Source organism: Vibrio sp. 10N.286.48.B8, assembly GCF_003050085.1.
Lineage (GTDB): Bacteria > Pseudomonadota > Gammaproteobacteria > Enterobacterales > Vibrionaceae > Vibrio > Vibrio crassostreae.
Map to the genome: position 1 here is coordinate 1 of NZ_PIGD01000024.1, position 57139 is coordinate 57139.

Annotated in this window: 57 protein-coding genes and 5 tRNA genes; 23 read left to right on the plus strand and 39 right to left on the minus strand. The window is 44.6% G+C overall.

Annotated elements, in window-relative coordinates; all coding sequences use genetic code 11:
• Positions 1 to 73: 73 nt before the first annotated feature.
• The 9 genes from CWO08_RS20670 to lolB form a co-directional block, all read right to left on the minus strand.
• Positions 74 to 150: transfer RNA gene (locus tag CWO08_RS20670), tRNA-Met, on the minus strand.
• Positions 151 to 227: 77 nt separating this feature from the next.
• Positions 228 to 302: transfer RNA gene (locus tag CWO08_RS20675), tRNA-Gln, on the minus strand.
• Positions 303 to 331: 29 nt separating this feature from the next.
• Positions 332 to 416, minus strand: a tRNA-Leu gene (locus CWO08_RS20680).
• A gap of 67 nt (positions 417 to 483) precedes the next feature.
• Positions 484 to 560 (minus strand) — tRNA-Met (locus CWO08_RS20685).
• Positions 561 to 840: 280 nt separating this feature from the next.
• On the minus strand, positions 841 to 1932 hold the full coding sequence (gene ychF, locus CWO08_RS20690; RefSeq protein WP_010439159.1) for a redox-regulated ATPase YchF: 1092 nt from the start codon (positions 1930 to 1932) through the stop codon (positions 841 to 843).
• Positions 1933 to 1942: 10 nt separating this feature from the next.
• Entirely contained in the window at positions 1943 to 2533 is a 591-nt protein-coding gene (pth, locus tag CWO08_RS20695; RefSeq protein ID WP_004739815.1) for an aminoacyl-tRNA hydrolase, read from the minus strand.
• Positions 2534 to 2741: 208 nt separating this feature from the next.
• The gene (locus CWO08_RS20700; protein WP_004739814.1) at positions 2742 to 3686 is read right to left on the minus strand and encodes a ribose-phosphate pyrophosphokinase; all 945 of its coding nucleotides are present in this window, start codon (positions 3684 to 3686) and stop codon (positions 2742 to 2744) included.
• A 27-nt stretch (positions 3687 to 3713) separates the two neighbouring features.
• Complete coding sequence (gene ispE, locus CWO08_RS20705) at positions 3714 to 4589, minus strand: 4-(cytidine 5'-diphospho)-2-C-methyl-D-erythritol kinase (RefSeq protein WP_048669175.1); 876 nt, start codon at positions 4587 to 4589, stop codon at positions 3714 to 3716.
• The gene (lolB, locus tag CWO08_RS20710; RefSeq protein WP_108021011.1) at positions 4586 to 5233 is read right to left on the minus strand and encodes a lipoprotein insertase outer membrane protein LolB; all 648 of its coding nucleotides are present in this window, start codon (positions 5231 to 5233) and stop codon (positions 4586 to 4588) included. Before lolB ends, ispE begins: the two co-directional genes overlap by 4 nt.
• 160 nt (positions 5234 to 5393) lie before the next feature.
• Between lolB and hemA the strand changes: the two genes are divergently transcribed.
• From hemA to ybaK, 8 genes are all read left to right on the plus strand, one after another.
• Positions 5394 to 6653: a glutamyl-tRNA reductase gene (gene hemA, locus CWO08_RS20715; protein ID WP_108021012.1), complete on the plus strand. Its 1260-nt coding sequence runs from the start codon at positions 5394 to 5396 to the stop codon at positions 6651 to 6653.
• A gap of 28 nt (positions 6654 to 6681) precedes the next feature.
• Positions 6682 to 7770, plus strand: coding sequence for a peptide chain release factor 1 (gene prfA / locus CWO08_RS20720; RefSeq protein WP_019821589.1), 1089 nt, complete (start codon positions 6682 to 6684; stop codon positions 7768 to 7770).
• Positions 7771 to 7775: 5 nt separating this feature from the next.
• Positions 7776 to 8636, plus strand: a complete 861-nt coding sequence (gene prmC / locus CWO08_RS20725) for a peptide chain release factor N(5)-glutamine methyltransferase (RefSeq protein WP_055319832.1) — start codon at positions 7776 to 7778, stop codon at positions 8634 to 8636.
• 203 nt (positions 8637 to 8839) lie between these two features.
• Positions 8840 to 9223, plus strand: a complete 384-nt coding sequence (locus CWO08_RS20730; RefSeq protein ID WP_102431678.1) for a SirB2 family protein — start codon at positions 8840 to 8842, stop codon at positions 9221 to 9223.
• A 28-nt stretch (positions 9224 to 9251) separates the two neighbouring features.
• The gene (locus tag CWO08_RS20735; RefSeq protein WP_017069620.1) at positions 9252 to 10061 is read left to right on the plus strand and encodes a SirB1 family protein; all 810 of its coding nucleotides are present in this window, start codon (positions 9252 to 9254) and stop codon (positions 10059 to 10061) included.
• A 22-nt stretch (positions 10062 to 10083) separates the two neighbouring features.
• The gene (gene kdsA, locus CWO08_RS20740; RefSeq protein WP_017069619.1) at positions 10084 to 10938 is read left to right on the plus strand and encodes a 3-deoxy-8-phosphooctulonate synthase; all 855 of its coding nucleotides are present in this window, start codon (positions 10084 to 10086) and stop codon (positions 10936 to 10938) included.
• A gap of 506 nt (positions 10939 to 11444) precedes the next feature.
• Positions 11445 to 13106: a bifunctional UDP-sugar hydrolase/5'-nucleotidase UshA gene (gene ushA / locus CWO08_RS20745; RefSeq protein ID WP_108021013.1), complete on the plus strand. Its 1662-nt coding sequence runs from the start codon at positions 11445 to 11447 to the stop codon at positions 13104 to 13106.
• Between the two features lie 118 nt (positions 13107 to 13224).
• Positions 13225 to 13698, plus strand: a complete 474-nt coding sequence (ybaK, locus tag CWO08_RS20750; RefSeq protein WP_108021014.1) for a Cys-tRNA(Pro) deacylase — start codon at positions 13225 to 13227, stop codon at positions 13696 to 13698.
• Positions 13699 to 13804: 106 nt separating this feature from the next.
• Here the strand turns inward: ybaK and rluF are convergent, their stop codons facing one another.
• From rluF to CWO08_RS20765, 3 genes are all read right to left on the minus strand, one after another.
• Positions 13805 to 14938: a 23S rRNA pseudouridine(2604) synthase RluF gene (gene rluF / locus CWO08_RS20755; RefSeq protein ID WP_048659785.1), complete on the minus strand. Its 1134-nt coding sequence runs from the start codon at positions 14936 to 14938 to the stop codon at positions 13805 to 13807.
• A 176-nt stretch (positions 14939 to 15114) separates the two neighbouring features.
• Positions 15115 to 15696 (minus strand): DNA endonuclease SmrA, encoded by a 582-nt coding sequence (gene smrA, locus CWO08_RS20760; RefSeq protein WP_017062320.1) that lies wholly within the window; start codon positions 15694 to 15696, stop codon positions 15115 to 15117.
• A gap of 170 nt (positions 15697 to 15866) precedes the next feature.
• A complete protein-coding gene (locus CWO08_RS20765) occupies positions 15867 to 16007 on the minus strand; it encodes a DUF3149 domain-containing protein (protein WP_017062321.1) in 141 nt (46 codons plus the stop codon).
• Positions 16008 to 16262: 255 nt separating this feature from the next.
• Here CWO08_RS20765 and CWO08_RS20770 point away from each other — a divergent pair.
• A tRNA-Pro gene (locus CWO08_RS20770) sits at positions 16263 to 16339 on the plus strand.
• A gap of 400 nt (positions 16340 to 16739) precedes the next feature.
• On the opposite strand, the gene CWO08_RS20775 is transcribed toward CWO08_RS20770, so the two are convergent.
• Together CWO08_RS20775 and CWO08_RS20780 are read right to left on the minus strand one after the other, a co-directional pair.
• A complete protein-coding gene (locus CWO08_RS20775; RefSeq protein ID WP_048669169.1) occupies positions 16740 to 17162 on the minus strand; it encodes a hypothetical protein in 423 nt (140 codons plus the stop codon).
• 121 nt (positions 17163 to 17283) lie between these two features.
• Positions 17284 to 18171 (minus strand): TraB/GumN family protein, encoded by an 888-nt coding sequence (locus tag CWO08_RS20780; protein WP_108021015.1) that lies wholly within the window; start codon positions 18169 to 18171, stop codon positions 17284 to 17286.
• A gap of 404 nt (positions 18172 to 18575) precedes the next feature.
• Here CWO08_RS20780 and CWO08_RS20785 point away from each other — a divergent pair, with 404 nt between their 5' ends.
• Both CWO08_RS20785 and CWO08_RS20790 read left to right on the plus strand, forming a co-directional pair.
• Entirely contained in the window at positions 18576 to 21227 is a 2652-nt protein-coding gene (locus CWO08_RS20785; protein WP_108021016.1) for a beta-N-acetylhexosaminidase, read from the plus strand.
• A 533-nt stretch (positions 21228 to 21760) separates the two neighbouring features.
• Entirely contained in the window at positions 21761 to 22417 is a 657-nt protein-coding gene (locus CWO08_RS20790) for an oligogalacturonate-specific porin KdgM family protein (protein WP_019824160.1), read from the plus strand.
• A gap of 247 nt (positions 22418 to 22664) precedes the next feature.
• Here the strand turns inward: CWO08_RS20790 and CWO08_RS20795 are convergent, their stop codons facing one another.
• A complete protein-coding gene (locus CWO08_RS20795; protein ID WP_065675626.1) occupies positions 22665 to 23105 on the minus strand; it encodes a DUF411 domain-containing protein in 441 nt (146 codons plus the stop codon).
• Positions 23095 to 25878 carry a copper-translocating P-type ATPase gene (locus tag CWO08_RS20800; RefSeq protein ID WP_108021017.1) on the minus strand — a complete coding sequence of 928 codons (2784 nt, stop codon included), beginning with the start codon at positions 25876 to 25878 and terminating at the stop codon, positions 23095 to 23097. Before CWO08_RS20800 ends, CWO08_RS20795 begins: the two co-directional genes overlap by 11 nt.
• Before the next feature lie 331 nt (positions 25879 to 26209).
• On the opposite strand from CWO08_RS20800, the gene gltX reads away from it, so the two are divergent.
• Entirely contained in the window at positions 26210 to 27637 is a 1428-nt protein-coding gene (gene gltX / locus CWO08_RS20805; RefSeq protein ID WP_108021018.1) for a glutamate--tRNA ligase, read from the plus strand.
• 110 nt (positions 27638 to 27747) lie between these two features.
• On the opposite strand, the gene CWO08_RS20810 is transcribed toward gltX, so the two are convergent.
• From CWO08_RS20810 to CWO08_RS20895, 18 genes are all read right to left on the minus strand, one after another.
• Positions 27748 to 28212, minus strand: coding sequence for an Sbal_3080 family lipoprotein (locus tag CWO08_RS20810; protein WP_061034130.1), 465 nt, complete (start codon positions 28210 to 28212; stop codon positions 27748 to 27750).
• Between the two features lie 8 nt (positions 28213 to 28220).
• Positions 28221 to 29444 (minus strand): beta-ketoacyl-ACP synthase, encoded by a 1224-nt coding sequence (locus tag CWO08_RS20815; RefSeq protein WP_108021019.1) that lies wholly within the window; start codon positions 29442 to 29444, stop codon positions 28221 to 28223.
• Positions 29441 to 30166 (minus strand): 3-ketoacyl-ACP reductase FabG2, encoded by a 726-nt coding sequence (locus tag CWO08_RS20820; protein WP_108021020.1) that lies wholly within the window; start codon positions 30164 to 30166, stop codon positions 29441 to 29443. Before CWO08_RS20820 ends, CWO08_RS20815 begins: the two co-directional genes overlap by 4 nt.
• Positions 30163 to 30627: a hotdog family protein gene (locus tag CWO08_RS20825; protein ID WP_008218193.1), complete on the minus strand. Its 465-nt coding sequence runs from the start codon at positions 30625 to 30627 to the stop codon at positions 30163 to 30165. Before CWO08_RS20825 ends, CWO08_RS20820 begins: the two co-directional genes overlap by 4 nt.
• Positions 30620 to 31819 (minus strand): beta-ketoacyl-[acyl-carrier-protein] synthase family protein, encoded by a 1200-nt coding sequence (locus CWO08_RS20830; RefSeq protein ID WP_108021021.1) that lies wholly within the window; start codon positions 31817 to 31819, stop codon positions 30620 to 30622. Before CWO08_RS20830 ends, CWO08_RS20825 begins: the two co-directional genes overlap by 8 nt.
• Before the next feature lie 5 nt (positions 31820 to 31824).
• A complete protein-coding gene (locus CWO08_RS20835) occupies positions 31825 to 32448 on the minus strand; it encodes a DUF3261 domain-containing protein (RefSeq protein ID WP_048659797.1) in 624 nt (207 codons plus the stop codon).
• The gene (locus CWO08_RS20840; protein WP_108021022.1) at positions 32445 to 34817 is read right to left on the minus strand and encodes an MMPL family transporter; all 2373 of its coding nucleotides are present in this window, start codon (positions 34815 to 34817) and stop codon (positions 32445 to 32447) included. Before CWO08_RS20840 ends, CWO08_RS20835 begins: the two co-directional genes overlap by 4 nt.
• Positions 34789 to 35469, minus strand: coding sequence for an outer membrane lipoprotein carrier protein LolA (locus CWO08_RS20845; protein ID WP_107899475.1), 681 nt, complete (start codon positions 35467 to 35469; stop codon positions 34789 to 34791). The genes CWO08_RS20840 and CWO08_RS20845 overlap by 29 nt, the downstream gene beginning before the upstream one ends.
• Positions 35456 to 35959 (minus strand): thioesterase family protein, encoded by a 504-nt coding sequence (locus tag CWO08_RS20850; RefSeq protein WP_017062279.1) that lies wholly within the window; start codon positions 35957 to 35959, stop codon positions 35456 to 35458. The genes CWO08_RS20845 and CWO08_RS20850 overlap by 14 nt, the downstream gene beginning before the upstream one ends.
• Before the next feature lie 39 nt (positions 35960 to 35998).
• Complete coding sequence (hutH, locus tag CWO08_RS20855; protein ID WP_048659799.1) at positions 35999 to 37546, minus strand: histidine ammonia-lyase; 1548 nt, start codon at positions 37544 to 37546, stop codon at positions 35999 to 36001.
• Positions 37524 to 39326: a glycosyltransferase gene (locus CWO08_RS20860; protein WP_108021023.1), complete on the minus strand. Its 1803-nt coding sequence runs from the start codon at positions 39324 to 39326 to the stop codon at positions 37524 to 37526. The genes hutH and CWO08_RS20860 overlap by 23 nt, the downstream gene beginning before the upstream one ends.
• Entirely contained in the window at positions 39319 to 39681 is a 363-nt protein-coding gene (locus CWO08_RS20865; protein WP_048659801.1) for a 3-hydroxyacyl-ACP dehydratase, read from the minus strand. The genes CWO08_RS20860 and CWO08_RS20865 overlap by 8 nt, the downstream gene beginning before the upstream one ends.
• 88 nt (positions 39682 to 39769) lie before the next feature.
• Complete coding sequence (locus CWO08_RS20870; protein ID WP_108021024.1) at positions 39770 to 41158, minus strand: AMP-binding protein; 1389 nt, start codon at positions 41156 to 41158, stop codon at positions 39770 to 39772.
• 6 nt (positions 41159 to 41164) lie between these two features.
• Positions 41165 to 41722 (minus strand): septation protein IspZ, encoded by a 558-nt coding sequence (locus CWO08_RS20875; protein ID WP_048669155.1) that lies wholly within the window; start codon positions 41720 to 41722, stop codon positions 41165 to 41167.
• The gene (locus CWO08_RS20880) at positions 41722 to 41979 is read right to left on the minus strand and encodes an acyl carrier protein (RefSeq protein ID WP_004739745.1); all 258 of its coding nucleotides are present in this window, start codon (positions 41977 to 41979) and stop codon (positions 41722 to 41724) included. The genes CWO08_RS20875 and CWO08_RS20880 overlap by 1 nt, the downstream gene beginning before the upstream one ends.
• Before the next feature lie 10 nt (positions 41980 to 41989).
• Complete coding sequence (locus CWO08_RS20885; protein WP_004736154.1) at positions 41990 to 42250, minus strand: phosphopantetheine-binding protein; 261 nt, start codon at positions 42248 to 42250, stop codon at positions 41990 to 41992.
• 105 nt (positions 42251 to 42355) lie between these two features.
• On the minus strand, positions 42356 to 43126 hold the full coding sequence (locus CWO08_RS20890) for a 1-acyl-sn-glycerol-3-phosphate acyltransferase (protein WP_048661930.1): 771 nt from the start codon (positions 43124 to 43126) through the stop codon (positions 42356 to 42358).
• Positions 43126 to 43872, minus strand: a complete 747-nt coding sequence (locus CWO08_RS20895; protein WP_181360059.1) for a beta-ketoacyl synthase chain length factor — start codon at positions 43870 to 43872, stop codon at positions 43126 to 43128. Before CWO08_RS20895 ends, CWO08_RS20890 begins: the two co-directional genes overlap by 1 nt.
• 72 nt (positions 43873 to 43944) lie before the next feature.
• Here CWO08_RS20895 and CWO08_RS20900 point away from each other — a divergent pair, with 72 nt between their 5' ends.
• Genes CWO08_RS20900 through CWO08_RS20910 form a run of 3 tightly spaced genes read left to right on the plus strand, consistent with a single transcriptional unit; the run spans position 43945 to position 46701 of the window.
• Positions 43945 to 44334, plus strand: coding sequence for a hypothetical protein (locus tag CWO08_RS20900; protein ID WP_017062271.1), 390 nt, complete (start codon positions 43945 to 43947; stop codon positions 44332 to 44334).
• 28 nt (positions 44335 to 44362) lie between these two features.
• Positions 44363 to 45436, plus strand: a complete 1074-nt coding sequence (locus CWO08_RS20905; protein ID WP_108021026.1) for a methyltransferase — start codon at positions 44363 to 44365, stop codon at positions 45434 to 45436.
• A 23-nt stretch (positions 45437 to 45459) separates the two neighbouring features.
• Entirely contained in the window at positions 45460 to 46701 is a 1242-nt protein-coding gene (locus CWO08_RS20910) for an NAD(P)/FAD-dependent oxidoreductase (protein ID WP_017062269.1), read from the plus strand.
• A gap of 128 nt (positions 46702 to 46829) precedes the next feature.
• Here the strand turns inward: CWO08_RS20910 and CWO08_RS20915 are convergent, their stop codons facing one another.
• Positions 46830 to 47336 (minus strand): hypothetical protein, encoded by a 507-nt coding sequence (locus tag CWO08_RS20915; protein ID WP_017062268.1) that lies wholly within the window; start codon positions 47334 to 47336, stop codon positions 46830 to 46832.
• 139 nt (positions 47337 to 47475) lie between these two features.
• Positions 47476 to 48609 (minus strand): flagellar assembly protein FlgT, encoded by a 1134-nt coding sequence (locus CWO08_RS20920; protein ID WP_017062267.1) that lies wholly within the window; start codon positions 48607 to 48609, stop codon positions 47476 to 47478.
• Between the two features lie 192 nt (positions 48610 to 48801).
• Here CWO08_RS20920 and CWO08_RS20925 point away from each other — a divergent pair, with 192 nt between their 5' ends.
• Both CWO08_RS20925 and flgP read left to right on the plus strand, forming a co-directional pair.
• The gene (locus CWO08_RS20925; protein ID WP_017064137.1) at positions 48802 to 49437 is read left to right on the plus strand and encodes a FlgO family outer membrane protein; all 636 of its coding nucleotides are present in this window, start codon (positions 48802 to 48804) and stop codon (positions 49435 to 49437) included.
• Between the two features lie 9 nt (positions 49438 to 49446).
• On the plus strand, positions 49447 to 49878 hold the full coding sequence (flgP, locus tag CWO08_RS20930) for a flagellar assembly lipoprotein FlgP (RefSeq protein ID WP_016791311.1): 432 nt from the start codon (positions 49447 to 49449) through the stop codon (positions 49876 to 49878).
• 306 nt (positions 49879 to 50184) lie between these two features.
• On the opposite strand, the gene CWO08_RS20935 is transcribed toward flgP, so the two are convergent.
• From CWO08_RS20935 to flgA, 3 genes are all read right to left on the minus strand, one after another.
• Positions 50185 to 50610, minus strand: coding sequence for a flagella synthesis protein FlgN (locus tag CWO08_RS20935; RefSeq protein WP_017062264.1), 426 nt, complete (start codon positions 50608 to 50610; stop codon positions 50185 to 50187).
• A 66-nt stretch (positions 50611 to 50676) separates the two neighbouring features.
• A complete protein-coding gene (gene flgM / locus CWO08_RS20940; protein ID WP_017062263.1) occupies positions 50677 to 50994 on the minus strand; it encodes a flagellar biosynthesis anti-sigma factor FlgM in 318 nt (105 codons plus the stop codon).
• Positions 50995 to 51172: 178 nt separating this feature from the next.
• Positions 51173 to 51919 (minus strand): flagellar basal body P-ring formation chaperone FlgA, encoded by a 747-nt coding sequence (gene flgA / locus CWO08_RS20945; RefSeq protein ID WP_048659809.1) that lies wholly within the window; start codon positions 51917 to 51919, stop codon positions 51173 to 51175.
• A 77-nt stretch (positions 51920 to 51996) separates the two neighbouring features.
• Here flgA and CWO08_RS20950 point away from each other — a divergent pair, with 77 nt between their 5' ends.
• From CWO08_RS20950 to flgE, 6 genes are all read left to right on the plus strand, one after another.
• Complete coding sequence (locus CWO08_RS20950) at positions 51997 to 52923, plus strand: chemotaxis protein CheV (RefSeq protein ID WP_048609568.1); 927 nt, start codon at positions 51997 to 51999, stop codon at positions 52921 to 52923.
• A gap of 11 nt (positions 52924 to 52934) precedes the next feature.
• Entirely contained in the window at positions 52935 to 53762 is an 828-nt protein-coding gene (locus tag CWO08_RS20955; RefSeq protein ID WP_004736174.1) for a protein-glutamate O-methyltransferase, read from the plus strand.
• Between the two features lie 255 nt (positions 53763 to 54017).
• A complete protein-coding gene (gene flgB / locus CWO08_RS20960; RefSeq protein WP_004736175.1) occupies positions 54018 to 54413 on the plus strand; it encodes a flagellar basal body rod protein FlgB in 396 nt (131 codons plus the stop codon).
• A gap of 4 nt (positions 54414 to 54417) precedes the next feature.
• On the plus strand, positions 54418 to 54831 hold the full coding sequence (gene flgC / locus CWO08_RS20965; protein WP_017631739.1) for a flagellar basal body rod protein FlgC: 414 nt from the start codon (positions 54418 to 54420) through the stop codon (positions 54829 to 54831).
• Between the two features lie 17 nt (positions 54832 to 54848).
• Entirely contained in the window at positions 54849 to 55562 is a 714-nt protein-coding gene (gene flgD / locus CWO08_RS20970) for a flagellar hook assembly protein FlgD (protein WP_010439286.1), read from the plus strand.
• Between the two features lie 49 nt (positions 55563 to 55611).
• A complete protein-coding gene (flgE, locus tag CWO08_RS20975; protein ID WP_048609567.1) occupies positions 55612 to 56916 on the plus strand; it encodes a flagellar hook protein FlgE in 1305 nt (434 codons plus the stop codon).
• Positions 56917 to 57139 lie beyond the last annotated feature (223 nt).

The following is a 57139-nucleotide window of genomic DNA, read 5'->3' on the forward strand; positions in this document are numbered from 1 at the left end:
TGCGAAGAGTATAGTTATATCGACATTGGTGATTCAATATAACGTTGTTTGTTCTTCTTTCATAAAGAAAGAATGGTGGCTACTGCGGGATTTGAACCTGCGACCCCATCATTATGAGTGATGTGCTCTAACCAACTGAGCTAAGTAGCCATCTGAGAGCGAAGTAATATAATATAATCTCGCTTCCAATGCCATTATCTTTTTAAAGATAATTACACTTTAAATAGTGGCTGGGCTACCTGGATTCGAACCAGGGAATGCTGGCATCAAAAGCCAGTGCCTTACCGCTTGGCGATAGCCCAACAATGATATCACTTAAGATATCTCAATATGGTGCGGTCGGAGAGACTTGAACTCTCACACCTCTCGGCGCCAGAACCTAAATCTGGTGCGTCTACCAATTCCGCCACGACCGCTTTACTTTCCTAAAAACTCTTGTCGTTAATAAACATGTATTTAATAACAAACAGAGTGCTTAGGAAATGGTGGCTACTGCGGGATTTGAACCTGCGACCCCATCATTATGAGTGATGTGCTCTAACCAACTGAGCTAAGTAGCCATTTCCAAATTGTCGTTCATTTCGAGACGTTGCCGCTTCGTTGTGAACGGGGCGCATTATGCGTAGTTGAGCGAAACCCGTCAACTTTTTTTTTGAATAAATCGCGAATAAACATCTGTTCGGTTTCTTTTTAGGCAAAGAGGCGTATTTGTCGACAAAAAACAGGTCAAAAAGGCGATATATATAGGAAGTTAAGTTTCTGATGAGGGGCAATTTAGAAAGGGGAAAAACAAAAAGGCCAGTGAATTCACTGGCCTTTTTTCTAGATGTTTAATCAGAATTATACGTTGAAGCGGAAGTGAACAACGTCACCATCTTTAACAATGTATTCTTTACCTTCAAGGCGCCATTTACCTGCGTCTTTCGCTCCGCTCTCACCGTTAAATTCGATGAAGTGATCAAATCCAACAACTTCAGCACGGATGAAACCTTTCTCGAAGTCTGTGTGGATCTTACCCGCTGCTTGTGGCGCAGTTGCACCTACAGGGATTGTCCAAGCACGAACTTCTTTAACGCCAGCTGTGAAGTAAGTTTGAAGAGTCAGTAGTTCGTAACCAGAGCGGATCACTCGGTTAAGACCTGGCTCTTCGATACCCATATCCGCTAGGAACTCTTCGCGATCTTCGTCGTCAAGTTCAGAAAGCTCAGATTCGATTGCTGCACAAACAGCAACAACTACGTTGTTTTCGTTTTCAGCGTATTCACGAACAGCGTCTAGGTATGGGTTATTTTCAAAACCATCTTCTGCAACGTTTGCGATGTACATTGTTGGCTTAAGCGTTAGGAAGTTTAGGTAGCCGATTGCTGCCGCTTCTTCTTTGCCAAGTTCAACAGTACGCGCCATCCCACCTTCTGTTAGAACTGGAAGTAGCTTTTCTAGTACAGTGATTTCGAATTTAGCGTCTTTGTCGCCGCCTTTTGCTTTCTTCGCGTTACGTTGAATTGCACGCTCACAACTGTCTAAGTCAGCCAGTGCAAGTTCAAGGTTGATCACTTCGATATCTTCGATTGGAGATACTTTGCCAGCAACGTGAACAATGTTTTCATTTTCAAAGCAGCGCACAACGTGACCGATAGCGTCAGTTTCACGGATGTTAGCTAGGAATTTGTTACCAAGACCTTCACCTTTAGATGCGCCAGCTACTAGGCCCGCGATATCTACGAATTCCATTGTCGTTGGAAGGATCTTCTGTGGATTAACAATTTTTGCTAATGCATCTAAGCGTAGATCTGGAACCGGAACGATACCTGTGTTTGGTTCGATCGTACAAAATGGAAAGTTTGCTGCTTCGATGCCTGCTTTAGTCAGTGCGTTAAACAGAGTTGACTTACCAACGTTTGGTAGACCAACGATGCCACATTTAAAACCCATGATATAAACCTTATTCTGCTTTGAACGTATGTAAGCGATTTTGTGCTTTTGGTAGGCCATCTTTCAATAAGATGTCTAGGCTGCGAACCGATTCGTCAACGACGGCCTCGATACACTCTTGCTCTTTTTGAGGAGCTTTGCCTAATACATAACCTGCAACTTTATCTTTGTGTCCTGGATGGCCAATGCCTAATCTAAGACGATAGAATTCTTTATTGTTACCCTGTTTGCTGATGATGTCTTTCAGACCATTATGTCCACCATGACCACCACCTTTTTTAAACTTTCCAATACCAGGAGGCAGATCTAACTCGTCGTGAGCGACCATGATCTCTTCAGGTTTAATTTGGTAGAACTTTGCTAAGGCTGCAACTGCTTTGCCTGACAAGTTCATAAAAGTAGTTGGGATCAGCAAACGAAGATCTTCACCGTGAACCATGATACGACCCGTTAGGCCAAAGAACTTTGGTTCGTTCTTTAGTGTCACGTTATGTACACGCGCTAATTCTTCAACTACCCAAGCACCCGCATTGTGGCGAGTTTTGGCGTATTCTGGACCTGGATTAGCCAGTCCAACGAGAAGTTTTATTTGTTGGCTCAAGGTATGGATCTCTCTTGGGATTTCAAAAAGCGCCGTATGATATCACAGTTTATGAAAAAGGTGCGAGCTAGCTGATAGCTGCGCGATTATTCCTGTTTGTGATAACTAGTAGGGCAATATTACTCAGACATAAAAAAAGCACTTCATTGAATGAAGTGCTTAATGTTTTTCTCTCACGTGTTTCTAAAACAAAGCTATTGAGCTCTGATTAGTTGAACATCGCTGAGATTGATTCTTCGTTGCTGATACGACGAATCGCTTCAGCAAGCATGCGAGAAAGGCTAAGTGTTGTCACTTTACCAGTCGCAGCCATCTCTGGAGATAGAGAGATAGAATCCGTTACGATAACTTGGTCTAGAACAGAGTTCTTGATGTTGTTCGCAGCAGTACCAGAGAAAACAGCGTGAGTTGCGTAAGCGAATACACGCTTAGCACCGCGCTCTTTAAGTGCTTCAGCTGCTTTACATAGTGTGCCACCTGTATCGATCATGTCATCAACGATAACACAGTCACGGCCTTCAACATCACCGATTAGGTTCATTACTTCAGAAACGTTAGCACGTGGACGACGCTTATCAACGATAGCGATGTCAACATCACCTAGCGCTTTAGCCGTTGCACGAGCACGTACAACACCACCAAGATCTGGAGAAACCACAACTGGGTTTTCTAGGCCACGGTTAGCCATGTCTTCTAGAAGAACTGGAGTACCGAAGATGTTATCAACTGGTACATCGAAGAAGCCTTGGATTTGCTCTGCGTGTAGGTCGATAGTAAGAACGCGGTCAACGCCAACGTTAGAAAGGAAATCTGCAACAACTTTTGCAGTAATTGGCACACGAGCAGAACGTACACGACGATCTTGACGGGCATAACCGAAGTAAGGGATTACAGCAGTAATACGGCCAGCAGAAGCACGGCGCATTGCGTCAATCATTACCACCAATTCCATAAGGTTGTCATTGGTTGGTGCACAAGTTGATTGAATCAGGAATACATCGCTACCACGAACGTTTTCATTGATTTGAACAGCGACTTCGCCATCAGAAAAACGGTCTACAGTAGCATCGCCAAGAGAGATGTATAGACGATCAGCAATACGTTGGGCTAGTTCAGGTGTTGCGTTACCAGCAAATAGCTTCATATCAGGCACGGTGGAAACCTCGGGTTGCGTCCAGTTTTAAATAGATTGTGGGTGGGCTGATTGGTATTCAGCCAGAGTTTCTTTTAAAGGAGAAATGTTTCTTCCTTTCGCTACGAAAGCGGAAACTGTGTCAGGCAGTTGTTCTCGCACCAATTCGGCGTCTTTTTCGCTGTTAAATTCAGCAAAAACGCACGAACCTGTGCCAGTCAATCTCGACGGCGCGTATTGTAGCAGCCATGAAAGTTGCTTATCAACCTCTGGGTACAGCATTCGCACAATTTTTTCGCAATCGTTTACGTATTCTTGCTCTAGAAGCGTTGATAGCGCTCGCTTTGGCGTGTTTCGAGTTAATTCTGAATGTGTGAATATGTCTACAGTTGCTATGCTCACTTGAGGTTTAACCACAAGATACCATTTCTCATCCGGATTAGCTGGCTGTAGCTGTTCTCCAACGCCTTCAGCAAAGGCGGCGTAGCCTCGAACGAAGACAGGAACGTCAGCACCAAGCTTCAAACCGATCTTAGCGAGCTGATCATCCGAGAGGTTGAGTTGCCATAAATAATTCAGGGCGACCAACACGGTTGCTGCGTTTGAAGAGCCTCCACCAATACCACCACCCATAGGCAGCACTTTCTTGAGTTCAATATCCGCACCGAAAGAGGTCGATGTGTATTGTTGAAGGGCCGTAGCCGCTTTCCAAATAAGGTTGTCTTCTGTAGCAACGCCCGGAATTGCAGGGCTTATTGTGATCGCACTTGTTTTTTTATTTGCAGTGACCGTCAGTTCATCACCAAAATCGACAAACTGAAATAAGGTTTGAAGTTCGTGATAGCCATTGTCACGTCGACCAGTGATATAGAGAAATAAATTCAGTTTAGCCGGAGAGGGCCAATGGGTTGGCGTTGTTATCATTTTTTCAGTGTCCACTTCGAAACTACAATGTTGATTTTGTTCTCGTTTTGCTTGAATGACAATCGAGTAGGGAGTGGGATTGTCTCTACTTTTGCGTTGTCTTCATTCGATAGTTGCTTACTCGGCATCTCTGTATTGCGATAGTTAGCAAAATTCAGTGTCCATAATTGACTGCTGACTTGTTTGGACAGAGATTCAAGCGTGTTGGTGCTGTTGAGTTGATAGGAATCGGCTTGGTCTGGAATGCCAAGGAACCATTGTGGTAGATGATCAATGGGGATCTGTAAGCCTGTCAGCTGCTCAACCAAGATTGAAGCACTCGCATGAGTAAAGATTTGGTCATCATAGGTCACGACTTTTGCACCCGATGGATCAATGGTTAGGTTCAATGCGGTTTGACCGAGAAACGTCGTAAGCCTTAATTGACTTTTATTTGGAGAGTGCTTCCAAATGAAATTGAGGCTTTGGCGTTGCTCTGGGGAAATGTAAGCGAGCTTGCCTGACGCTTGATAGTTTTCTATCTGTAAAAGCCGATCTTGGTGACTTTGCCACTCGACGCTGGTTGGTTGTTCTGGGGTAGACGAGCAACCCACCATAATTATGGTCATAAAAATAAGAGACGTGATTTTGAGAAGCTTGCTCATATTTGCTCACAACTTGTTCAAATTTATCTAAAAAACGCTTCAACTATAGCATTGAATTCACGAAGTCAGGAAAACAAATCCCGCTTGCTCTTTAAATAGAGCCATGCATCAAGTAAAATTCGCCCCTTGTTTCCATTCCCTGATCGAGAACTTCTGATACATGTCTTTGCTTGCCGTAGGTATCAATCACAATACAGCGTCGGTTGAATTGCGAGAAAAAGTCGCTTTTGGTCCAGATAAATTATCTGAGGCACTCAAGCAACTTAACGCAAATGCACACGTAAATGGAAGTGTCATACTTTCTACCTGTAATCGAACTGAAGTGTATTGTGACGTCAAAGGCGTGGCAAAAAACAAGTTGATCGATTGGTTGTCAGTTTTCCATCAAGTTAGCCCTGAAGAGCTAAAACCAAGCCTTTATATCCATGAAGAGCAGGCTGCGATTAAACATTTAATGCGTGTAGCTTGTGGTTTGGACTCTTTAGTATTGGGCGAGCCACAGATCTTAGGTCAGGTGAAGCAAGCTTATACAGACTCGCGAGAGAACAAATCTGTTGATGCTTCAATGGAAAAACTGTTCCAGAAATCATTCTCTGTCGCGAAGCGTGTTCGAACTGAAACGGAGATCGGCGGAAGCGCGGTTTCGGTTGCTTACGCAGCTTGTACGTTAGCCAAGCACATATTTGAATCGATTGCCGATTCAACCGTGTTATTGGTGGGGGCGGGTGAAACGATTGAGTTGGTGGCTAAGCATCTTTCAGCAAATGGCTGTACCAAGATGATAGTGGCTAACCGAACTCGTGAGCGTGCTTTAGGGCTGGCTGAAGAGTTTGGTGCTGAAGTGATCAGCCTAAATGAGATCCCTGATCATCTGCATCGAGCGGATATCGTGATCAGCTCAACCGCCAGTCCGTTACCGATTATAGGTAAGGGTATGGTAGAGACCGCGCTGAAGACGAGAAAACATCAACCTATGTTATTGGTTGATATTGCGGTTCCGCGTGATGTGGAATCTCAGGCCGGCGAATTAAACGACGCCTACCTTTATTCTGTGGATGATCTGCAGTCGATTGTTGATGGCAACATTGAACAACGCAAAGTGGAAGCGATTCAAGCGGAAGCAATAGTTAGCGAAGAAAGTGCGGCATTCATGAGTTGGATGCGTTCACTGCAAGCAGTAGACAGTATTCGTGACTACCGTAAATCGGCCAACGAAATCCGAGAAGAATTATTAAGTAAGAGTTTACAATCACTTGCCGCTGGCGGTGACCCTGAAAAAGTCTTACTTGAGCTAAGCAATAAGCTCACAAACAAATTGATCCATGCTCCAACGCGCGCACTTCAAAGTGCAGCAGAGCAAGGAGAACCTGCAAAATTAATGGTCATTAGACAGAGTTTGGGCTTAGAAAACCCTCAATAATATTAGACCTCCAACAGAATAAGACATTATGAAAGCCTCGATTCTAGTAAAGCTTGAAACACTTGTTGAACGCTATGAAGAAGTTCAACATCTACTTGGTGATCCAGATGTAATCGGGAATCAAGACAAATTCCGTGCACTTTCTAAAGAGTACTCTCAACTAGAAGAAGTGACGGCTTGCTTCCAGTCATACCAGCAAGCTCAAGAAGATCTAGAAGCTGCTGAAGAGATGGCGAACGAAGATGACGCTGAAATGCGTGAAATGGCTCAAGACGAAATCAAAGACGCAAAAGCGGCGATTGAACGTTTGACTGATGAGCTACAGATTCTTCTGATTCCAAAAGATCCAAACGATGAGCGCAACTGTTTCCTTGAAATCCGTGCAGGCGCGGGTGGTGATGAAGCGGGTATCTTCGCGGGCAACCTGTTCCGTATGTACTCTAAGTTTGCTGAGAAGAAAGGTTGGCGCGTTGAAATCATGAGCAGCAATGCTTCTGAACAAGGCGGCTACAAAGAGATGATCGCTAAGGTAAGCGGCGATGCTGTTTACGGCACCATGAAGTTTGAGTCGGGCGGTCACCGTGTACAACGTGTACCTGAAACTGAATCTCAAGGCCGTGTTCACACGTCAGCATGTACAGTTGCAGTTATGCCTGAGATCCCAGAAGCTGATCTGCCTGAAATCAAAGCGGGCGATCTTAAAATTGATACTTTCCGTGCATCAGGCGCGGGTGGTCAGCACGTTAACACCACGGATTCAGCAATCCGTATTACTCACTTACCAACGGGTACAGTAGTAGAGTGTCAGGACGAGCGTTCTCAGCATAAAAACAAAGCGAAAGCGATGGCTGTTCTTGCTGCTCGTATTGTTCAAGCAGAAGAAGAGCGCCGCGCGGCAGCTGTTTCTGATACACGTCGTAACCTATTAGGTTCTGGTGACCGTAGTGACCGTATTCGTACGTACAACTACCCACAAGGTCGTGTTTCGGATCACCGTATCAACCTTACTATCTACCGTCTTAACGAAGTACTTGAAGGTGACATGCAAAGCTTGCTTGATCCTGTACTTCAAGAGCACCAAGCCGATCAGCTTGCTGCACTTGCAGAGAACAACTAACCTGTATGCAGTCAACATATACGGTTGAAAGTGCTTTAAAAGCAGCAATCGTAAAGCTTCAAGAGGGTGATAACACATCACCCTCCATTGATGCAGCGGTACTGCTTTGTCACGCCTTAGATAAACCAAGATCTTACCTACTGACTTGGCCTGAGAAGCATCTCACCTCAGAGCAAGAGTCTGAATTCAATGCCCTTCTAAAACGTCGCTTAACCGGTGAGCCTGTGGCTTACATTATCGGTGAGCGTGAGTTTTGGTCACTACCGTTAAAAGTTTCCCCTTCTACCTTAATCCCACGCCCAGATACCGAGCGTTTGGTTGAGGTGGCTTTGGATAAAACCTACGGCAAGCAAGGTGCGATTCTAGATTTAGGGACAGGTACAGGTGCTATCGCGTTAGCATTGGCGTCAGAGATGCCGAACCGACAGGTAACGGGTATTGATCTTCGCCCTGAAGCGCAGCAGCTGGCGACAGAAAATGCGAAGCGCTTAAACATCACCAACGCTACTTTCTTGCACGGAAGTTGGTTTGAGCCTTTGAGCTCTGAAGAAACTGTGAAGTTCTCTCTGATTGTTTCTAACCCGCCATACATTGAGAAGAATGATCCTCATTTGTCTCAAGGCGATGTGCGTTTTGAGCCGATCACAGCACTGGTTGCTGAAGAGAAAGGGCTTGCAGATATTCGATACATTTCTGAAAACGCACGCGGCTTTTTAGAAAACGAAGGCTGGTTAGCGTTTGAGCACGGTTACGACCAAGGTTTGGCAGTGCGTGAGATAATGCAGGCGCTTGGTTATCTCGATGTTGTCACAGAGAAAGATTACGGTGGTAATGACCGAGTGACATTGGGTCGTTACTGTTCATAGTTAGTGACTGTTCATAGATAGTGACTGTCCATCGGCTGCGGTTAATCGTCTTGTGAGCAATAGATGATGAACTTGCTAAATTGATACCTTTAACTCGACAATACATTTCACCCGATGATGCATTTAACGCAGAAATACAGAGCATTAACGGGTATTGTGTGGCTCGTGTTAATGAAGCACATATAAAAATATAAAGGAATACCATGTACGAAGGTTTAAAACATTTTCACCTATTAACGATTGCGATAAGCGCGCTACTTCTTTCGGTTCGTTTCGCTCTTATGATGGCTAACTCTCCAAAGCTTAAGCATCCTTTCTTGCAGCGTTTTCCTCATATCAATGACTCGTTGCTACTGCTATCGGGTATTGGTTTGATTTTTATCACTGGCTTTATTCCATTTACACCTGCAGCACCATGGTTAACTGAAAAACTAACCTGTGTTATGGCTTACATTGCATTGGGCTTCTTTGCACTTAAACTAGGTAAGAACAAGCTATTGAGAGTTTTCTCTTTCTTCGGTGCACTTGGCTGGTTAGCAATGGCAGGCAAAATCGCAATGACCAAGACGCCAACATTTTTCGGTTAATTATCTCCTTATTTTCGGTTAACTATCTATGTACGAATTTTTTGATGAAGACTTTGACCAGCTAGAATTAGCTGAAGGTGCATTGATCTTAAATAAAGCGATTAACCCAGAAACTCAAGACAGTTGGGCTGAGCAAGAGCTGGCAAGATTGTTTAAAGAAGCTGAGTTTGCTTTGGTTCATGAAACCGACGAACAGCAGAAGTTTGAGTCTTTTATTCGACTATTCTTCTACGAGTGGGGTTTTGCTGGCGATAAGGACGCGTACTTCTCTTCAGAAAACGCATTCATTGATAAAGTGCTTGAGAGAAAGAAAGGTATTCCAGTGAGTCTGGGGGCGATCTTTCTTTTTCTAGGTCGCAAGCTAGGCTTTCCTGTAGAGGGCGTCTCTTTCCCAACTCAATTCTTACTTAAAGTAAGCTGGTACGGGCAAGCTGCGGCCTACATTAACCCTTATAACGGTGAGTACGTTGGCGAACAAACGTTGCGAGCATGGTTAATTGGGCATGATGGCCCATTAGCTAAGGTGAAACCTGAGCACTTGGAAGTCGCCGACCATCCAACAATTATTGGTAAGTGGTTAGCCCTGCTCAAGAGTGCACTGCTGCGAGAAGAGCGTTATACACTTGCATTGAAGTGTACCGATCTGGCGTTAACGTTTGTGCCGGATGACCCGTATGAAATCCGTGACCGCGGTTTTATCTATCAGCAGCTAGACTGTCATCAAGTGGCTGCAACGGATTATCAATACTTTATCGACCAATGCCCAGATGACCCGGCATCTGAGTTACTGAAATCTCAAGTGAACGTCATGAACGAAAAGACAGTGGTTGTTCACTAATTAATAATTATTTAGAGAGAATATGATGGAACAGAAAACAGTTCACATTGGCGATATGCCAATTGCTAACGACAAGCCATTTACGCTATTTGCAGGCATGAACGTTCTTGAATCTCGCGATCTCGCTATGCAGATCTGTGAGCACTATGTAAAAGTAACCGAGAAGCTGGGCATCCCTTACGTATTTAAGGCGTCTTTCGATAAAGCGAACCGAAGCTCAGTTCATTCATACCGTGGTCCAGGGATGGAAGAAGGTCTTAAAATCTTCCAAGAGCTGAAAGACACTTTCGGCGTGAAGATCATTACTGATATTCACACAGAAGCTCAAGCTCAGCCTGTTGCAGATGTGGTTGATGTAATCCAACTACCTGCATTCCTAGCTCGTCAAACTGACCTTGTTGAAGCAATGGCTAAGACTGGCGCAGTAATCAACGTTAAGAAGCCTCAGTTCATGAGCCCGAACCAAGTTGGCAACATCGTTGATAAGTTCGCTGAGTGTGGTAACGACAACATCATCCTTTGTGAGCGTGGCGCTTGCATGGGTTACGACAACCTAGTAGTTGATATGCTTGGCTTTGGCGTAATGAAGAAGTCTTCAAACGGTAGCCCAATCATCTTCGATGTGACGCACTCTCTACAAATGCGTGACCCATCAGGTGCTGCATCTGGCGGCCGTCGTGAGCAAACGGTTGAGCTTGCTAAAGCGGGTCTTGCGACAGGTATTGCGGGTCTGTTCATTGAAGCTCACCCTAACCCAGACCAAGCTCGCTGTGATGGCCCATCTGCGCTACCTCTAGACAAACTAGAGCCGTTCTTGAAGCAGATGAAAGCACTGGATGACCTTATCAAAGGCTTTGAGCACATCGATATTAAATAGCTGAAGCTGATGTTAAATAACTCGCTAATGTGAATGAGTTAAAGTGGTTATTTAACGATATCAAATAAACGCCCAACTCTAAGAGTTGGGCGTTTTTGTTTATCTGGGTATCAGTTCGTTTCGTTGTGCGCTTATCTGTTCTTTTGAGCGCTAATTAGCGCTAGATGATTAAATCCTTGTTAACAGAATCTTTGACTCCCTAAGAAATAACCATGAGTGTGTGAGGTCTGTCCTGTTTACAGTAAATTACTGATGTTCATCACACTTTATAAGTAAACGATTGCCTGTGATGCAGGGGAAGTTTGAGTGTAATCTCATAATTTTGTTACACTTAACTGTTGATCTATGCGTGACCAATTCGACATAAATATGAAATCGTCGTGTTACATCTAGAATGTTAATTTAAGATTAGTCATGTTGAAGTCTTATTGTTCGAACTCCAGGAAAGGGGTCGCAATAGATTATAAAAAGCAGTGGATTCCCCTAAAAAGTTCAAAGGTATGACAATGAAGCAACGCCTTATTCTAAAGACAGCACTAAGTGCTGCAATCCTAGCTACTTTAGCTGGGTGTGCGTCTCAATCAGATCATGATTGGAACCAAGACGAAACTTACAAGCTAACGATTCTTCACACAAACGATAACCATGGTCGTTTCTGGCAGAATAAATACGGCGAATACGGCATGTCTGCGCGTAAAACGCTTGTTGACCAACTTCGTTCAGAAGTTGAAGCAGAAGGCGGTAGCGTGTTGCTTCTATCTGGCGGTGACATCAACACGGGTGTTCCAGAGTCAGACCTTCAGGACGCAGAACCTGATTTTAAAGGTATGAACAAAATTGGTTACGATGCAATGGCATTGGGTAACCACGAGTTTGATAACTCTTTAGACGTACTACAAAAGCAGATCGACTGGGCTAACTTCCCAATGTTATCTGCAAACATCTACGATAAAGCGACAGGCGAACGTAAATTCCAAGCGTACGAAATGTTTGAAAAGCAAGGCATCAAGATTGCGGTTATTGGTTTAACAACTGAAGATACCCAAAAGATTGGTAACCCTGAATTTATCGCAGGCATCGATTTCCGTGACCCTAAAGAAGAAGCGAAGAAGCTAATCGCTGAACTTAAAGAAACAGAAAAACCGGATCTAATCTTTGCTGTGACTCACATGGGTCACTACGAAAATGGCCAACGTGGTGTTAACGCTCCGGGTGATGTTGCACTCGCTCGTTACCTAAACGAAGGCGATCTAGACATGATCGTTGGTGGTCACTCTCAAGAGCCTGTATGTATGGAAGGCCCTAACGTAGCGAAGAAAAACTTCAAGCCGGGTGATGAGTGTAAGCCTGACGTACAGAACGGTACTTACATCGTTCAAGCTCATGAGTGGGGCAAGTACGTAGGCCGTGCTGATTACGAATTCCGTAACGGCGAACTAGAGATGGTGAGCTACGATCTGATTCCAGTTAACCTTAAGAAGAAAGTTAAGATTGACGGTAAGAAGCAACGTGTTCTTATTCAAGATGAAATCGCACAAGACCCAGAGTTACTTGAATTCCTACGTCCTTTCCAAGAGCAAGGTCAAGCACAGCTAGAAGTTCAAATTGCTGAAACTAATGGCAAGCTTGAAGGCGACCGTAACGTTGTTCGTTTCCAACAGACTAACCTAGGTCGTTTGATTGCAACGTCTCACATGGAGCGTGCAAAAGCAGACTTCGCTGTGATGAACTCTGGTGGTGTACGTGATTCAATTGAAGCCGGTGATGTGACTTACAAAGACGTACTAACAGTACAACCTTTTGCAAACATCCTGACTTACACAGACATGACGGGTAAAGAAGTTCTAGATTACCTAAATGTAGTGGCGACTAAACCAATCGATTCTGGTGCTTACGCACAGTTTGCTGGTATCTCAATGACAGTGGCAAACGGTGAAGTATCGAATGTATTCATCGGTGGTAAACAGCTTCGTTTAGATGAAACATACCGCTTCACGGTGCCAAGCTTCAACGCAGCTGGTGGTGACGGTTACCCTAAACTGTCTGACCACCCAGGTTACGTAAATACTGGTTTTGTTGATGCTGAAGTACTGAAAGAGTACCTAGAAGCAAACAGCCCGGTTGACGTGAACAAGTACGCGCCTTCAGGCCAAATGGTTTACAAGTAATTGAATCCAAGCAATTGTATCAATAGGTGTTAAATTAGATTGACTCTAGCACCATGATAAATTTAACTAAAGCGACGCCTCGGCGTCGCTTTTTGTTTATCTATCGTTTGGATTTGTTATGACCCCTGCAATCAATCTCGCCAAGAAAAAGAAAATCGCTCATAGTGTGCATCAGTATCATCATGATGCGAATAATACCAACTATGGATTGGAAGCCGTTGAAGCGCTGGGTCAGGACCCAAAACGTGTGTTCAAAACGCTTTTGTTCTGTTTGAACGGTGTCGCTAAAGATTTGGCGGTTGCCGTTATTCCTGTCGATCAGAAGCTAAACTTAAAGCTTGCAGCGAAAGCGGCGAAGGGCAAAAAAGCGGAGATGGCTGATCCAGATATTGCTCAGAAAACCACGGGTTATGTTGTTGGTGGAATTAGTCCTCTTGGACAGAAAAAAGCACTACCTACCTTTGTTCATTCAAGCGCTACCGATTTTGAAACTATCTGTGTGAGTGCAGGGAAGCGCGGGCTAGAGATTGAGTTAGACCCGAAAGATTTAGTAAAACTGACTCGAGGCCAGTTTGCTGACCTATGTTTATAGATTGTCGTCATCATGACGATAAAACTATCGAATGACCAACAAAAACGCCCGCTAGACTAATCTAGCGGGCGTTTTTATATCGAGTGTCTCGTCTTACTGATTCTGACTACTTCTTAAGACCTAAAGTACCACCAACACGCTTTGGTGCAGGTTTGTTCGGTCTGTTTGAATCTTGGCTGCGGTTTGCCGGTTTACCGCTTCTACGATCGGTATTGTCGCGATCGGTACGATTGCGATCCGAACGGTTTCTATCTGAATTAGAGCGCTCTGAACGAGAGTTTGATTTCCAGTTCTCGGTATTACCACCGCTTTCACCGTTCGACGAATTGCGGCCACGCTTTGAATTAGGCGCATGACGGAATTCATCCGCATTGTTACCGCGGTAAGTGCGAGTACGGTTCTCTTTTTGATTGCGACGTGCTGTTGAAGTTTGGTTCTCTTCACGGCTGTCAAAAAGTTTCGCGTCAGTCGCTTTACGAATACGTTGACCTTTCGCGTTCATTTTTGACGCATCTTCCGTACTTACTGAACCTTCACACATCGCCAAGATCTCGGTGATCTCTTCGTCGCTCAGGTAGCGCCATTTGCCGTTAGGAATACCGTCTAGTGAGATATTCATAATACGAACACGGCGCAGCTTAAATACTTCGTAACCGAGCGCTTCACACATACGGCGAATTTGGCGGTTAAGGCCTTGTGTTAGTGTAATTCGGAATGAGAACTTGGTCTCTTTCTCGACCTTACATGGCAAGGTAACAGTATCGAGAATATGGACACCAGCGCCCATTTGCTTCAAAAACTCAGTCGTAATCGGCTTATCTACACGCACCACGTATTCTTTCTCGTGATTGTTACCTGCACGTAGGATTTTGTTTACGATGTCGCCATCGTTGGTCAAGAAGATAAGGCCATCAGAAGGTTTATCTAAGCGGCCAATAGGGAAAATACGCTTGTGGTGGCCGATAAAGTCGACGATGTTGCCAGGAATATCACGCTCAGTCGTACAGGTGATACCTGTTGGTTTATTAAGAGCAATGTAAATCGGCTTCTCTTTTGAGCGAACAGGCTTATTGTCGATCTCAACATCATCACCTGGCAAGACTTTAGTGCCCATCTCAGGGATCTTACCGTTAATAGTAACTCGGCCTGCATCAATGAGTTTATCGGCTTCGCGGCGTGAGCAAAAACCAGTTTCACTGATGTATTTATTAAGGCGTTTAGCTTGGGATTCTTGTGACATGATATTCTCTTAGCGTTTCACAACGGAAATATAAATAAACAAAAAGCAACCTTTGGATAGTTGCTTTGAGTTGGAATTCGTTAACTGAGGCAATTTTAGCACTTGGTGTGAGTCTAGGCACGAAATATCGATCCTGATGCAAAATCGTTATTCGCCCGTTTATCTATCTCAACCTATTAACTGGTGCGCTTTTGATGGCGCTCTCTGTTCTCTAGCTTTTTCTCATTACTCTTTCTGAGCATGACATAGACAGCGCCCGTACCACCATGAAATTGCTGAGCAGAATGAACACATTGAACGTCGTTGATTTGCGTGAGCCAATTTGCCACGTAGCTTTTCATCATTGCTGGTGGGTTCGAACGCTCTCCCTTACCGTGAACAATGATGACGGTACGAACATCCATTCTTAAACACTGACGCAAAAATGAAAGCACTTCGTTACGTGCGTCTTTCAGTGTTTTTCTATGAAGGTCGAGCTTGGCTTGAATAGGGTATTTGCCTAGGCGCAGCTTTTTGTATACGCCTTCTTGTACACCGTCTTTTTTATAAGCAACGACATCGTCTGGCTTGATCATTGGCGAATAGTCTAATGATAAGTAGTCTTTCTCGTCGTCAGACAGCCACATAGCGGCTTCACGCTTAGCAAGGTGAGATTCTGTGACTCGGTGTACTTTTTGGTGTTCAGCGGTGTCATGGTCGATACGTTTAACATCGCCCATCATTTCTTGGAATAGATCTAAGTCGTCATCATGAGACATATTGTGTATCTCAAGTTGGGAAGGATAGGGTAAGTATACCTAAGTTGAGGCTGGGTTTAAAAATGAAAAAACCGGAGAAGACAATAAGTCTGCTCCGGTGCAAAGCGTTTTTACATTTATTTATAGAACAAAGTAATACTTATAAAGTAAATGATTTAGGCTGAGCGATTCTAGTGAGGAGATTTTTCAGTCATAACTTTGTAGATGAAGAAGCCTCCATAAAACATCATCAGACCCAGAGCCCCGAAGATTACTATCATTGAAGATAGTCCCACCGCATTACCAAATAGGAGATCTAGCCAAAAGTCCATATGTATACCTCAAAGTTATATGACACGGGTTAGTGTATTAAGTGGTGTTATCAATTCACTGATCTGGATCAATTCTGTTTCATAAGTTAAATACTTGTTGGTAACTGTGTGTTTTTCGTCACATCAAGCGAGTTGTTGTATGTCTTTTGTTCGAACGATTGGAATTCACAATAAATATGAGAAAAAGCGCTTGCGGATAAATTCAGAATCCGTATTATACGCTCCATCGACAGGCAATCAGCCAGTTAGATATCTCGGTGAATAGCGCAGCTTGGTAGCGCATCTGGTTTGGGACCAGAGGGTCGGGGGTTCGAATCCCTCTTCACCGACCACATTAAAGAAAGCCGTAGCAGAGATGCTACGGCTTTTTTGCATTTGGGTTTTATGGTTTGATTTGGTTTAGAACCCAAGCGGGGTTCGCCTGATGTTCAAAACAAGCTCTTCATCTACAACATTTAGAAAGCCTGCTCATTGAGCAGGCTTTCGTCGTTTCAGGGGAAGGGAAATGGGATTTGAACCTAGGTGGGGTTCGCCTGATGTTCAAAATAGCTCTTCACCGACCACATAAAAGAAAGCCGTAGCACTCTTTGTAGTAGAAGGTGCTACGGCTTTTTTGCTTTCCGGTATGTACGTCATTCCCTAGAGCGAGTCGGGAATCTCTTGTTGTTCTAAATGCCCTTTATAGAGACAAGGGTTGACCCAATAGCCAGTAGCCAGTAGCCCCAAACCTGTTTACTTGACATCACAGGTGATGTTTTTGATTGGAGTCTCTGAAGTGACAAAGCAAACATACGCTTCAACAGGGTTATTTGGACCAATTCGAATGTAACCTGCTTGTACTTCATCTTCGTTAAAAGTCACCGAGTGAGAGTTACCCGTCTTGCCATCGTAAAAGCTTGCTTCAAAATTACTATTCATTTGGCTTGCGATACGGTTGCGTGTTGTAGACGTCGTGAACGTAATGTTCGCGCATCGCATTGGTGGCTTCTCAGTAATCAAGAACTGTCCGCTTTCTTTATCTAAGACACCGCCTTTAGCATCAGGTTGAATATCTATAGCCTGAAACTGTTCAATGGTGCACGTTTCTTTGGCTGAGGCTATTGAGGGCATCAGCATCGTGAGGGCTAAAGGGAAAGCAAAAAGTACTGGTTTCATTCGAACAACGCCGTAGGTAGAAAGAGCGAAAGATAATAGCACCCCAATGGTGCTATTAAATGTAATGATTCTGTTATTAGATAATGCTTATATTAGGAGAAGGTCATGGCTTCGAGTTGAACTAGCTGTCGTCACTAATCTCAAATTGACACTGAGCCTGTTGGCTTTGTGATTGTTGTGTGACATTAAAACCTTTCTCTTTTAACAACTGCAAAAGGTTACCTTCGCCAACTAGGTGCAAGGCACCAACCACAATCAAGTAGTTCCCTTTTGAGTCGAGTTTCCAATCATTGGCTGCTAGTTTGTTTGCCCAGTCTATGTTTCGATCGGCTAAAAATGCTTTCTCTAGTTCAGGCGACATCTCAGAGAGCTTTGCGAAGGCTTCCAGTTTTGCTAAATCACCCGCCTTCCAGCTTTCTATTAGGCAATGAACCACACGATCAGTTTGGTCAAATTCCTTAAGGCTACTGACTAACCACTCCTTACCGTCGTCCTTCTGTTTTGTCATCAAGTCTATTTGGAATTGAAGAGGCTCTAAGCTGATCACCGGGACATCTTGGATAGTCGCTTTGTAAGCTAGCGTCGCATCAACGCCTCCTGCGGACCCATAACCAAGATTTTTTAACTGCTGCATCTGTATGGAAAGAGATGTCGCCCAAGGCGGTGAGCTAAGCAGTTGTTGCGTCGGCATATCCAATGATTTTGAGATGTCGATTAATAATTGCAGCTGTTCTTCATTGAGTACATCGGCTGTAGTGAGTTTGTTGCGGGGATATACAACGCCATCAGATTTTCTGATATCCGTTTCGATAACTAACCCATCACTGTTTTTTAGCGTGTCGGTGATCGCTGAAGGAAGTGGGTACATACTCTCGTCCCCAACGTGCACAGAACCTAAGATAGTGAGTGTCAGTTCATCCTTTTTTGCTTGCCAATAAAGAGGCTCGGCGAGCGCTTGCCTTGCTGAAAAAGCGAAAACGAATAAAACCATGTACCAGAGTGGGCGCAAAGGGAGCTCCTTTAGGAAGTATTAAACTCGTTAAAATCGATTTTGACGGTGTTTTTTAACGGTTTTTTTTGAGAACGATGTCACGTTGTTTGTACGAAAAGTATAACAACCCGAACAAACTCTTAAACCTTTCTCTCTATCAACGACACGATTTTATGAAATCCTTTAAAAAGATTGTGATTTAATTCTCAATTTTTACGTCAAAATTAAAATGACGGAAGTGTCGATGCTTGTAACTTGATGATTTTATTTAAATTAAATTTATCAATATTTTTGAGATTTGAAGCCGATCACTTTATTAGCTCGATTTAATTCACGGTAAAAAATAAGCCCATATAGTTTATCTAACTTTCGAAGCGCTCCAATTTGCTTCTTACTCAATTTTTAATTTATGGGTGAATACGATGTTGAAGAGAAACTTACTATCTGTAGCGGTATTGGCTGGCCTAACAGGTTGTGCAGTAACGCAAGCACCAGAACAAAAAGTAGTGAATGCACTGGCTGATAATCTTGATGTTCAGTACGAAATTCTAACTAACCATGGTGCGAATGAAGGCTTGGCTTGTCAGGACCTAGGTGCTGAATGGGCGTCATGTAATAAAGTGAACATGACGCTAACCAATGACGGTGAAGCGATTGACTCTAAAGATTGGAGCATCTACTTCCACAGTATTCGTCTTATTTTAGATGTTGATAATGAGCAATTTAAGATCACTCGCGTAACCGGCGACTTACACAAGCTAGAACCTACTGAAAAATTTGATGGCTTTGCGGCTGGTGAAGAAGTGGTTCTTCCGTTAACGAGTGAATACTGGCAACTGTTTGAAACTGACTTTATGCCAGGTGCATTCGTGACGGCGCCAAACGCAGAACCTAAGATGATTGCATCATTGAATACAGAAGATGTTGCGTCGTTCGTAACGGGTCTAGAGGGTAACAACCTGAAGCGTACGCCTGATGATAACAACGTGATGGCTACCGCAGTGACGCGTTTCGAAAAGAATGCAGATCTGGCAACTCAAGATGTATCAACAACGCTATTGCCAACGCCACTGTCGGTAGAAGCGGGTGAAGGTTCAGTGAGTATTGCTCGTGGTATTGCCCTACCAAAAGACGTATTCGATGCTGAGCAGTTCGCTGCAATTGAAGAACGTGCAGATGTGGTCAACGTAGATGTGAGTGGTGACCTTCCTGTAAGTGTTGCCGTTGTTCCTACTCAGTTTACGGGTGATTTAGCAAAATCTGGCGCTTATGAACTAAGCATCTCGGAAGAGGGGATTGCGATTAAAGCGTTTGATAAAACGGGTGCTTTCTACGCAGTTCAGTCTATTTTTGGCCTAATAGATAGTCAGAACGCTGAATCATTACCACAACTGTCGATCAAAGATGCACCGCGCTTTGATTACCGTGGTGTGATGGTGGATGTAGCTCGAAACTTCCACTCAAAAGATGCCATCCTAGCAACGCTAGACCAAATGGCGGCATACAAGATGAATAAACTGCACCTTCACCTAACAGATGATGAAGGCTGGCGTTTAGAAATTCCAGGTTTACCAGAGCTAACGGATGTAGGGTCTAATCGTTGTTTTGATTTGGAAGAGCAAAGCTGTTTACTGCCTCAGCTAGGGTCAGGTCCAACAACAGACAACTTTGGCTCTGGTTTCTTTAGTAAAGCGGATTACGTCGAGATCTTAAGCTACGCAAAAGCGCGCAGCATCGAAGTAATTCCAGAAATTGATATGCCAGCACACGCTCGTTCTGCTGTGGTGTCGATGGAAGCGCGTTACACTCGTCTAATGGCGGAAGGTAAAGAAGCGGCAGCAAATGAATACCGCTTGATGGATCCACTAGATACATCGAACGTAACCACGGTTCAGTTCTACGATAAGCAAAGCTTCATTAACCCATGTATGGAATCTTCGACGCACTTTGTTGATAAAGTGATCTCTGAAGTGGCAGCAATGCACCAAGAAGCGGGTGTTCCGCTAACGACTTGGCACTTTGGTGGCGATGAAGCGAAAAACATCAAGTTAGGCGCTGGCTTACAAGATATTAATGCAGAAGATAAAGTGGCTTGGAAAGGTAACATTGACTTGTCTAAGCAAGATAAGCCATTCCAACAGTCTCCACAATGTCAGAAATTAATTGCAGACGGTACAGTAAGTGATTTCGGTCACCTGCCAAGCCACTTTGCAGAAGAGGTGTCTAAGATTGTTGCTGAGAAGGGCATTCCAAACTTCCAAGCTTGGCAAGATGGCCTTAAGTACAGTGAAGGTGAGAATGCGTTCGCAACAGAAAACACACGCGTTAACTTCTGGGACGTTCTTTACTGGGGGGGCACATCATCAGTGTACGAGTGGTCTAAGAAAGGTTACGACGTGATCGCTTCTAACCCAGACTACGTGTACATGGACTTCCCATATGAGGTTGACTCGAAAGAGCGTGGTTACTATTGGGGTACTCGTGCAACCGATACTCGTAAAATGTTTGGTTTTGCACCAGAGAATATGCCTCAAAACGCGGAAACATCTGTAGACCGCGATGGCAACGGCTTTATTGGCAAAGGTGAAATCGAAGCGAAACCTTTCTACGGTCTATCAGCACAGCTTTGGTCTGAGACAGTACGTAACGATGAGCAATATGAATACATGGTGTTCCCTCGCGTACTAGCAGCAGCAGAGCGCGCATGGCACCGAGCAGATTGGGAAAACGACTACAAGGTTGGCGTTGAATACTCTCAAGAAACTAACCTAGTGAATAAGCAAGCGCTAAACAGCGACTTCAATCGCTTCGCCAATATCGTGGGTCAACGTGAACTGGCTAAGCTTGAAAAAGCGGGCATTGATTACCGACTACCCGTGCCGGGCGCTCTGGTTGTGGATGGTAAGTTAGCGATGAACGTTCAATTCCCAGGTGTAGAGCTTCAATACTCAGCAGATGGTGAAAAGTGGCTAACGTATGATGAGCAACAACGTCCATCGGTCTCTGGTGAAACTTACATCCGCTCTATTTCAGAAAGTGGTGAGAAAGTAAGTCGAGTTACCTCAGTTAAATAATCGATAAGCACTATTAGTAAAAGAGCTCCTGACCTTTATCTTATTCAAGATAAAACGGGAGCTCTTTTTGTTTGATGCGAATTAGGTGTTTATCCAAAACTGAAACATATAGAAATCGCCTTTGTTTATATCGTCAACAATGCACATAAGGTGACTTTAATCCCAAAAGTGACGCGCTTCTCATTATTCTCTTCAAAAAATAAGTCCCCTGTAAAAAACTCTAAATCAGATGTGATTCAACTATCTGAATCTAATTTTTCTTCATGAAATAACGTGATCCCGATCTGTATATTTTTCCATCTTGAGTTTTTTATCAATTTTTATGTTTTTAAATTATTGATTTTAAAGAGTTAAATAGCTTGTCTTTTTTTGATAGTGAGAGGGATCACTCTGTCGCCCCTTTTATTTTGAAACGCAAATTAATTCGAGCAACATAGATTTCATGCCAGGGAGGCGACCAACTACTCAAGCGGTGAAGGTGAATGATGTACCGAAGATATGCCGCTGAAAAAATCAAACTAAGGCAGTTTACTATGAAAAAAATTATCGCTCTAAGTGCTCTTTCTCTTGCTTTCGCTTCTAGTGCTTTTGCTGGTTCTTCTTACGTTACAGGTAACGTTCAATTTCACTCTGATTTCCAACCAAACGCTACGTCTACGCTAGAAGCGGGCCACACGTTTGATTCAGGTACAACGCTACTAACAGAGTTTGATGGTATCTCTCTTGGTAAGTACGACAACGACGCAATCCAAGATAGCGGTCTAGGTAACTCTCCATACATCACTCTTGGTGTTGAGCAGATGTACAACATCAACGACAACCTATGGGTTGCTGCTGGTTACCACCACCTACTAAACAACGGCGAAACGGTTCAGTATCGTCCATTAGTTAAGATCGGTTATAACTTCGACAACGGTATCTCTATCAGCAACCGTACTCGTTACCACGCAATGGAAGACAGCAAAGCTGACGACCAAACTCGTTTTGATAACCGTATCGGCTATGCAGTAAATGCTGAACTAGCGCTTAGCTACAACAACGTATACGTAATCAGCGATGCTGACAACACAATGGACCACGAGCTTCGTGCTACATGGACTCGTCAAGGTGTTCAACCTTACTTTGAGTACCGTAACCAAGCTGATAATGCTAACAACGCATTCGTATTCGGTGCTTCTTACGGCTTCTAAGCTGATTCGCTTAGCTGTTTAGTCGATTCGATTATTAGCTGAATGAACTTCTTTGTTAAATAGCTTGCTAGCTAATTAGCGAGGGGAACATAGCGGTATCAACAGCCCGGTTAGTGCCGCGACAAGATTTGCTTTACTGTCCAAAAGCAAAGAGCCTAGCAAGTAAACCACAGTCTTGGGTTTACTGAATGCTAGGCTCTATTTTTATGACTTCTTTTTTATAGTTGTGTGTTGGTCTGTTTAGGTTCTATTTCCCGTTGTAGTGACGGTATTCAAACACCTGACCTTTTTCATTAAACGCATACACAGAATACTCGTCTTTCTTATCGCCATACTCCATGCCTGGTGAGCCCATTGGCATACCCGGAACCGCCAAACCAATCGCATTACGTGGTGGGTTTTCTAAAAAGGCTTTTACGTCTTCTGCTGGAATGTGACCTTCAAATACATAACCGTCGATCTCTGCGGTGTGGCAAGAAGCCAGCTCTTGTGTTACGCCTAACTTTTGCTTGATAGGGTTCATATCATCGTGGAGCTTCTCTGTTACATCGAACCCGGAATCACGCATATGCTCCGTCCATTCAGTGCAGCAGCCGCAATATGGAGATTTATGGTTTAGCACATCAGTAGCCAAAGCCTGTCCTGAAATTGCAGCGAGTGCAGTAAGAGTCATAACTTTACGAATCATGGTTAACCTCATGAATATGGTTATTATTGATATTAGAATGAGTGGGTTTGAACAATCTCAGCCTGTTGGCGTTGCTTACCACAGTAATTGACGACATCGCCATTGCTGCACCTGCAACTACTGGGCTAAGCAAAAATCCAAAAAGTGGGTAGAGCACACCGGCTGCTATTGGAATGCCTAGCGAGTTGTAGATGAAGGCACCAAATAGGTTTTGCTTCATGTTTCTTACGGTCGCTTGAGATAGCTCGATCGCGTTGCTTACAGACAGTGGCGACGAGTTGAGGAGTGTCATTTGTGCACTTTCAATCGCAACATCACTGCCACTGCCCATTGCGATACCTATGTCGGCCTGAGCAAGCGCTGGTGCATCGTTAATGCCATCTCCAACCATAGCCACACTTTTATATTGTTGTTGAAGCTGAACAATATGCTGAGCTTTCTGCTCTGGTAGTACTTCCGAGATAACCTCATCAATACCGACGCTTTTGCCAATCGCTTGAGCAACAGAATCGTTGTCGCCTGTTAATAGCACAGTGTGAATTCCGGCGGATTTTAGTTGAGCAATGGCTTGTGTGCTATCTATTTTTAATGCGTCTGAAATGCCTAATATGCCTACCAGTTTTTGGTCGATGACTACGAAGATTGGCGTCCATGCTTGTGTACGGCAAAGTTCGATAAAGTCACGGCCTATTTGAGTATCCATACCAAGTTGGGTTAAGTATTTAAGAGAGCCGACTTGGACGTGTTTTCCGTTAATGTTGGCTTGTACTCCAAGGCCTCGGCGGTTTTCAAAGTCGCTGTGTGGGAGTGCTGAAACATGCAAGCTCTCTGCATATTGGCAAACGGCTTTGGCGAGTGGGTGCTCAGATCCTACTTCCACTGAATAAGCGTAAGCCAGTAATTCCCGTTCCGTTAGATTAGGGTAAAACGCCTGCTGAACGCTTGGTTTACCTTGGGTTAGAGTGCCTGTTTTATCAAATACAACAGCATCGATTTTGCTTGCAGATTGCAACACATCGGCGTCTTTGATCAGAACGCCAAACTCAGCCGCTTTACCAACGCCGACAGTAATCGAAAGCGGTGTGGCTAAGCCTAATGCACATGGACAAGCGATGATCAGCACAGTGGTCGATACAACAAGCATGTAACTGGCACTTGGCTGTGGGCCTACAAAAAACCAAACTAGGGCTGCAACAGCTGCGATCGCGACTACAACTGGTACGAAAATGGCAGATATAGAATCGGCTAGTTTCGCAATTGCTGGTTTGCTGCTTTGTGCTTGGCGAACCATTTGAATGATTCTAGCCAACATGGTGCTTGAGCCAATTCCTGTCGCTTCAATAACTAAGCTGCCATCACCATTAATAGTGCCCGCTGAAACGCCATCACTCATCGATTTAACGTTGGGAAGTGGTTCACCGGTCAACATGGATTCATCGATGTAAGACTCACCCGATACCACAACACCATCAACTGGCACTTTCTCACCCGGTTTGACGCGTACTTGCATGCCTACTTGGATAGCTTCTACAGCAATAGTTTGTTCTTTGCCATCGACAATCACCACCGCTTTTTGAGGTTGTAGGTTAATCAAAGCTTGTAGTGATTTTGTGGTGCGAGCTTTGGCTTTGGCTTCAATGTAGTGGCCCAAAGAAATTAGACCAACGATCATCGCACTCGCCTCAAAGTAGACATGGCGAGAGGCCTCAGGGAACCATGACGGAATCAACACAACTAGCATGGAGTAGAACCATGCTGCGCCTGTACCCAAAGCAACTAACGTATCCATGGTCGCGCGCTTGTGCATCAGTGATTGCCAAGCATTGGTGAAGAAGCTACGACCTGAAGTGGCTAGCAGTACCAAACAGACGACACCGATTAAGCCCCAAGCCAATTGGTCGTTAAATGTAGCAATAGTCATGCTGCCACCAAACAGACCCCACGCCATCAGCGGAGCACCGATAAGCAGCGCGCTTACCGAATTTTTTAGGAAAGCTTTTTGGGTACGAAGTTGTTGTTCTTGCTGTTTTTGTTGTTGAGTCGCCGCGTCATCAACGAACTCTGCACCATAACCTGCGGTTTTTACGGATTCTATTAGCGCGCTTTCGATGACGTCTCGTGTTTTAGAGGTGAAAACTAAGGCTGTCTGTTCTGCGAGATTGATCTGAGCTTGGTCGACGAACTCATTCTTTTTCAGTGCTTTCTCTACCGAAGAAACACAACTCGCACACGTCATTCCCTCAAGAACAAGGTGATAGGTATATTGGCTAGCAGCAGGTTTATCTTGTGTCGGCTCCACTGGCGCTGTTTTTTTATCGTATTCTGAATCTGAATTAGATAAAGGCTCATTAACTTCTGAGTAGGAAGCCGCGTGATAACCCACGCTTTCGATCAACTCAATAAGCTCGGGTTCTGAAAGCTGAGTAACCAAGGACAATTCATGTTTGCTGATTTCTAGGTCTGAGATTTGCTCGGTTTGTTCAAGTGCTTGAGTCAGCTTGCTAACGCACTTACCGCAGCTAAGACCGGATAACGAAAGGTGCAGTTTATTGCCCATGCTATAACCAAGCGTCGCCAACTGTTCGTTGAGTTGAACGTAATTAAATGGAGTCGAAATATCGATGTAGGTCGGCGATATATCATTGATCGTCGTGTTGTCGAGATCAGCAAACAGGGTGCGGACTTTCTTCGCACAACCCATGCAATTTAAGCCGTTGAGCGCGGTTGTGTAATGCTTCATATCGATACTCCAATTCTCATCTACGCCTAACATAAACCTTCCCGTAAGGGTAAGGTCAAACATAAATTCAAGAATTTGATCTTAGTGGTGCATTAGCTGGTGGATTCAATTTGGGAATGAGAGAGGGGAATAAAGAATGTGCGACTATAATCTACAGGCTAATACCATCGATTTGCTACTTTGAAGACGTAATTAGTCTTTCAATAACAGCTTTCGTACAACAACAGTGCATTAATCATTCACTACTGATTGTAGATTTAAGCGGTGGTGATAAAATAGCGCCCAAAATTTAGTGATATTTTTCTGTTACAGGCTTTGTAATGGCGAGCACTAAAAGAATCACCTACATAATCAAGGTATTTAAATGACGGTTAAAACTCGTTTTGCTCCTAGCCCAACTGGCTATCTTCACGTTGGTGGTGCACGTACTGCACTTTACTCTTGGCTATTCGCTAAAAACCAAGGCGGTGAATTCGTTCTACGTATCGAAGACACAGACCTTGAGCGTAACTCTCAAGAAGCGGTTGATGCAATTCTAGAAGGCATGCAATGGATGGGTATGGAATGGGACGAAGGTCCTTACTACCAATCTAAGCGTTTTGACCGTTACAACGAAATGGTTGATAAGCTACTTGCTGAAGACAAAGCATTCAAATGCTACGCGTCTAAAGAGCTGCTTGATGAAATTCGTGCAGAGCAAGAAGAAAACAAAGAAATGGCTCGCTACGATGCTAACCACCCTAAAATTGTTGCAGCAAACGAAGCAGCAAAAGAAGGCGATGCGTGCGTTATCCGTTTCCGTAACCCTAAAGAAGGCAGCGTAGTATTTGATGACCAAATCCGTGGTCGCATTGAAATCGCAAACAGCCAACTTGATGACCTGATCATTCGTCGTACAGACGGTGCACCAACTTACAACTTCGTAGTAGTAGTGGATGACTGGGACATGGGTATCACACACGTTGTTCGTGGTGAAGACCACATCAACAACACACCTCGTCAAATCAACATCTATGAAGCACTAGGCGCGCCAGTTCCAACGTTCGCTCACTGTGCAATGATTCTTGGTGATGACGGTGCGAAACTTTCTAAGCGTCACGGTGCTGTTTCTGTAATGCAATACCGCGATGAAGGTTACCTACCAAATGCATTAAACAACTATCTAGTTCGTTTAGGCTGGTCTCACGGTGACCAAGAGATCTTCTCTCAAGAAGAGATGATTGAATTCTTCAGCCTGAACGCTATCAGCAAGTCTGCTTCTGCATTCAACACTGATAAGCTACTTTGGTTGAACAACCACTACATCAAGACATCTGAGCCTGAGTACGTTGCAAAATACCTGCAATGGCACCTAGACGCACAGAAGATCGATACAACAAACGGTCCAGCTATCACTGAAGTGATCAAGCTAGTTGGCGAGCGTTGTAACACGCTTATCGAACTTGCTGAGCAATCTCGTTACTTCTACGAAGATTTCTCTGAGTTTGAAGCGGGCGCAGCGAAGAAGCACCTACGTGGTGTAGCTAAAGGTCCACTAGAGCTTGCTCTTGCTAAGGTTGAAGCTCTTGAAGAGTTCACGACAGCAAACATCAAAGATGGTGTGATTGCAGCAGTATGTGAAGAGTTAGAGATCGGCATGGGTAAAATCGGTATGCCACTTCGCGTAGCAGTAACAGGTGGCGGTCAGTCTCCTTCTGTTGATGCAGTGATGGAGCTTGTTGGTAAAGAGCGCGTAATCGCTCGCATCAAGATGGCTCTTGAGTTCATCGCAGAGCGTGAAGCTAACGCTTAATTGAGCAGTTGTTAGATTCAAAAAAGGGTCAGTAACTTGGTTACTGACCCTTTTTATTTGTCTCAAATTTTATTGTCTAAACGACTTCGTTTATTGTCTAAATAACTTTGCTATAGCTGGTCGTCGGCAATCATTTGGGTTGCTTGCGCGGCTGATTTCTTATCGAACAAGATATCCATCATCGCTTTGATGCGTTCCATATCGTCACCAAACTTGGAAAAGTTGCCGCTATTCGGCGCCTTAAACTCTACGTTACCAACGCGCTGTTGATCTTGATAAGCCGAGATCTTTGCGTCTGCCACAAAGGTTCTCAAATCCCAGCTCCAACGAGATACGTAATCTAGCGTGACTTCTTCAGGCTTGTGTTCAGAGCCGTCTGCGACAACCTTACACTTAACTTGATTGTTCAAACACCAATCGAGCATCGAATCAAGAAACACAGTGCGCGTCTTGGTGTCTTCTACGATGGTGATGTTTTTAATGTTGTTCGCTTCTGGCAGTGCGTTTCCTGAATATTTAGGAGCACTACAACCTGCGAGTAAAGCGACAGCAGCAACGGCTAACCAGTTTTTCATTACGTATCCTAGATTTTCTTGAAGATGATTGAAGTGTTGATGCCGCCAAAGGCAAAGTTGTTGCTCATCAGATATTCAACATCCAATTCGCGACCTGAGCCCGTGATGTAATCGAGCTTGCCGCACTGTTCATCGACATTCTTAAGGTTTAGGGTTGGGCTGAACCAACCGCTATGCATCATCTCTAGGCTGAGCCACGCTTCAATTGCACCACACGCACCAAGCGTATGGCCAAAGTAACTCTTAAGAGAGCTGATTGGTACTTCACCAAAGATATTCGCTGTCGCGTTACTCTCTGCAATATCACCTTTTTCAGTCGCAGTACCGTGCGCCGAAACATAACCAATTTTTTCAGCAGGAAGTTGTGCGTCTCTCAATGCTTTCTCCATACAGATTTGCATGGTTTCCATCTGAGGTTGAGTCACATGAGCCGCATCACAGTTGCTCGCAAAACCTATGATTTCTGCGTAGATCTTTGCGCCACGAGCAACAGCATGTTCGTACTCTTCAAGGATCAGGGTTCCAGCGCCTTCGCCGATAACCAAGCCATCACGCTCGCTGTCGTATGGGCTAGGGGATTTCTTGGGTGTGTCGTTTTTTAAACTGGTAGCGAAAAGGGTATCGAAAACGGCAGACTCAGTTGGGCATAACTCTTCACCACCACCGGCAACCATTACGGTTTGGTAACCATGCTTGATCGCTTCATAGGCGTAACCAATGGCTTGGCTTCCTGAAGTACAGGCGCTGCTGGTGGGAATCACGCGGCCGCGCAGTCCAAAGAACAGACCTACGTTTACCGCAGCAGTGTGTGGCATCATTTGTACGTAGGTTGTCGCCGTGATCGCTCGTGTCGATTTCTCGTTCAGCATCACGCCAAACGCACCAACGGCGTCGGTACTGCCGGTTGAAGAACCGTAAGCGATTCCGGTTTCGCCATTGGTTAATACATCGTGACCAATTAAGCCAGCTTGTCCTAAAGCATTTTCTGTCGCAACGGTGGCTAGGCGCGATACACGACCCATGCCACGCACTTGCTTACGCTTATAGTGTTTTGGCAGTTGAAAGTCATCAATTGGTGCGGCAAGTTTAGTATTGAGTCCATCATATTGCTCAAAACTTGGCATATATTGAGTCGCATTTTCACACGCTTTCAGCTTTGGCTCGATTTGTTGCCAGTCGTTACCAAAGGCAGTAACACCTGACATACCAGTTACAACAACGCGGCGGGTCATACTAAGCCTCCATTGACTGAAATCACTTGGCGAGTAACGTAGCCTGCAATATCAGACATTAGGTAACTCACTAGTCCTGCTACTTCTTCTGGCTCACCCATTCGGCGCAGTGGTACTTGAGGAAGTGCATGATCTTTCACGTGCTCGTCAACCATACCGGTATCGATTAAGCCTGGAGCGACACAGTTTACTGTGATTTTGCGTTTTGCGAGCTCTAGAGCAAGGGACTTAGTTGCCCCAATCACACCAGCTTTCGCTGCAGCATAGTTAGTTTGTCCGCGGTTACCCATGATGCCTGATACAGACGCTAGAGTGACGATACGGCCGCCTTTGCGCTTTTGGACCATAGGCATTACACAAGGGTGAAGTACGTTGTAGAAGCTGTCTAGGTTGGTATGGATCACGCCATCCCACTCTTCTTCTGTCATGGCAGGGAATGCAGTGTCGCGAGTAATGCCTGCGTTGTTTACCACACCATAGTAAGCGCCATGTTCAGCAATATCAGACTCAAGCGTTTTGCGACATTCGCTGCGGTTGCTGATATCAAATTGGATAAGACGCCCAGCGCCACCTTGCTCGGTGATCGATTGTAGAGTCTCTTCAGCACCCTGTTTGTCACCCATGTAATGAACGGCGATTTCAAATCCGTCTTTCGCGAGTTGAATAGCGATCGCTTTACCAATGCCTTTGCTGGCACCAGTGACTAAAACCTGACGGGTCATGATGGGCTCCTAGTTTTCATTTCTTGTAATTTTTGTTCAGTTGGCACGTAGACATTGAGTTGGCATTGAGCCACTAACTCGCCTTGGTCTTCGACTCTCGCGGTAAACACGGCCATACCACTGTCTTCCATCAGTTGTTCAGCATAGATATCAAGGGTCTGACCTTGAGTAAACTCATCACACAGTGATTTATAGCGACGAGATCCAAGTAGGAAACCGATAGGGGGAGTGGTGCCGCTTTTCAGAGCATGGTATCCAGACCATGCCGCTACAGACTGCGCCATAAACTCGATGCCAACATATGCTGGTACTGTTTGAGATTCGGCATTAAAGAACAGGTTATGGTCACCGATATCGACCTGACAGTGGATCGACAACGCCTCTACGCTGATAGCACGATCGATTAATATCATCGGATCATCGTGAGGGAGAAGTTGGTCTACAGAAGGGATATCAGTCATTTACTACACCAAAAATCAGGCTAATGTTGTTGCCACCAAAAGCAAACGAGTTGCTTAAGATGTTCTTTGCTTTAAGTTTCTGTGAACAGTTTACCAAATCAATCTCAATATCTTCAGCTTTATCCTGACATTTTTGTAAGGGAAGCGATAAGTCATATTTCAAAATATGCCAAGCAATTGCAGCCTCAATCGCACTTGCTGCGCCTAGAGTATGCCCGGTCAATGGCTTGGTAGAACTTACGGGAACCTTGTTTGCAAAAATACGATGAATGGCTTTACTTTCCATCGAGTCATTGAGTGGCGTTGCTGTACCATGTGCATTGATATAACCGATGTCTTCTACGTTTAACTGTGCAGAATGTAGGGCTTTTTTCATTGCCTGTTCAGCGCCATTTCCTTCAGGGTGAGGCGCTGAAATATGGTGTGCATCAGAGCTATCACCACAGCCTAATAAGGCAATGTTTGACGTGTCTTGTGCTGCATTAACACCGGCTAACTTTGTTTTGCTGAGCAACATAAATGCCGCTGCTTCTCCTATGTTGATACCATCTCGGGTTGCACTAAATGGCTTACAATGTGTTGTTGAGAGTGCTTCAAGGCCGTGGAAACCATTGAGTGTCAGCTTACACAAGGTATCCACACCACCCACTAACACGGCATCAGCCATACCTGAATCTAATAAGCGCTGGGCGGTCAGAAATACGCGGCCACTGGATGAGCAAGCCGTAGATATTACGTAGTTTGGCCCCGTTAATGCGCAATACTGGCTAACGAACTCTGAGGTATCACCAAGCTCTTGTTTTGAGTAATGGTAATCTGCTGGAAACTCGCCGTTTGCCAATTTTTGTTTGAAGGCTGCTTCACCATCGGAGATCCCAGAGGTGCTGGTGCCAATAACAACAGCAATTCTATCTACGCCAAACTGAGATTTGGCTTGCTCGATAGAATCTTCAATTTGGTGAAGAGCCGACAGCGCCAGTTGATTGTTGCGAGTGGCGTATTGCGTAAGATCTGAAGGAATCGGTGGTAGTTCACCCGCGATCTGACCAACGACAGTATGTTTACCATCGTTCAGCATATCGTGCACTTCGACCATATTTGATTCACGCTCGTCTTTCAGACAGCCATGAATATCGGTAACCTCAGAGCCTAGCGCTGAGTGGAAACCACAGTCTTGGATGTAAATAGGCATAGTGTTCAACTCTTACTTGGATTGTCGACAATCGTTGAGTTCAACGTTTGTATGGTGATGTTGTAGCCCTGGGTCAAATGTTTGAAAACAATGTCGCCTGCCGTTTTGTGTGTACCAGGATCTGTTTGGTAATCAATTTGAATGATTGCCTGTTGGTTTTCATCAAATACGGTTCTTGTTTTGTCGGTATCGACTAGGTGCCAACCTATGCTTTGTAAAGGCTGAGCCCATGCTTCAGCCGGCCATAAGGTAAGCATTAAATTAAATAGCACCTGTTCAGGTTGTGGCAAAGTTGCGCCAAGCCCAGACAAAACCTGCGTATCAATTACTTGATTCTGGTATTGCAGCGATAGAATGCGAGTACCCCAAGAGGAGAACCCCGCCAAAACCACTTTACCCGGTGTGACTTCGACTTGAACCGGAAGCTGCTGTGTATCATTTTCCCACGTAGCGCTAATCAACTGACTGGCTGTTAATGAGTATCCCAGTTCAGCTGGCAGTGGTAGTGCTAGATCGGTGTCTTGATCGATAGACACGCTCGCACCACTTGGCTGCTGAGAAACCATCGAGCAGGCACTCATTAGAATGCCCACTAGTATGGCGAAGGTTACCTTTAATGTCTGGATCATCTAAAAGCCTCTCGAGTAATTGGTCCTTCTACGTTTTTACTACTGTTGATCGCGAGTGGAGAAAGCAGCCAAGCGACAAAGATCCCTGTCAGAACCGTCACCCCGAAGCTATGAATAGCATGAGTCTGGCTCAGCGACAGTAAGCCGAATGAAAGTAGTGTTGTGAGACCTGACAAGGTGATCGCTAATAAGGTGCTCAGCGATTTCTTTTGCTCAGCAAAGAACAGGGTGTAGTCTATGCCAATCCCTAAAATCAGAATCAAACCAAGCAGGTTAAATAGGTTCAGTGTCGAGCCTAAAACTCCGGTCACCGCCAAACCTGCTACGCCTGCAATCAATGAAGGCAACAGCATTAACAGGCTTTGCTTCACACCATAGCGCCAGCCTAACAGCATGCCAATAGCTGCCAATGCTATCAATAACAGCTCGGTAATCTTGACGCGGTACTCAGCAAAAAGAGAGGAGATTTCATCCGCTTTATTGAGGTGTTTCACACCTTGCTTCTGAGCAAAGCCTGAATCCAGCCACTGTGAGAACTGCTCAGTGTCAATGACGTCTTTGATCATGATAACCGATGCTGCTTGCCCGTCGATAGGTTTTAACCAAAGTGGTCGAACGGGTTCTGATACCGGAGACTCCAAAAATCCAGATACCGTGATTGGTTCGAATTTTGGTAGTTCTGGAAACGTAGACCAACCGAGAGAGCTTTGTAATACATGGCTTTGTTGACTATAGAGTTGTTCAACCAACTGATAGTTATCATGCTGTTCTTGTTTACTTAACAAGTGTTGATTGATGCTGCGATACCCGGAGATACCTTGGCTATTGACCAGCGAATCTAAGCTTGTGGTGATTTCTGTCAATTTCTTGAGTAGCTTTTGGTCGCTCTGAGCAGTGACCAAAAGCATATTTTGACCACTGCCTAACCCTGATATCTCAGTAATGGCTTGCTCTTGTTGTTTGAGTTGTTCGGGCATAGCCTGAAGCTGGCGAATATCGTCGTCGTAACGAATTTGACTGAGTGACATCAAGCTAACGACAGTCACTGTTAACGGTAAGCCAATTCTAAATTTTGGGTTGCTCCAAAGGCTTAACCAAGTATGCCAAAGTTTCGACAGGGGAAGAGGGCGCTCTTGGCCTGGTTTTGCCGCTAAAACGGGGTACCAGCACACCACACTGGCGTAAGCTGCGATCAGTCCAATCGACGAAAACAGAGCCAGTTGCTGCAAGCCTGGGAATGGCGCAACCAGTAGCCCTAAGTATCCGATTAAGCTGGTGATTAAACCTAGAGTGATGGCAATGAAAATATGCTTTAGGCCTTTATCGCTCTGCCAGTGGCTTCCTGCGGCCAAACGGTCAGTGAGATAGTGAAAAGAGTAATCGATGGATACGCCAATCAAGCTAGCGCCAAACACCAAGCTGAATAGATGCACCTTACCAAAGATAGCGACAGTGCTTGCCAGTGCAACCAATAGTCCTGTACTGATTGAGAGTAAAGATAAGGCAAGTGGTAGCGTACTACGAAATGTCAGCCACACCAATAAAATAACGCCTGCCAATGAGCCCAAACCAATGGTACTGATTTCTGATTTCGCGCTTTCGGTACCGTAATTGGCGTAGAACACCACACCAGTATGCTGCACCTTGACGCCAAATTGTTTTTCGACCTCGCGCTCAATTGAATCAAGATCTGGAAGTTGTTCTTGAATCGCCAAGCTATAAGGTGAGCCCGCCAGAGTAGCCGTGACTAAAATATGAGTTTGCTCATTCGACTGAGCCGTGAGATAGCCCTCTTTCAGAACAAAGTTACTTGATTGGACGTCAACAGCACTGATGTAGTCACGAAATAACAAGAATGGGTCGAGAGATAACTCTGCTGCAGTGACGCCTGAGAATGGATTGTACAGAGACTGAATGACATATTGTGCTCGCGAATCAGGCGAGTGTGTTAGCGTCTCTTTTTGTTGTTGGGTCAGCAGTTGAGATCGGTGACGAAAATAGAAATCGCTCCACTGGCTTTGAGTGCTGGCGTTGATTTTACCTTGAACTTGCTTAAACAGAGTTGGCTGACTTGAAAAAGTTCTTTGGTTGAGAGCTTTTTCAAAAGCGTCGGTCGCAACCATGGTTTGTTCGATATCGGGAGCGCTTATGATAAATACCACTTGCTCGCTCATCGAGCTGGATATCTGCTGAAAGGCTTGCTCTACCATTGGGTCTTGCTGGTTTTCGGGCAGTAACTTTAGAATGTTGCTTTCAATCGGTACCGACGAAGAAAAAGCGAATTGTTTGATCAACAACCCGCTAAATAGCATTACAACAACAAGCCAAACAAGGGCAAGACTAGAGTTGGAATTGTTTCGCTTCAGCATCTGATAATACTTCCGGTAGATGGCTTAACTGACTGAATTCGATCACTGTGCTATCTCCACGAATCTCTTTCAACTCAATACGTTCAATATCGCTGTTGCCTTGCAGCGTGATCGCCTCAAACACCGCATTCATCGGTGCATTTTTTGGCTTTAGAGTCAGTGTCCATGCTTGTACATTTTCATCAGAGCTGGTGTTAGTTGCGGGCTCAAAATCGAGTGCGAACTGTTCCTGAAGTTTTTGCGTGTCCCCATGAAACACTGACAAGAAGATATGGCTGAAATAAAACGCCATTGGATTTTCTTTGTCGGTGATGATTTTTGCGGGTTGATCGGCAAACCTTTGGCTCAGTTTGTTATCGGTGAGCACTAAGTTCACGGGAAACGGAGTGGTTTGCGTCCAAAGTAGGCCACTTGATTTGTCTAACAGAAATGTACCTTGCGACGTTAAAGGCTGGGCGAACATCTCCATATTGCGTGTTTGAGTGAACTCACCACGCACAATACTATTCTCGCTGAGCACCGTCTGCAGCTCTGAAATAGAACTGACAGCTGCAGAGTTTTCTTTGGCGCCTACAAGGCCGCTTGCCATCATCGTAGTAAGTCCAATTAGCGCGATATTGATGTATTTGCGACTGCGTTTAAACAGATTCATGGTTCACCTGCTGTGGGTTAGAGGTTTGTGTTTGATGTTCAGTTGCTAGAGGTAAGCAACCAAATTGGTGCCAGTGTTCGACTTTGTCAGTAAACACTTTGGGTGAGGCAAAGCACATCTCTTGTTCTTCGATGGTGACGGCAACCTGCATGGTGTGAGCACGTGTCATTCGAGCACCGGTTAGAGCATCATGAATTTCATAATCGACGCGCAGGCGATTTTCCCACTCGGTGAGTTTCGCCGTTACCTTAATCTTGTGATTAAACGGTATCGCCTTAATGTATTTCACGCGGGTATCGATGATAGGCCACATGTAGCCAGAATCCTTCATCTCATGGTAGTTGTACTCAATCTTATCCATCATGATGCGCCTAACTTCTTCAAAGAATCGGAAGTAGTTGCCGTGATAGATCACGCCCATTGGGTCGGCATCTTGGAATGAGGTGATAAGCGTCACCTCAGATTGTAATGGGTGAAGGATTTCAGACATAAATCGCTCTCAACAATATTGCGTAAAGGGTTGGCTACTTTATGAGTAAAGTGACCAGTGCTGACTTTGAATACGAGCAATGAAATGGCGTAGATCGCCTTCAAGTGGTCGATCTTCTACGATAAATTCAAACTCCTTAAGCACTTCGTCGCGAATGTGCTTGAGGTTCTCACTCATGTGGTGCTCATCAAGCTCATTGTGGCGCTTACGAAGTTCGAGTGCTTGTGTCCCCGCCAATAGCGACGCTGCTGCCACTTGTTCGGTTAGCTCTAGAACGCGTAAACAGTCACGAGCTGCGATGGTGCCCATACTCACTTTATCTTGGTTGTGACACTCAGTTGAGCGAGAGAATACGCTTGCTGGCATGGTGTGTTTCAATGCTTCTGCTGTCCAAGCTGAAACGCCAATCTGTACTGCTTTAAAGCCGTGGTTGATTGGCTTACGTTCGCCTTCAGCACCCGTTAGGTTGAATGGCAAACCGTTGTTGAACTTGTAGTCCATCAGCTGAGCCATTTGACGGTCAAGCAGATCAGCAAGGTTCGCAACTGCAGTTTTTAACGTATCCATCGCCATTGCAATGTGTCCACCGTAGAAGTGTCCACCATGCAGTACGCGTTCATTATCACCATCGATAATCGGGTTGTCGTTGGCACTGTTTAGCTCGTTCTCGATCATTTGGCGTAGCCAAGGCAGAGAGTCTTGAACCACGCCGATAACATGTGGAGCACAGCGCAGAGAGTAACGATCTTGGAGTCGATCACTGTTACGTGGCGGGCGATCCGCTTGCAGATCATCACGCAGCCATGCCGCAACTTGCTGCTGGCCTGGATGTGGTTTAACAGCAAATAGCGCTTCATCGAAGTGGAAGTCATTGCCATGCATGCCGACAGATACCATTGCGGTGATCTTAGTTGATAGCTGAGCTAGATATTCTGCGCGTTTGTAGGCGATACAAGCCAGTGCCGTCATCACTGATGTACCATTCATCAATGCTAAGCCTTCTTTTGGCTTGAGTTTGATAGGGCTAATGCCTAGCTCTTTGTAGACGTCACTGGTTGGGCGAATTTCACCCTTGTAGATAACATCGCGCTCGCCGATCAGGGCTGCAGCTAAGTAAGACAGAGGCGTCAAGTCGCCACTAGCACCAACAGAACCTTCTTGCGGAATACGCGGTGAAATATTTTGGTTGATCAGGGTAACGATTTGATTGAGCAGATCGTGAGTCACACCAGAGACACCTTGCGACAACGAACAAAGACGCGTTGCTAATACTGCACGAGCTTGCTCATGAGACAGTATTTCACCCAAGCCACAACCGTGGAAGCGTGTTAGATGCAATGGTAATTCATCAACAAGGTTTGGTGGGATTGCTACGGTACATGAATCTCCGTAACCCGTTGTCACGCCATAAATCACGCCTTCTTCTTTCAACAGGCGTTCTAAGAAAGCGACACCTCGGTCGATCTTAGATGTGAACTCGTTACTTGAATTCATCGAGGCTTTTGCGCCCTGTGAGATAGCGACAACATCCTCAATCGTGAGGCGTTCGGCACCAAAAGTGATGCTATTTGGATTCTTTTTCGTCATGGTGCTGGTTGCTCAATGTCCAAAAGTTAAAAAAGTTGTACCACTGAAGCGGTGCTTGCAGTGTGTAGTGCTGAAGTCGGTCTGCGTATTTCTGCACGACTTGCTGTAAAGATTGTTCGCGAGTCTTTCTTGGTAGCTCGATTTTGTCGCTAAAATGCTCGAAATAGACATTAAAATGCGGCTTAGATTGTGAGTCGTCACGTAGGCCAAACAGTAAAAATACGGGTGCTTTTAGCACAGAGGCTAACATAAATGGACCTTGAGGGAATGGAGCTTCCTTACCTAAGAACTCAGCCCATACTGAGCGGCTCTCTTTGCTGGTGGAAGTTCTATCGCCAACAATTACGATCCATTCTCCTTGCTCCAACTTCTGTTGTAATAAGATAGCCGTATCTGGCCCCATTGATGTCACTTGAATCAGGTTTAAATCAGACTGCGGGTTAACTGCTTTCATTACTGAATTAAAACGTTCAGCGTGCTCAGTGAAAACCAGAGCGTTGATTTTAATGTTCGAGTGTCTGCGACCCAAAGCTCGGCACAGCTCAATATTGCCAAGGTGAGATCCAAGGATTAGCACACCTTGCTTATTTGCCACCATGCTCTCGAACTGGTCTTGGCCATGAATAGTCAGGTTATCTGCCGAGAAATCACCTTTCCATGCCGCGAGCTTGTCGAGCATCGTATGGCCAAATGAAAGCAGATGGTTGTAACTGGTTAGTTCTCCGGGGAGCTCAATATTTTGCTGTTCCGTATAGGCTTTTAATTGGAATAGATATTGTTCGGAAGCGTTTCGCGCACGCTGGCCCGTCAAGTGGTAGTAACGCATCACACCACGCAGAATGAGGTTGAACACACCGCGACCTAACAGGGTATAAATGGCTAATAACAGCTTAATGCCTAATACTGTGCCGCGTTCTTTAGTGCGGGACCAGTGTGGTTGTTCAGAAGCTTGCGGCTCTGAATCAGTCGATAAATTTGGGTTATTATCAGCTGAATCGGATTTGAAATGGCGAGCAATCAGTTTTGGTGCTCTTGGCAGCATGCCGAAGAATAGACGTGTATGCATCCAACTGATTTTGACGTTATCCCACAGCGCATCGAAATGAGAGATGCCGTTCTCAGGATAGATAACGCGCGTTTCAACGAAGTCTATGTCGCAACCTTCCCAATACAGGCGAACCAAAATCTCGATATCGAAGTCCATTCTCGAACCAACATCGTACTTATTCAACACAGTTTGAGTTTGGTTGATAGGATACGCTCTAAAGCCACACATGCTGTCTTTAATTGATAAAGAAAGGGTTTCTATCCATACCCAGATATGTGTCGCGTAGCGCCCATAGAGCCTTGCTTTGGGTACGCTGTCGTCGTAGATAGGCTGGCCTGATATCAGACGTTGTGGCTTAGCTTGTGAGGCCTCAATCAATGTTGGCAAGGCTTCCAGGTCGTGTTGCCCATCAGCATCTATCTGAATAGCGTGGCTAAAGCCTAGTTGCTGCGCTTTTTTGATTCCGGCTTTTACTGCGCCGCCTTTACCTTGGTTCTGTTCAAGCGTCACCAAGGTTACGTTTGAATTCTCTGCTAGGGGAGACAGAAACTGTTTTGTTGTGAGTTCACTGCCATCGTCAACGATGATGATCGGTAACTCAAAATGATGGAGTGACGACACCACAGCCGGCATGGTTGCGCCATGGTTAAAGCACGGGATAAGGAAGCAAGCCTTGTAGCTGCTTTCTTTTGTGTGGTGTTGAGAAGTAGCCTCGACGGGAGTGCTATTCACTTTTCTCTCCCAGCTTCATTTTGCCTGAAGAGTGGGTCTGTTCACCGTTGTTTGAGGTGTAACTGAAGCTCAGCTTGTCTTTGTCAGCATCCCATTTGAGTGATAGCTGGATTGTAGCATCAGGCAGGATAGGCTCTTGGAACTTGATGACTTCCATTCCTTTAAAGAAACCAGGAACGCCTAACTCTTGGATTGCGTAGTGAAGTGCCCAATCAATTTGCGTGACGCCAGGTAGAATAGGGAAGCTCTTGAAGTGCCCCTTAAAATCGGTGATATCTCCGCTAACATGAAGTGTCAGGGTCGATTCATTTTCTACCGTGTCTACAGCAATGATGTTTGGTTTTCTTTTATCCATAGGGCGTGCTTAGAATCCTTGGGCAAATATTGGTTCTTTGACAAAAATATAAAAAGATAATCTCAGTGTAAAATACGATCAGCGGTTTCTATGATTTTATTAGCTGTTCTATGTGAGACGTTAATCGCTTGCCTTGGCTGTTGAGAGGAATCTCATCAACAATACGATACTTTCGTGGGATAGCGATTGGCTCTAACCACTTTCTGAGCTCTGTACGCAGCATCAACCAGAATTTGCCTTTGCTCATGGTCGATAGAGCGGCTTGGCCTTCATCTGATAATACCAAAACAGAGGCTAAGATTAATCGCTCAGGCTCCTCAAATGGAATCACCACGCATTCGCTTATCCAAGGCAGTTGCTCCAGTCGTTTCTCCACTTCAACCAGTGATACTCGTTTTTCTTCTATCTTGATCACGCGGTCGGTTCGGCCTTTCAATATGAATTGATTATCCGAGACCATTTCGCATTCATCAGCGGTTTGATACCAGCTATTCTTATCGATGTAGGGCGACAATAACTTAATGCAATTCTCACTGTTGAGACTAGCCTCAATACACTCAAAAAGTTGCCAAGGGGTTTGAGCGCTCTCTTGTTGGCGAAAGGCGATGCCACCGGTCTCTGTGCTGCCAAATACCTCGATAGGTAAATGTCCTAGTAGATCTCGTGACTGGTGAGCCGACTCGGTAGGCAATGGACCACCCGAAGAGAAGATTCCTGCAAGTTGTACCTTGTTGGTCTCATGCTTTAATCGTTTAAGTAGCGCTGGGCTGCTGATCAGTACACAGTTTTGATTTGCGTGAGATAAGATCTGTTCTGGGTATTCAAGGTTGTGTCGAGCAAATGGAACACCAGAGCATAGTGGCCATAAGATTCTAAACAGCAAACCATAGATATGTTGATGAGAAACGGTGCTTTGGATTTGGTTTCCCTTGAGTAACTCCCCCCAGTTCTTGTGTAACTGAGCGGTCTCAATATCGAGGTGTTCTAACGTTTTATCTATCGCTTTTGGCGTGCCACTTGAACCTGAAGTGAACAGAGTTAATGGGACTGTTGCCAAATCAATGGTCGTAAGATTCTCGGTTAGAGGTTTTTGTGCTTCAGTGTTTGAATCCAATAAGGTTTGGATATTACGAACGTCACTCACCTCAACTTCGCCAATCGAGTTATCAACTAGCAGGCAATCAAACTGCTTACTTAACTCAGCAAGCGCACATGGCTGGTAGTTGCCCGGTAAGATGATGTGTTTGTTGGCTGCTGCACATGCCAAAAAGGCCACCGCAAATAGGTAGCTGTCTTGGGTACAAATCGCGATTCGTTGAAAAGGGGATAAAGACAAAAATTGTACGAGTTGAGATAAGTCGTCGTTAAATGTTTGCCACGTAATCTCGCTATTGTCGTCAAAGCAGACAATAGATTCAGGGGTTCTGTCCTGGCTGAGAAGCTCAGACAACGAGGTGTAAGATACGGTTTGGGTCATAACAATTTAACTCTGACGAATGCGCTGTCTTACTACCCACTCTCCTGCAAAGAGTAACCCTGCAAACAGATAGCTGAGTAAGCCATTGTATAGGGTCCATACTTCTAGCGGTTGGAAGCAGGTGTAAAGGGCAATAGAGCCATTGATAACAAAGAACAAGCACCACACTTTGGTGACTTGTCGTGTGTAATCAACGCCACTTTGCGGAAGTTCAGGCTCTTGAAGGCGAGCAAGACGTTCGATAATCGTTTGTGGTTGCCATAGGCTCGAAGCGAATACAACCAGCATACAAACATTAACGATAACGGGATAATAGGTTAGCCAGCCGTGTTGCTTAAAGGCTAAGCCTAAAGCCAGCAGAACAATACCGGCACTTCCACTGATCCAAGCTAGGTGTTTTAGCTCTTTGATTTTAGCCTGACCGCCGGTGAAAATGCGTACAGCAAAGATAGCGGCTAAGGCAATACCAACGGTTTGTAAGCCAAACTTGTTGAGTCCAAAGTAAACCGCTATTGGATAAGTGAAAAGTATAATTGCCGACAGTAAAGTCAGCAGAGGACGCATTAGGCGTCCTTCAATAGTTCAACCACAGATTCGACAACGTCATTAACGGTGCGCACTGCTTTGAACTCTTCAGGTTTGATCTTCTTACCTGTGACGTTCTGTAGGTGAACGACCAAATCAACGGCATCAATGCTGTCTAGGTCTAGATCAAGATAGAGATGAGCTTCAGGGGTGATATCTTCAGCATCAAGCTCGAACAGCTCAATAAGCGCATCTTTAACCTGGTTGTATACTTCTTGTTGGTTAGCTTGTGTCATAAAGATCTGTCTAGTTATTCGTTTGAGAAGAGATGTAGTTCGCTAGATTTTCAACTGACGCAAAGTGCTGTCGAGTGTTTGAATCATCTGCATCGATAACAATGTTGTACTTTTTCTTGATAGCAAGGCCAAGCTCAAGGGCATCGATAGAGTCCAGTCCAAGTCCATCACCAAATAGTGGAGCTTCCGTTTCAATCTCATCAATGCTCATGTCTTCAAGGTTCAATGCGTCGATGATCAGTTGTTTCAGTTCGTTGTGTAATGTTTCCACTTTGGCCTACTTAATGCTTTATCTGAATGCTGCTTTAAGGGGGCGATTCTACATTATATGAGGTATTTTCGAAATGCCGATATCGCCTGTTATGTTATTGATACGCTAAATGTTTTCTTCGGAAGGGAAAATTGTTTGTGCAAGATGATGATTAAGGCGCCTTGCTGCCGAAGTTAAATTATTTGAGCCTTCAATAAATGGTTCGACTTCTATTTTACCTTTCACCGCGACATGAAAAAAGGGCTTCGACGCAGGAACTTGATACCATTTTTTCTCTTTCGTTAAGAATGTCGGAGAAACCGTAATATGAATCACGCGTAAATCGGTTTGTGTTCGAGTCGCGATTTGTGCCGCCCCACGCTGTAAGGATGGTTCAATTCCTGGCGTTGTGCGAGTTCCTTCGGGAAAAATCAGCAGGACATTGCCACGTGAGAAGCGTTCTTCACAGCGCTCTAAAAGATCGTCAGGGGCTTGGTTCGGTATATAACCTGCCGCTTTGACAATCCTTTTCATAAAAGGGTTTTCCCAAATGGCCGCTTTGACGAGGCAATCACATTGAGGAAGTTGGGATGCGATCAGCACATAGTCAATCAAACTTGGGTGGTTTGCGACGATAATGCAGTTACGGTCGTTACGCAGTAGTTCTGCACCATCAATTCGGTAATCGATTGCTCCGGTGAACTTCATGATCTGGCAAAACGCATTGAATGAGAAACGGATTAATCGCTGTGCTTTAAGCTCTCTTTTAATGGTATTGGGAGTGGTTAGCGCGATAGTCGGTAAGATTAAGAAGCTCAATACTAAGCCACCCAAACCAAAGATGGTAAAGCAGAGGCCTGTCGCGAATACTCGCCAATACTGGTCTACTCTGCTCATTACGCTGTACCTGTCTCGGTGTTATTTACCCAAGACCAAGTTTGGTGCTTGCCAGCAATAGCCCACTTATTTGTACCTAATAAGATATGTTGGAGCGTTTGTAACCCTTGTGGTAACACGGAAGATGCTTGGTTGGTCTCTACTGTCCTAGTAATAGAGTATTCACTGCCAGCGGTGAGCACTAAGCCCAGCGCATAATCAGCAAAGTTCTGTGTTTCGTACTCTTGGTAGAGCTCGGGCAGAGGTTGGTCGAAATCGATAACTAACACTCGATGCGACGGATATTGATGAAGGTAAAGATAAGCTTCGATCAGAGCGTTATGGAAAGTATCTTGCCCTGCGGCTATTGAAGTCAGTGGAATCGGTGCTTTGGCGGCAATGGTGGTTAGACCGGCTGCGGTATTATGTACCGACTGCGAGAACGCCATTGGTGAGGCATCGTCACCTTCTAATATCGACTGAATCAAAGTGGCGGTTCGATGCAACTCACCATGTCGGCTAGCAAAGACCAGATAATCAATCGAGGTGTCTTTTAATAGGGTTAACGCGGTTTGGGCAGCAAGTTTGCTTTGCACACTCATTCGGCGGCGCATCATTGGAGGAATAGCTTTAAATTCAGTTGAGCCATCTTGTGGCCAATCTAAATTAGTGCTCCACGCTTGCCATTCAGCAATAGAATTGAGCCCCGCTGAATTTGCAGACCATTTCTCAATATTAAACGACATTAATTGGGATTGATTTGACATAGAGTATTGATTTGCTTTGAGTCTAACTAAATACTATGCGCGCTTATAAATAAACACAGATAAGGAATTTAAATGAAATTACTAAAAATAGCAGTTTCAATGTTATTCATATTCGTTCTTGCAGGATGTGGACGCGTCCAACCTGTAATGAATGTTGAGGATACTCCAGTTGCACTGAATCTTCAAAGTAAACAGGTTAAATCAGCTATTTCTGAATCTGCTGAAAATCGAGGCTGGTTGGTTTCAGAAATAAAGCCTGGTTTGATCCGCGCTGAATTGTATGTTCGTTCGCACCACGCTGTGGTTGAAATTCCTTATAGTGATAAGTTTTACTCTATTCTTTACGTTGAATCAGAGAATTTGAAGTACGACGATGGTGAAATACACCGTAATTACAACCGTTGGGTTAATAACTTAAACGTTGATATTAAACGTAAGCTTGCGCAAATGGCAGCTGAGTAACTCTCTATTATTTAAAGTTAGGTTTTTCGTGTCGGAATATAAATTAGATCCATTCAACGCATTAGAAGCAAAAACAGAAGCGCAGAAATTGTCTTTCGCTCCGATTGTTTTTCATACTGCTCGTACACTTCGTGATTTAGGCATTTTGAAAGCGTTAGATGACGCGGGCAACGAGGGTTTACCAGCAGAGTCTATCTCTGAATCGACCTGTGTCTCTGAGTACGGCGTGAAAGTCCTGCTCGATATGGCGTTAAGTGCTCATATTGTGACTTGGGAAAAGCCTAACTACAAAATGGCTAACCTTGGTTTCTACCTTCTGCATGATGGTATGACTAACGCAAACATGGATTTCACAGCCGATGTTTGTTATGCCGCGATGATGCATCTAACAGAAGCGATTGAAGAAGGCACACCTGCAGGCTTGAAAGAGTTGGGTGATTGGGAAACCATTTACCAAGGCTTGTCTCAATTGCCAGAAAAAGCCAAAGAGAGTTGGTTCAAGTTTGATCACTTCTATTCGGATCGCTCGTTCCCTGTGTTACTTGAAAAAGTCTTCAGCAAGAAACCTAAGTCGCTGGTGGATATCGGCGGCAACACGGGTAAGTGGGCGATGCAATGCTGCAACCATGATGCGGACGTTGAGGTGACGATTGTTGATTTGCCACAGCAGCTAGAAATGGCAATGGCAAACGCGGCAAAGCATGGTCATCAAGAGCGAGTCACGCCATTCCCAGCGAATATGCTCGATAAACAGCAAACTCTGCCAACGGGCGCGGATGTTTGGTGGATGAGTCAGTTCCTTGATTGTTTCTCGCCAATGGAGATTCTGAGCATATTAAAGCGCGTTCGCTCTCATATGTCAGAAGATGCGACTGTCTATATCCTTGAACTGTTTTGGGATTCACAGAAATACGATGCGGCTTCTTATAGCTTAAACGCGACGTCTCTCTACTTTACCTGCTTGGCCAATGGCAACAGTCGTTTTTACCGCAGTGAAGATTTCTTAGAGATTGTTGAAGAAGCGGGCTTTGAAGTGGTAACGCGTACCGACGATATCGGTCTTGGTCACACGCTTCTAGAATTGAAAGCTGGCGCGCAATAAAAATAACAAACATGGCTTAAATAATGAAAAAACTATCAACTCAAGTGGTGATCATCGGAGCTGGGCCATCAGGGTCTATTGCTGCGTCTTTACTTCATAAAAAAGGCATCGATGTTCGAGTGATTGAAAAGAGCGTATTCCCTCGCTTTTCTATTGGTGAAAGCCTATTACCAGCTTGTATGGAAGTGATTGAACAGGCTGGGATGACTGACGCAGTGATCAACGCTAACTTCCAATACAAAGATGGCGCTGCCTTTCGCAAAAATGGCGTTTATACGGCGTTTAATTTTGAAGACAAGTTCTCTTCTGGCCCTGGAACTACGTTTCAGGTTCAGCGAGGTGCCTTTGATAAGGTTTTGGCAGATACGGCTGAGGCGCAGGGTGTCTGCATTGATTACCAACATGAGTTAATGGGCATTAATTTCACCGACGACAGCACCATTTTAGATGTACAAGTGCTGGGTGGAGAGCGTTATCAGATAGAAGCGCAATACGTTCTGGATGGCAGTGGTTTTGGTCGAGTGCTACCAAAAATGCTTAACTTGGCAGAGCCGTCATCGCTCCCTCCACGCAAAGCTATTTTTACGCACATTAACGATCATATTGCAGAGGTGGATACCGATCTTGAATATGACCGAAATAAAATTCTTATCTCTGTGCATCCAACCAACCCTGATGTTTGGTATTGGTTGATCCCGTTTAGTAACGGTGTCTCTTCGTTTGGTGTCGTAGGAGAGCCTAAGTTCTTTGAGTCCTATCCAGAAGACAAGATTGCTGCAATTAAACAGCTGGCAGCGGAAGAGCCGGGCTTGGCTGAGATACTGGCAAGCGCCGAGTATCCAAACCCTGCGGGTGAAATTGGTGGCTATTCTGCCAATGTAAAACATTTGGCGACGGATAAGTACGCGTTGCTTGGCAATGCTGGTGAGTTCCTTGACCCGGTGTTCTCGTCAGGCGTGACGATTGCGATGAAGTCGGCACAGTTTGCGGTTGAGTGTGTCGAAAAGCAACTTAACGGTGAGAAGGTAGATTGGGAACGCGATTATGCCGCTCCTTTGATGGTTGGTGTAAACACCTTTAGAACGTATGTTGAGGGGTGGTACTCAGGTACTTTGCAGGATGTGATTTTCTATCAAGATCCAAATCCAAAGATTAAGCAGATGGTGTGCTCAATTCTGGCGGGTTACGCATGGGATCAAGCCAACCCTTATGTGAAAGAGTCTAAGCGCCGATTGGCGACACTGGCTGAGATATGCCGAAACTAGGTAATCGATTTTGTATGTAGCAATACTCTAAATTGCCACGATGGATCGTCATAAATTAAAAACAGCCGCAATGTGCGGCTGTTTTTGTATCTGAAAAATATGGGCGGTCAGCTTAATCGGATTTAAGCCTATTTTAAGTCGATGCTGTTCAACCGTCCCATAAATATAAGTAGATCAATTACGTCTTTGTGAGCATCAAGCAGCGCACGTTTGGTTTGGCTATAAGCTGCAAGTCGTCCGTGCTTTCTGATTGAACATACCTTGGTTTTGTACTTGTAGTCACCATTCTCAGAGAAGACGCGCCACTTAGCGATGTAGCACTCGTCGCGGTGCTCAGGATCACTCTGAGTTGGATTTGGCTTGAATACAATTTTGGGTTCTAAACTATGAGGCAGGCGCGTCATTAGGTAGGGCTCTTTGAGGACTTTGGGCCAAAATTTACCCCAAAGCTGTCTGCCCAGTTCATCTCTTAATTTAATGGTTTTCTTTAGTGCTTTGTCTTCACCCATACGAACAAAACCGACCGACCGATGCAGCACCGTATCTTCGGGAGTATGGATGTGGATCTTAAAAGCGGTTTTGCCTTTCGAGATAAAGCGGTAACCGGTAGCACCAATTAGATTATTCTGACTCATAGTTTGCTAAGTGATGATTATGTTATTAATAAGATTACGCCAAATACTGCAAAACCGAAACTAATACCCATGAAAAAAATAAAGCCTTAGCATCTTTGCTGAGGCTTTATTAGAAACTCTGAGACGAGAGTGTCGCTAACTACATGATTTTCTGCATCACATCACCAATTTGAATGCTTCCCGCAAGGCTTGGCTGATCAATCGTGAGTTCCGCTTCGTTTTCGTAAACGCGAGAAACCGTTAGGGTGATGTCGCTTTGAGAAACCTTGTTGCGTGGCAAACCGCGTTGGTCGATAAACGAACCTGTGTGCCACAGTTGTAACTTGTCACCTTGTTGTACGCCATGCATTCGACCTAAATCAATGGTCACAGTGTTACCAAATACCGCTGCAACCTCTGGAAGGGTGATCTTACATGACACTTCCGATTCTAAGTCCAACATAATATTACGGCTAACACGCAGCATCATGCTGCCGTAGGTTGATGCCCAGAAACGGGCACTGCGGGTGTCGACTTCACTGGTCTTAGCAAATGGCCACTTTGCCACTTCACGATAGCTACGGTTGTAAACCTGATGTCCTGTTTTACCATCGAAGACTTGCATCTCTAACGCAAACTGGCGATTGATGATGTCGTCTTTCAACAGTTTGGACTCGATGGTCGCGGTTAAATCGGTAATGTCGCCACCAATGATGTATTGTGCGCCAGTGTCTTGGGCGATCATCTTGATCACTTCAGGTCGACGTTTGTCGATGTCGTAATTGGTCGTGCCAACGGAAACAAAGCTGCGAGACTCTTGCGCCAGCTGTCGATCTACGACATGACCAAAATCATCACCGATGTTATAGATTCTGCCCATTACAGCTTGCTGTGGGGAAGTCACATCGATGTTGCCGACCAAAAATGTCTTCTTATATTGGCTCTCATGGCAAGCATTTGCCGAAGGATAGATATCGATCCTTGCGGTGATCATTATATTGCCACTGCGTTTTTTCTCTTTTTCTACCAAGATGTAGCGCACTTCATGATTGGTAAATTGAAACTCTTTTTTGTTTGCGTCGAGGTAGGGCGTGAGGTTGGCAATGCTACCAATGTCGGCTCCTGAGAACTGGATCGCTTTATATACCGCGTCTTCCAGAGCATGGACCCTTGCCGTTTCCTCTGACGATACGATGGCTGCGGTACCGGTAACCTCATACCAAGAGGCATGAGCACTGAAGCTTATGGTTATCAGTGAACTTATTGAAAATAAGTAAGAAATTATTTTTTTCATCTATTCGTTACCAGTTGGGTATAAATATTGCTTAACAAATAACTATAAGCTTGAAGCTGACTTAAGTGCGTTTTTCTTAATCTGAACCATTAATGAAAAGCAAAGACTGTTCCAACATTGTAATCCATTGAAAAGAATAATGGTGAGAACATATTGGAACAGGTGGCACTAAAACTATCTGGAGATTAGAGAATGAAAAAATGGCTCGTAGTAATGAGTGTCATGTTACTGACATCATGCGCTTATTCGCCGATCTATAACGGCAAGTCTGAATATTCAGGCAGTCAGTTTATGTTGATGGACAGCCCTCGTCATACCATGGATTTTTTTGTGGAAAGTATGACTGAAGATTTGATCATTTCGAATACAAGTATTTCAGCGAGAACGCCAATAGCAATTACTTCGTTTGTGGACCTGCAGCACATGGACACAACGAACTGGCTAGGCAACTCGGTATCAGAAGGCTTCATTCATCAGTTTCAGCGTCGTGGTTTCAAGGTGGTTGATTTTAAAACTACTGGCTCTATCCAAGTGACTCACCAAGGTGACTTTGCGTTGAGCCGCGATTGGAAAGACCTCGCACAAGAGCAAGACGTACAGTATGTATTGACAGGCACCATGCTTCGTCAAGAAGGCGGTGTACTAGTAAATGCTCGCGTTGTTGGCATGCAAACTCGAATTGTAGTGGCGACGGCACAAGGCTTTTTACCTGCAGACCGTATTGGCCGTGACCTAGATACTCTCAACAGTATTCGAACTCAAGATGGCGTGATCATTCGTTCCGATCCAACGATCAGTCAGCCTTATACTGTTATTCTTCGCCCTTAGGAGTTCGAGATGAAGAAGTTAATGTTTGTTGTTGCCGCTTTATTGCTTGTTGGCTGTCAGCCATTGCAGAGCATGAGACCTGATGATTTCTTAGTGGCTGTTGGCTATGCGAGTATCAGTGAGCAGAAAGGTCGTAACGACGAAGAGAGACGTATCCGCGCGATGAGAGCCTCTAAGATCGATGCTTATCGTGAGCTTGCTGAACAGGTTTACGGCATGCGAGTAAGCGGTCGAGCAGAACTTGAAGATCAACGGCTTGGTACAGAGCGTACGTCAGGTGCGGTTGATGGTGTTATCCGTGGCGCAGAAGTGGTGCGCAGTTACCCTGTGGGTGATAGCTACGTAACAGAGCTTCAGTTGGATATTCGCAAGATGGATCAGCTACGTAACTACGGTGAAGTTCAGGCAGTACCTGAGAAGAGACAACAAACACTGTTCTAATTTCGGTGTTCGAATTGAATATTCAGTGATATTGGTTGCTACTTGCTTTCCAGATGGCATATCGGCAACCAATAACTAATATGGATGTAAAAGCGGCAAGTATGAAAATACTTGCCGCTTTTTTGTTTATCGATTTTGTCAGGGTGTTCAAAGGCTGATTAGAAATTTTGATAAAGGACAACGACAGAAATAGCCTGAGATACAGATACAGATACAGATACAGATACAGATACAGATACAGATACAGATACAGATACAGATACAGATACAGACTTAAGTAGGAGTGTTGTTGAAGAGGTAGCTTAACTAGGCTTTTACGTTGGTTCCCAGCGTGGAAATAGTATGCGTTTGACCACCGGCATTGTAGGTCATGCCAATTTTACCGTGGCTTTGCTGCATCATATTGCTGAGTTTTTTGAAGCTAAGGTGTGCTCGATTCAAGGCTTCGCCATTAACAAGGTTCGCTTGCTGGCAATCGTGCACTATCGACTGGATCTTTGTGACTAACTGAGCAAGTTCAGGATTCTCGGTCAGTTCTGAGATATTGGTATGGGTCGCGATTCGCTGATCGGTTGATCTTAATTGTTCAACAAGGACTACTTTTTCTTTGGCGATTCGCTCAATATCGTTTGATTGTCGGCTCGTAATAGCGGTTTTCTCTGAACTTAATAATTCAGATAAGGCTTTGGCATTTTGAAGTTGAAAATTAACTAAATCTGCTAGTGCCGCCATAACGTAAACCTATTCATAACCTCGTATGCTTTAAGACAATCACTTCAATCAAAAGTGAGTGTTGGCTTAAAGACCTTTTAATTCATCTTCGAACTTGATCATGTTGTCTGCCAGTTTTTCTGGATCAACAGTGTATGAACCGTTCGCAATCGCTTCTTTGATCGCTGCTACTTTCACAGAATCAAAGCTTGGTTGTGCTGCCATATCTTGGTGGAGCTGACCAATCGCTTTGCCTTGTTGGCTAAGTGAAACCGCATCTTTGCTTGCTGGTGATTTAGTTGATACATCAGAACGTGATGCCTCAGAACTAGAATCAGAGCGTACTGCTGATCGGTTAGTGGTCGTTAGGGTTTGCCCTGAACGAATATTATCAATGCCTGCCATAGTTAAGCCTTTTTCTTCAAAAATGGGAACCTGTACAGTCAATATCGACCAAGGGTTCGAATACTTTAGCAATTTTTAGCTCAATAGTCGAAAAGCGACAAAACACCGCCGCCGTTATATTTGGCGTTAGAGTAGAGAGTGAAATCGCTAACGATACCGTCAATTTAGAAGTAAAGAGTTAAAAGTAAACTGTGACTTCAGACATGCTGGTAACAATTCCTTCAATTATACGCTGTGATTTGTCATTTTTCACTCTTACTTGATCACCCATAGAGCCATCGGTAAGCGCAGTCCCTTTGGTGGTAATGGTCATGCCACCTTTTACTGCCTGTATGATAACCTTCTCGTTTCGGCACACGACACAGATATCACCTCTTTCTACAACATCGCCCGGTCTTAGGTTCTTTTTTACCTTAGCGCCGATGACTTGTTGTGGGGCTGTGAAACCTTGGCGACGAAACTTGTTAAGAGAAATCATAGCGGTGGTGACATCGTATTGACCGACGATTTCGCCTCTCGCGAGTGAACGAGTGGTGGTGACAAGGGGCACCGACATCGAAAGACGCACGGGTACATAAACGCGCCACTCATCAGGAACACATTGCACTAAAACCGTAATACTGCTGCGGGTATTGGTGGTGGTTGAGGCGCTGGTCTCTAAAGGAATTGGGCAGTCTGTCGCTTTGATTCTTGAATCAACATTTGCTGAATTAACAAAGAGTTCGCCGCCTTGTGGCTGCTCTACCGTATCAAGGATATGTTGTTCTGCTGCAGACTGAATCATCTCAATTTGTTCTGGGGTCGCAGCTTGTACAAAAAAACTAAACAATATTGATAAAATGCCGATAAACTTAGCGACAGTTTTAAAAGTAGCTCTACACATTGCTATGGAAAAAAGCGGCAGATTTGTTTTATAATACATCATTCCGTTTCTCTAGTGGTTCGTAGCCTGCAGTAGACTAACACTTTTTATCCAAAAAAGTTTGATATGGAGATGAGCTCATGACGGGTATTCTTGATTCGGTGAATCAGCGTACGCAACTCGTCGGTCAAAACCGATTAGAATTACTAACCTTTCGCCTAATGGGGCGTCAGCGTTACGGCATTAATGTCTTTAAAGTAAAAGAAGTGCTTCAATGCCCTAAGCTGACGAAGATGCCAAACTTGAACCCACTGGTTAAAGGTGTCGCACACATTCGTGGCCAAACGATCTCTGTGATCGACTTGAGCTTAGCGATTGGTGGCCGTCCTACAACGGATGTTGAAAAGTGTTTTGTGGTTATCTCTGAGTTTAACCGAACCATTCAAGGTTTCTTGGTAAGTTCAGTAGAGCGCATTATTAACATGCACTGGGAATCGATTCTTCCGCCGCCGGATGGCGCAGGTAGAGCTAACTACCTGACAGCGGTAACCAACATTGACAATGAATTGGTAGAAATTCTCGATGTTGAGAAGATCCTTGCAGAAATTTCTCCTGTTGATGAAACAATGGACAGCAAGATTGCTGAAGACATTGCGAAAGTAGAACAAGAGAAAGAACTGGTTCGTCGCATTTTGATCGCTGATGACTCGACCGTTGCTCGTAAGCAGGTCCAACGTGCTATTGAGTCAATTGGCTTTGAAGTTATCTCAGTGAAAGATGGTAAAGAGGCCTATGAGAAGCTGGTGCAGATGTCATCAGAAGGCAGTATTTACGACCAGATTTCGTTGGTGATTTCAGATATCGAAATGCCAGAGATGGATGGATACACGCTAACTGCTGAGATTCGTCGTCACGCCGAACTTAAAGATTTATACGTAATTTTACACTCATCATTGAGTGGTGTATTTAACCAAGCCATGGTTGAACGCGTAGGAGCCAACTCCTTCATCGCGAAATTCAACCCTGATGAGCTTGGTGCAGCGGTAAAAGCTGCGTTAACTAACTAAAAGAGACATTAATGACTGCTATAACAATAAGTGATCAAGAGTATCGCGATTTCAGCCGTTTCTTAGAATCTCAATGTGGCATTGTATTAGGTGACAGCAAGCAGTATTTAGTGCGCAGTCGTTTAAGCCCATTAGTAACGAAGTTTAAGTTAGCTTCGTTATCTGATTTGTTGAGAGATGTAGTAACAGGTCGAAACCGTGAGCTGCGTGTGGCTGCTGTCGATGCCATGACGACGAACGAGACACTTTGGTTCCGTGATACTTACCCGTTTGCTGTGCTTGCGGATAAGCTTCTACCGGAAATAGCGGCAAATAAACGTCCTATTAAGATTTGGTCTGCCGCAAGCTCTTCAGGCCAAGAAGCATACTCAATGGCAATGACGATTCTTGAAACTCAAGCTCGTAAGCCGGGTATGCTGCCAAATGTATCGATTACCGCAACTGACATCTCAGCAAGTATGTTGGATATGTGCCGCACGGGCGCGTACGACAACCTAGCTTTGGGACGCGGACTTTCTCCTGAGCGTCGTCGTACCTTCTTTGAAGATGCGGGTGATGGTCGTATGAAAGTGAAAGACAACGTGAAGCGCATGGTGAACTTCCGTCCTCAAAACTTGATGGACAGCTATGCATTGTTAGGCAAGTTCGACATCATTTTCTGTCGTAACGTGCTGATTTACTTCTCACCTGATATGAAGTCAAAGGTACTTAACCAGATGGCAAACAGCCTCAACCCTGGTGGTTACCTACTATTGGGTGCGTCTGAATCGTTAACAGGCTTAACGGATCGTTTTGAAATGGTTCGCTGTAATCCAGGCATCATCTACAAATTAAAGTAATGAATAGCACCAGTATAAGGTGCGACGTTACTGCTTAAATTCAAAACCCAGCCAAGTGCTGGGTTTTCTTTTTCCTGCTTAAGCTATATCTTTAAGTCAGAGTGACATTCCAATTTACTCTATTTTTTGGCTTGTATATTGCAAGTTTACCTACGAGTAACCTGTAAAAGTATTGATAGACCGCTTTGTTTTAAAAGTTGGTATATATATTGCTTTGGTTATTTCATAACAGTCAGTTCTTGAGTTGAGGTTTACATGGCTATTTCTTTTGACAATGCTTTGGGCATTCACCAGCACACAGTTGGTGTACGTGAGCGTAACGCTGAGGTGCTTTCCACCAATATCGCGCAAGCAAACACGCCTGGGTATAAAGCAAAGGGATTAGACTTTAAGAAATCACTGCAAGCGGCAAGTTCTGGGGCAAGCATTGGTCTTAGCCGTACAGATGGTCGGCACATTTCTGCCTCAACAACGGTGAACGGGGAAACGAAGTATCGAATTCCTACACAACCTGATACAGGAGATGGCAACACGGTTGATTTGGATTTGGAAAGAAACCTTTTCATGCAAAACCAAATTAGGCATCAAGCCTCTCTCGACTTCTTAGGAAGTAAGTTCAAGAATTTAACTAAAGCGATTAAAGGGGAATAATTAGATGAGCTTATTTAATGTATTCAATGTGACTGGTTCTGCGATGAGTGCTGAATCTGTTCGTCTAAATACTACCTCGAGCAACCTTGCAAACGCGGACAGTGTAAGTAGTTCTGCTGAAGAAACTTACAAGGCTCGCCACGCAGTGTTCGGCGCTGAGTTAAATCGAGCACGCAACAGTGACCACACTGTGCCTGTGAAAGTATTGGGTATTGTAGAAAGCGATAAGCCGCTGAGCGCGGAGTACAACCCTGATCACCCATTAGCGAACAACGAAGGCTACATCTACAAGCCTAACGTGAACGTTATGGAAGAGATGGCAAACATGATTTCGGCATCACGTGCGTACCAAACGAACGTACAGGTTGCTGACTCGAGTAAACAAATGCTGCTGCGTACGCTGCAGATGGGTCAATAAGGATAAGGAGGTAGCACATGGCTGGAATCAACAACAATGTTGGTCAAAGCGGCTTGTCCTATGTTGACCAGCTGAAGAGTCTTCAAGATGGCGCTAAAAAGCCCGATGAAACAACAGGTAAGCAGGATCTTAAACAAGAAGATTTCTTATCTTTGTTGACTAAGCAACTAGCACAACAAGACCCTTTCAAGCCGGTTAGCAATGACCAGATGATTGCGCAAATGGCTTCATTTGCGACTGTAGATGGCATTGGCAAAATGAATACACAGTTTGAAAGCTTGAATTCATCAATGACCTCTAACCAAGCACTTCAGGCATCCTCTTTGGTTGGTCGTGACGTATTGGTTCCTGGTGCGGCAGGTGTAAAACCCGGTGATGGCGGTATGGCGGCAATGGTTAAGCTTCCTCAGGCAATGGACAATGTAATGGTCCGTGTTGAGAACGAAGTTGGCCAATTGGTTCGCACATTTGATATCGGCTCTAAACCATCTGGTGATACACGTGTTGAATGGGACGGAAAAGACGAAGACGGTAACCCATTGCCGGCCGGTAAATATAACGTGAAAGCGTCGGGTTTACTGGATGGCGAGAACACAGAGTTCCAAGTTTCCAGTTATGCGAACGTGAACAGTGTGCTTCTTGGTAAGGGTGATGGCAACGTACTACTCAATCTGGCTGGTTTCACATCGCCAGTACGACTTGCTGAAGTACTAGAAGTTGGTAAAGCGTAGCTCTTTATTGAGTGACTATGCTAGCTAGATAGATTAGGAGAATATTGGAATGTCATATGTAGCTTTAAGCGGCCTATCCGCTGCACAATTAGACCTGAATACAACCAGTAACAATATTGCGAACGCAAACACGTTTGGCTTTAAAGAGTCTCGTGCAGAGTTCGGTGATGTTTACTCAAACTCGTTGTTTACTAACGCAAAAACGACGTCTGGTGGTGGTGCGCAAGCTAGCCAAGTGGCGCAACAGTTCCACGAAGGTTCAAGTATTTATACGAACAACCCAATGGATTTGCGTGTAAGTGGTACAGGTTTCTTTGCAGTATCGAAAGATCGCATGGTGCCAGAGATTAACGAACTAACGCGTAATGGTGCATTTCACCTAAACAAAGACAACTACATGGTTACGGCTAATGATGAGTTTCTTTTAGGTTACGATGTGGATCCAAACTCGGGTGAAGTTCTTTCTTACGCGCCAAAGCCTCTCGACATTCCTGCTGAGTTTGGTAAGCCAAAACAGACAGAAAACATTGAAGTAGGGGTCAACCTTCCTGCAAATGGTGATCTTAAAGACCCGGCTGCATTTAACTACCAAGATGCTGATACTTATAACCGTGCAACGTCTTCGACGGTATACGATTCTATGGGTCAGTCTTACAAGTTAACGACTTACTACCTCAAAGATCAGACTCAACCAAACACTTGGCAAACGTACTACACCATGTCAGATGAGAATGGTGAGAAGCCATTGAACATTACTGGCGGTGATGCGACGAATGCAACAGGTCATGTTGGTCACACAATGAAGTTCAACAATGATGGTACGTTAGCAAGCCTAAACAGTGGTCAGCCAATTAACTCTGATCCTCTAGGTGCAGGTGCGAACCCAATTGACTTGAACGGTGCCGATCCAACACAGGTGCTTAAGTTTGGTCTGGATTCTTCAACTCAGTTTGCTGCTCCGTTTGAATTGACTAAGTTTGATGAAGATGGTGCGACAACAGGTTTCTTAACTAAAATCGATTTCGATGAGTACGGCAGTGTTCTAGGTACTTACTCAAATGGTGAAAACGTGATGCTTGGCCGTGTAGGCTTAGTTCGTGTACCAAATGAGCAAGGTCTAGATAAGAAAGGTGGCACTCAATGGGATTCTACTAATGACTCAGGTGACAAGATCTGGGGTGAATCGAACAAAGGTTCATTTGGTAGTATCAACAACGGCTCTCTAGAGCAATCGAACATCGATATGACTCAAGAATTGGTTGATTTGATTTCTGCTCAACGTAACTTCCAAGCGAACTCGCGTTCTCTAGAAGTACACAACCAGCTACAACAGAATATTCTTCAGATTCGTTAATCGTTTCGAGCGTTTGAATCATCTGCGAATACCCAATTCAATGTTATTGAATTGGGTATTGTTGTTTGTCTTCTTATTTGCCGCCCCTATTGCCGCACGGTAATGCCACTGGCAACAATTCTTCCTCAATGATCCTTTAATGATCACCCATCCTTGTTCATTTTATATTTAAACTATTGATAAATAACAGTTAAAAATATTGGCACAGTGTTTGCTTTATAAG

Bases quoted from the DNA above. Each gene is read 5' to 3' on its own strand.
- CWO08_RS20815 (WP_108021019.1), bottom strand. From the start codon at position 29,444: ATGACCCGCCGCGTTGTTGTAACTGGTATGTCAGGTGTTACTGCCTTT.
- ispE (WP_048669175.1), bottom strand. From the start codon at position 4,589: ATGATAACAACGCCAACCCATTGGCCCTCTCCGGCTAAACTGAATTTA.
- CWO08_RS20950 (WP_048609568.1), top strand. From the start codon at position 51,997: ATGACGGGTATTCTTGATTCGGTGAATCAGCGTACGCAACTCGTCGGT.
- prfA (WP_019821589.1), top strand. From the start codon at position 6,682: ATGAAAGCCTCGATTCTAGTAAAGCTTGAAACACTTGTTGAACGCTAT.
- flgD (WP_010439286.1), top strand. From the start codon at position 54,849: ATGGCTGGAATCAACAACAATGTTGGTCAAAGCGGCTTGTCCTATGTT.
- CWO08_RS20785 (WP_108021016.1), top strand. From the start codon at position 18,576: ATGTTGAAGAGAAACTTACTATCTGTAGCGGTATTGGCTGGCCTAACA.
- CWO08_RS20900 (WP_017062271.1), top strand. From the start codon at position 43,945: ATGAAATTACTAAAAATAGCAGTTTCAATGTTATTCATATTCGTTCTT.
- CWO08_RS20825 (WP_008218193.1), bottom strand. From the start codon at position 30,627: ATGACTGATATCCCTTCTGTAGACCAACTTCTCCCTCACGATGATCCG.
- CWO08_RS20840 (WP_108021022.1), bottom strand. From the start codon at position 34,817: ATGCTGAAGCGAAACAATTCCAACTCTAGTCTTGCCCTTGTTTGGCTT.
- CWO08_RS20845 (WP_107899475.1), bottom strand. From the start codon at position 35,469: ATGAATCTGTTTAAACGCAGTCGCAAATACATCAATATCGCGCTAATT.
- prmC (WP_055319832.1), top strand. From the start codon at position 7,776: ATGCAGTCAACATATACGGTTGAAAGTGCTTTAAAAGCAGCAATCGTA.
- CWO08_RS20795 (WP_065675626.1), bottom strand. From the start codon at position 23,105: ATGATTCGTAAAGTTATGACTCTTACTGCACTCGCTGCAATTTCAGGA.
- CWO08_RS20850 (WP_017062279.1), bottom strand. From the start codon at position 35,959: ATGTCTGAAATCCTTCACCCATTACAATCTGAGGTGACGCTTATCACC.
- rluF (WP_048659785.1), bottom strand. From the start codon at position 14,938: ATGTCACAAGAATCCCAAGCTAAACGCCTTAATAAATACATCAGTGAA.
- CWO08_RS20730 (WP_102431678.1), top strand. From the start codon at position 8,840: ATGTACGAAGGTTTAAAACATTTTCACCTATTAACGATTGCGATAAGC.
- flgM (WP_017062263.1), bottom strand. From the start codon at position 50,994: ATGGCAGGCATTGATAATATTCGTTCAGGGCAAACCCTAACGACCACT.
- CWO08_RS20870 (WP_108021024.1), bottom strand. From the start codon at position 41,158: ATGACCCAAACCGTATCTTACACCTCGTTGTCTGAGCTTCTCAGCCAG.
- CWO08_RS20830 (WP_108021021.1), bottom strand. From the start codon at position 31,819: ATGCCTATTTACATCCAAGACTGTGGTTTCCACTCAGCGCTAGGCTCT.
- flgA (WP_048659809.1), bottom strand. From the start codon at position 51,919: ATGATGTATTATAAAACAAATCTGCCGCTTTTTTCCATAGCAATGTGT.
- CWO08_RS20895 (WP_181360059.1), bottom strand. From the start codon at position 43,872: ATGTCAAATCAATCCCAATTAATGTCGTTTAATATTGAGAAATGGTCT.
- CWO08_RS20835 (WP_048659797.1), bottom strand. From the start codon at position 32,448: ATGATCCAGACATTAAAGGTAACCTTCGCCATACTAGTGGGCATTCTA.
- kdsA (WP_017069619.1), top strand. From the start codon at position 10,084: ATGATGGAACAGAAAACAGTTCACATTGGCGATATGCCAATTGCTAAC.
- CWO08_RS20890 (WP_048661930.1), bottom strand. From the start codon at position 43,126: ATGAGCAGAGTAGACCAGTATTGGCGAGTATTCGCGACAGGCCTCTGC.
- CWO08_RS20810 (WP_061034130.1), bottom strand. From the start codon at position 28,212: ATGAAAAACTGGTTAGCCGTTGCTGCTGTCGCTTTACTCGCAGGTTGT.
- CWO08_RS20800 (WP_108021017.1), bottom strand. From the start codon at position 25,878: ATGTTAGGCGTAGATGAGAATTGGAGTATCGATATGAAGCATTACACA.
- CWO08_RS20765 (WP_017062321.1), bottom strand. From the start codon at position 16,007: ATGGACTTTTGGCTAGATCTCCTATTTGGTAATGCGGTGGGACTATCT.
- CWO08_RS20920 (WP_017062267.1), bottom strand. From the start codon at position 48,609: ATGAAAAAAATAATTTCTTACTTATTTTCAATAAGTTCACTGATAACC.
- flgB (WP_004736175.1), top strand. From the start codon at position 54,018: ATGGCTATTTCTTTTGACAATGCTTTGGGCATTCACCAGCACACAGTT.
- ushA (WP_108021013.1), top strand. From the start codon at position 11,445: ATGAAGCAACGCCTTATTCTAAAGACAGCACTAAGTGCTGCAATCCTA.
- flgE (WP_048609567.1), top strand. From the start codon at position 55,612: ATGTCATATGTAGCTTTAAGCGGCCTATCCGCTGCACAATTAGACCTG.
- CWO08_RS20935 (WP_017062264.1), bottom strand. From the start codon at position 50,610: ATGGCGGCACTAGCAGATTTAGTTAATTTTCAACTTCAAAATGCCAAA.
- CWO08_RS20875 (WP_048669155.1), bottom strand. From the start codon at position 41,722: ATGCGTCCTCTGCTGACTTTACTGTCGGCAATTATACTTTTCACTTAT.
- CWO08_RS20735 (WP_017069620.1), top strand. From the start codon at position 9,252: ATGTACGAATTTTTTGATGAAGACTTTGACCAGCTAGAATTAGCTGAA.
- CWO08_RS20915 (WP_017062268.1), bottom strand. From the start codon at position 47,336: ATGAGTCAGAATAATCTAATTGGTGCTACCGGTTACCGCTTTATCTCG.
- CWO08_RS20820 (WP_108021020.1), bottom strand. From the start codon at position 30,166: ATGACCCGTCAGGTTTTAGTCACTGGTGCCAGCAAAGGCATTGGTAAA.
- hutH (WP_048659799.1), bottom strand. From the start codon at position 37,546: ATGACGAAAAAGAATCCAAATAGCATCACTTTTGGTGCCGAACGCCTC.
- CWO08_RS20790 (WP_019824160.1), top strand. From the start codon at position 21,761: ATGAAAAAAATTATCGCTCTAAGTGCTCTTTCTCTTGCTTTCGCTTCT.
- flgC (WP_017631739.1), top strand. From the start codon at position 54,418: ATGAGCTTATTTAATGTATTCAATGTGACTGGTTCTGCGATGAGTGCT.
- gltX (WP_108021018.1), top strand. From the start codon at position 26,210: ATGACGGTTAAAACTCGTTTTGCTCCTAGCCCAACTGGCTATCTTCAC.
- CWO08_RS20955 (WP_004736174.1), top strand. From the start codon at position 52,935: ATGACTGCTATAACAATAAGTGATCAAGAGTATCGCGATTTCAGCCGT.
- lolB (WP_108021011.1), bottom strand. From the start codon at position 5,233: ATGAGCAAGCTTCTCAAAATCACGTCTCTTATTTTTATGACCATAATT.
- CWO08_RS20880 (WP_004739745.1), bottom strand. From the start codon at position 41,979: ATGACACAAGCTAACCAACAAGAAGTATACAACCAGGTTAAAGATGCG.
- CWO08_RS20865 (WP_048659801.1), bottom strand. From the start codon at position 39,681: ATGGATAAAAGAAAACCAAACATCATTGCTGTAGACACGGTAGAAAAT.
- hemA (WP_108021012.1), top strand. From the start codon at position 5,394: ATGTCTTTGCTTGCCGTAGGTATCAATCACAATACAGCGTCGGTTGAA.
- flgP (WP_016791311.1), top strand. From the start codon at position 49,447: ATGAAGAAGTTAATGTTTGTTGTTGCCGCTTTATTGCTTGTTGGCTGT.
- ychF (WP_010439159.1), bottom strand. From the start codon at position 1,932: ATGGGTTTTAAATGTGGCATCGTTGGTCTACCAAACGTTGGTAAGTCA.
- CWO08_RS20910 (WP_017062269.1), top strand. From the start codon at position 45,460: ATGAAAAAACTATCAACTCAAGTGGTGATCATCGGAGCTGGGCCATCA.
- CWO08_RS20775 (WP_048669169.1), bottom strand. From the start codon at position 17,162: ATGAAACCAGTACTTTTTGCTTTCCCTTTAGCCCTCACGATGCTGATG.
- CWO08_RS20925 (WP_017064137.1), top strand. From the start codon at position 48,802: ATGAAAAAATGGCTCGTAGTAATGAGTGTCATGTTACTGACATCATGC.
- ybaK (WP_108021014.1), top strand. From the start codon at position 13,225: ATGACCCCTGCAATCAATCTCGCCAAGAAAAAGAAAATCGCTCATAGT.
- smrA (WP_017062320.1), bottom strand. From the start codon at position 15,696: ATGTCTCATGATGACGACTTAGATCTATTCCAAGAAATGATGGGCGAT.